We start from the raw sequence: 55,802 nt of genomic DNA, 5'->3' as shown, positions 1-55,802 counted from the left end.
ACGATCGGCACGGGCGGCGCCACGCCCGCATGCAGGAAGAGGTCGGAAATCTGCTCGCGGATGGGCGTGTGCGGCGCGCCCAGGATCCAGTCCAGTTCGACAAGTTTTTCCCAGTCGAGCTTGCCGCGCGCGAGCCGCGCCGCGAGCCGGCGGCTGGCGATGAGCCGCGGCTTTTGCTGATGCAGCACCTCGAAGCGCAACTGCGAGACGTCGACCGCCGAAGACGCGCGCCCGATCACGATATCGAGCGTATGGTCGCGCAGTTGCGGCAGGAGTGCGTCGCTCGTGCCTTCATGAATCGTCATGGTGACGCGTTGCGGCAGCCGCGACTGCGTGAGGCGAATGGCGGCGGCGAGCGTGCGCCCCGAGATGAACGGAATCACGCCCACGTGCACGCGCGTGGCGTGGCCGGCCACCACGGCTTCGATGTCGCGCGCGAGGTGGTCCAGGTCGTGCAGCATGGCCTGGGCACGTGCGAGCACCACATTGCCGAGCGCTGTAGGCGTCATGCCGCGCGGCGTGCGGTCGAAGAGCGGCGCGCCGAACATGCTCTCCATTTCAGCCAGCGCGTTGGTGACGGCGGGCTGGCTCGTCGCCATGTGTTCCGCCACGCGCGTGAGCGAGCCGTGCTGGCGGATCTGCAGGAGCAGGACCAGATGGCGCATTTTCAGGCGCGTATTCAACCGCCTCGTCACGTCGTCAATGCTGAAAGACACGATTCCCCAGGGTATTACCAAAAAATGATGGCCCCATACTAAATCAAAATGAGCAGGTTATGAGGTCTCTCTAGAATCGCCTCATTCGAACATGACCGCCGCGCCTTCCGTGCGTGCGGCACACCATCAGAGTGAGGAACATGAACAAGACCGATCGTCAGGCCGCCCTCGAATATCACGAATTCCCCACCCCGGGCAAGATTTCGGTGACGGCCAGCAAGCCGCTCGTCACCCAGCGCGACCTCGCGCTCGCCTATACGCCGGGTGTGGCCGTGGCCTGCGAGGAGATCGTCGACAATCCGCAGAACTCGTTCCGCTACACGGCGCGCGGCAATCTGGTGGGCGTGATCACGAACGGCACGGCCGTCCTCGGCCTCGGCAACATCGGCGCGCTGGCCTCGAAGCCGGTCATGGAAGGCAAGGCGGTGCTCTTCAAGAAGTTCGCCGGCATCGACGTGTTCGACATCGAAATCACCGAAAGCGATCCGGACAAGCTCGTGGACATCATCGCGAGCCTCGAAGCCACCTTCGGCGGCATCAATCTGGAAGACATCAAGGCCCCCGACTGCTTCACGGTCGAGCGCAAACTGCGCGAGCGCATGAAGATTCCGGTCTTCCACGACGATCAGCACGGCACCGCCATCACCGTTTCGGCCGCGTTCATGAACGGCCTGAAAGTGATCGGCAAGGACATTTCGAAGGTCAAGGTCGTGACATCGGGCGCGGGCGCGGCGGCGCTGGCCTGTCTGGATCTCATGGTGGATCTGGGCCTGCCGCTCAAGAACATCTGGGTGACCGACATCGACGGCGTGGTCTACCAGGGCCGCACGACGCTCATGGACCCGGACAAGGAACGCTTCGCGCAGGACACATCGGCGCGCTCGCTGTCCGACGTGATCGAAGGCGCGGACGTGTTCCTCGGCCTGTCGGCCGGCGGCGTGCTCAAGGCCGAAATGGTCAAGAAGATGGCGGACCAGCCGCTGATTCTCGCGCTTGCCAACCCCACGCCGGAAATCTTCCCCGAGGTCGCGCTCGAAGCGCGCCCGGACGCGGTGATCGCCACGGGCCGTTCGGACTTCCCGAACCAGGTCAACAACGTGCTGTGCTTCCCGTACATCTTCCGCGGCGCACTCGATGTCGGTGCAACGACCATCACGCGTAACATGGAAATCGCGGCGGTGCACGCGATCGCCAAGCTCGCGGAAGAAGAGCTGAACGATTCGGTGGCGGCCGCATACGGCGCCTATGACCTGCGCTTCGGCCCGAAGTACCTGATTCCGAAGCCGTTCGACTCGCGTCTGATCGTGCGTATCGCGCCGGCCGTTGCGAAGGCGGCGATGGAAGACGGCGTGGCCACGCGTCCGATCGACGACTTCGCCGCCTACACGAACGAGCTTCAGCAGTTCGTGTATCACTCGGGCGCGTTCATGAAGCCGATTTTCGCGGCCGCGAAGCAGTTCGTGCGTGATGGCGGCAAGTCGCGCATCGTGTTCGCCGAAGGCGAGGAGGAGCGCGTGCTGCGCGCGGTGCAGGTGATCGTCGACGAGAAGCTTGCGCGTCCGATCCTGATCGGCCGTCCGGAAGTGCTGCTCGCCCGCATCGAGAAGTTCGGCCTGCGGCTGAAGCTCGGCGAAGACGTGGAAGTCACGAACCCCGAGTACGACGAGCGCTTCCACCAGTACTGGACGACCTATTGGGAACTGCGTTGCCGCGACGGCATTTCGAAGGAGATGGCGCGCGTGGAAATGCGCCGCCGCCTCACGCTGATCGGCGCGATGATGGTGCGCCTGGGCGACGCGGACGGCATGGTGTGCGGCACGGTGGGCGCGTATCACGACCACCTGCGCTTCGTCGACGAGGTGATCGGCAAGCAGCGCAACGCGAATACGTACGCGGCGATGAACATCCTGCTGCTCGACAAGCGCACGGTCGCGATCGTCGACACGCACGTCAACGACAACCCGAACGCCGAGCAGATCGCCGAATTCACGCTGGCCGCGGCACGCCAGATGGAATGGCTGAACCTGCAACCGAAGGTCGCGCTGCTCTCGCGTTCGAACTTCGGCTCGGGCAGCTCGGCTTCGGGCACGAAGATGCGCGAAGTGCTCAAGCTGGTGACGGAAAAAAATCCCGACCTGGAAATCGACGGGGAAATGCACGGCGACTGCGCGCTGGACGAAGCCCTGCGCCTGCGCATCCTGCCGCATTCGAAGCTCAAGGGCGCGGCGAACCTGCTCGTGTGCCCGAACGTGGACTCGGGCAACATCGCCTACAACCTGCTCAAGACGGGTGCGGGCAGCAACGTGGCGGTCGGCCCGTTCCTGCTGGGCGTGAATGCGCCGGTGAACGTGCTGACGTCGAGCTCGACGGTGCGACGCATCATCAACATGGCCGCTTTGACCGTGTTGCAGGCGAACCGCGACTAAACGCAGGCACAGGACGCACACAGTGCGTCCCGATGAAAAACGCGCGATGGCTTCCAGCTGTCGCGCGTTTTTTTGCTTTGGCAGGTCAGGGCGCCGTTGCGGCGAGCTGTTCGTCGATCAGGCGGCAGGCCGCGCTGTAGCCGCCCATCAAGGCGTCGATATCGGAGTGGAAGGGCAGCCCGGCGGCGTTGTCGATTCTCAGGGGCGAGGGGACGGCGCGCTCGTCGATTGCCGCGATGCTCACCACCGCTGCATAGCGAGGCCGTTCGATTTCCAGGCGCTCGAGCGGGAGCGTGCCATTTGCTTCGACGCCAACGCGGATTGCGTAGCCGCGATATTCATAAGTGCGATTCATGACTGCATTGCCGTGCGGATTACAACCTGCAAGGGTACGGCGCGCGAGCTTAAGTCAACCTTAGGTAAGCACTGAATGAACTGGAAGAGACCTTTCTGCGCTGCGCATCAATCGAGGCAAGACGAAAGGCGCTGAAAGGCGTTGGTCGGTAAGGTGCATAAACAATTATCGTCCGACAATAAAAGCGTAATCGCAGGCGCCTCTCCTTAAGGTTCTCATCAGCCTGGAGCAGGCACGATCCCTTCATGCTGCCCAGCTTCGCGCGTTGCCATGCGCCTGACATTCGCGAGGCGTAGGGTATAACCAGCCAGACTCGATATCGTTGTCCGCGCAACTTTCTGGAGTGCAGCCCCATGAAGCCGCCGGCCGATCGCCTGCACGCCTACCTGTTCGTCGCTTCGCTTTCGGCGATCCTCATTCAGGTCGCCGTGTTCATTTCCATTCTTCTGCTGCACGTGCCGGAACGCGCCTTCGAATCGTCGCCGTTTCGCGTGGCCGTGGTCGCCGCAATCGGCGGCGTGCTGCTCGTCGTGCGCAGGCAGGCGCGGCGCGCCACGCGCGAGGCCGAGTCCCGCAACCGCAGTCAGGCGAAGCGGCGTGCCACGCGCGCGGCGTGCGCCTCGAAGCGCGCGGCACGCGCGCCGCTGCGGGCGCGCCATCTCCGCAATGCCATGACGGCGGCTGCGCCCCGCTCGAGCGCACGTTGAGTCGCGAGGCGCGCGCTCGCCTCAGCCGTCCACCGGCGGGGCGGGCATCTCCAGATTGAGCTGGTAAAACGCGGCGTCGAGCCAGCGTCCGAACTTGAATCCCGCTTCCTTGATCGTGCCCGAGTGCGTGAAGCCCAGCTTGACGTGCAGCGCGATGCTGCCGGCATTGGCGGCGTCGATGCAGCCGACGATCACGTGAATCTGTTCCTCACGGGCGCGGCGGATCAACTCGAGCAGCAGGCGTTCGCCGAGGCCGCGGCCGCGCTGGTCGCGGTGCACGTAGACGCTGTGCTCGACCGTGTACTTGTTGGCGGGAAACGCGCGAAACGTGCCCCAGCTCGCGAAGCCGAGCAGCGTGCCGGCCTCGTCTACGGCGCCCACCACCGGAAAACCGTTCGCGCGCTTGGTGCCGAACCACGTGACCATGGCCTCGGGCGGACGCGGCTTGTAGTCGTAGAGCGCGGTCGAATTGACGATCGCGTCGTTGAGGATCTCGAGAATCGCCGACGCGTGGTCCGTTTCGTTGCAATCGATGAAGCGCACGCCATCGCTGCGTGAGTTCGAATTCATGGGGAATCCTCTTTAAATGAAAAGGCTGGAAGATCGAGGCGAATGACGCGGGTTCAGAGTCCGCTCGCATCGCAAATCGCGACGACGTAACGCGCGGCCTGCGAACCGGGATTGCTGAAGATGAGCGGCTGATCGAGCCGCATGGCGAGGCAATCGCCTGCATGAAGCGCATGCCGTTCGGTGCCCAGTTCCACGTCGATCCGTCCTTCCATCACCCAGACCTGCTGGTGAATCACAGTCTCGCGGCTGCCCGTTTCGTAGGCTACGCGCGCGCCGGCCGGGAAATCCACTTCGACCAGCTGGATCGGCGAAGGCCAGTTGGGCGGCGACACGCTCCGGCGCGTATAGCCCGATTGCGGGTCGCGCCACTGTACCTGCTGCGCACGGCGTACCAGCGGCTCGGCGGGCGTGCTCTCGCCGCTGGCGCCGAACAGGCTCGCCATCGAGACCGACAGCCCCGCCGCGAGCTTTTCGAGCACTACGGCCGTGGGGCTGGCGGCGCCGCGCTCGATCATCGAGATCATCGAACGGCTCACGCCGCTGCGCGCGGCCAGCGCGTCGAGCGTGAGGCCGCGCGTGGCGCGCAGGTCGCGCACGCAGCGGGCAATGCGCTCGTTGATGCCGGCGTCGGTCGGGGTATCCATGGGGTTCGTTTCCAAGATGATGGAGTCATTATCCAGTAAATTGGAAATTGCGGTCAATAAAAAAGCGTGCGGCCCGGCATCAGGGCCACACGCTCGACGAGCGTTAAGCCTTTTCCGGCAGGAACCAGTTCATCACGAGCGCGCAAATGCCGCCCGTTGCGACGCCCGACTCCAGCACGTTCTTGAGCGCATGCGGGAGGCTGGTCAGAATCTCCGGCACCTGCGAGACGCCCAGGCCCAGTGCCAGCGACACGGCGATGATGAGCAGCGCGCGGCGGTCGAGGCGCGTGCCCGCGAGGATGTTGATGCCCGAAGCGGCCACCGCGCCGAACATCACCATGGCTGCGCCGCCCAGCACGGGTTCGGGTACGGCCTGCAGCAAGCCGGCCACGGGCGGGAAGAGGCCCAGCACGACGAGCATGCCCGCGATCCAGAGGCCAACGTGGCGGCTGGCAATGCCGGTGAGCTGGATGACGCCGTTGTTCTGCGCGAACACGGAGCTGGGAAACGTGTTGAAGAAGCCCGCGAGCAGCGAGTTGAAGCCGTTCACGAGTACGCCGCCCTTGATGCGCCGCATCCACACCGGGCCTTCCACCGGCTCCTTCGACACCTTGCTGGTGGCGGTGACGTCGCCGATCGCTTCGAGCGAGGTCACGAGGTAGATGATCAGCATCGGCACGAAGAGCGACCACGAGAAGCCCAGGCCGAAATGCAGCGGGGTCGGAATCTGGAACAGCGCGGCTTCGCGCGCGCCGGTGAAGTCGAGCCGACCCATTGCGCCCGCAACGATATAGCCGATGGCGAGTGCGATGACGAGCGCCGTGCTGCGCACCCAGACGACGGGCACGCGGTTGAGCACGATGATGGTGCCGAGCACGAGGCCCGAGAGCGTGAGGTTCTGGACGCTCGCGAAGTTGCCTTTGGCGATGGCGCCATAGCCGCCGCCCATGCTGATGAGGCCGACCTTGATGAGCGTGAGGCCGATCAGCAGCACGACGATGCCGGTGACGAGCGGGGTGATGAGCCGCTTGACGAAGGGCAGGATGCGCGACACGGCCATTTCGACGAACGAGCCCGCAATGACGACGCCGAAGATGGCGGCCATCACGGATTCGACGGGCGTGCCCTGCTTGACCATCAGGCTGCCGCCCGCGATGAGCGGTCCGACGAAGTTGAAGCTCGTGCCCTGCACGATGAGCAGGCCTGCGCCGAGCGGCCCGACGCGCTTGCATTGCAGGAACGTGGCGATGCCGGAGATCACCAGCGACATCGAGACGATCAGCGTGGTGTCGCGGCTGGAGACGCCCAGCGCCTGGCAGATCAGGAGCCCTGGCGTCACGATCGGCACGAGGATCGCGAGCAGATGCTGGAGCGCGGCCACGAAGGCGATGGTGGGCGCGGGGCGGTCGTTGGGGCCGTAGACGAGGTCGTGGGTGAGTTCGGTGTCGTTCGCTTCGCGGGCAGCGGCGGGCGAGGTCGATGGAGCGGAGTGCATCGGGCGCGGCGGGGGAATAGAGAAAGCGCAGCATTTTAACGGAAGCTTCGGGGCAACCCTGGGCGCGCCTGCTTCAGGGCGCGCCCGCGTCCCGCTACTTGCCGTTGCGCGCCCGCGCCTGCTCGGCGTGCGCCTTGTAGTCATAGGTCGGATAAAACTCCGTGTGGTAGCCGCCCCATGCGGTTTCCTCGATCGCGCGGTTCACCTCGCGCAGCCGGTCGGCGGGCACCCGCAGCGTCACGACCTGGCCGATCCCCATCATCACGTACCACGAGACCACTTCGATGCCGGGCGGCGGGAAGGCCTTGTAGAAGCCCTGTTCCGCGAGTTGCTGATTGATCTTCGGCAGCGGCTTCGACTCGTCGTGCTTCAGGAAGATCGTCAGGAGGAAGGTGCCGTCGCCGGCTGGCGTGGCGGAGGCGGCGGGCGCAGCCGGAGGCGTCGCGCCGGGGTTCGTTTGCGCGGCGGCGGGAAGCGGGTTCAGCAGCGGGGCCCACAGCGGGGCCAGCATGGCGGCCACGGCGGCGCCTGCTATCCATTTGCGTACGGCATGCATCGGCTTTCTCCTGATTCGGGTGGGCAAGCCCTTACAATAGGTCGGTCCTCACTTGCATGCCAAACGAGCCAATGACACGAGATCCTCGCCTCACCCTGAACGCGCGCCAGCAGGCAATGCTCGAATGGGTGCAACGCGACGGCTTCGTCACGGTCGACGATCTCGCCTCGCATTTCGACGTCACGCCGCAAACCATTCGCCGCGACGTGAACTGGCTCGCCGACATGAATCTGCTGCGCCGCTATCACGGCGGCGCGAGCCTGCCCACGAGTGCGGAGAACGTCTCGTACAGTGCACGGCAGCACATGTTCCACGAGGAGAAGCGCCGCATCGCGGCCCTGGCGGCCCAGCACATTCCCGATCAGGCCTCGCTCTTCATCAACCTCGGCACCACGACCGAGGAAGTCGCGCGCGCGCTCAATCATCATCAGGGACTGCGCGTCGTCACGAACAACCTCAACGTGGCGAGCGTGATGAGCGGCTACCCCGACTGCGAAGTGATGATCACGGGCGGCGTCGTGCGGCCCTGGGACAAAGGCATCGTCGGCGAGCACACCATCGACTTCATCCGCCAGTTCAAGGTGGATTACGCGATCATCGGCACCTCGGCCATCGAGACCGACGGCACGCTGCGCGACTTCGACACGCGCGAAGTCCGCGTGGCGCAGGCCATCATCGAGCATGCGCGCACGGTCTACCTCGTGGCCGACCATTCGAAGGTCGGCCGCCCGGCGCTCGTGCGCCAGGGGCACCTGAGCCAGATTCACGCGCTCTTCACCGACCAGCCGCTGCCCGAGGAAATGAACGAGGCGGTGCTCGCCGCGGGCACGCAGGTTCACGTCGCCGCATAAGCCGCGGGATTTTCGTACGCGCTTTTTCCGGGCGCGTCGTCTGTGCGTCTTCTCCATTTCCGATCTGCCATCCAACGCGCTTCGCGAGCGGGCGGGGTGCTGCCCATCGGGCGCGCAAGGCCCCGTTTTCATTCGCGCCCGACGAACGTTCGATAATGTCCGATGTATGTTCGTTTACGCACTGCTTTCGGTCAAAAGCCCGAAAATCGAACCTTTACTTTTTCGTTCATGTTCGATAAATTTCGAATTCGAACATTTCGAGGTTCGTTTTTCTTTCAGGGACACAGCAGGGTGACTCAACAGAACCGGTACGATCTGCTCGTCGTGGGCGGCGGGATCAACGGCGCGGGCATCGCGCGCGACGCGGCCGGCCGCGGGTTGTCGGTGCTCCTTTGCGAGCAGGACGATCTCGCCTCGCATACCTCGTCGTGCAGCACCAAGCTGATTCACGGTGGGCTGCGCTATCTCGAGTACAGGGAATTCGGGCTCGTGCGCAAGGCGCTGCAGGAGCGCGAAACGCTGCTGCGCGCGGCGCCCCACATCATGTGGCCGCTGCGTTTCGTCATGCCGCACATGCCGAATCTGCGTCCCGCCTGGCTCATTCGCATGGGCCTGTTTCTCTACGACCATCTTGCGAAGCGGGAATTGCTGCCGGGCTCGCGCGGCATCGACATGCGCCGCCATGCGGCGGGTGAGCCGCTCATCGACTCGATCCAGCGCGGCTTCGTGTATTCGGACGGCTGGGTCGACGACGCGCGCCTCGTCGTGCTCAACGCGCTCGACGCGCAGGAGCGCGGCGCGCAAATCCTCACGCGCACGAAGCTCGTATCCGCCGTGCGCACGAACGCCACGAACGGCGCGCAAAGCGAATGGCAGGCGCTCCTGCGCCGCCCGGACGGCAGCACCTTCGACGTGCGCGCTCGCGCCATCGCCAACGCGGCCGGGCCGTGGGTGGGCGAGGTGCTCCACGGTGCGCTCGGGCGCGGCGCGCAGCACAGCGTGCGGCTCGTGAAGGGCAGTCATATCGTCACGAAGCGCCTGTTCGAGCACGACCACGCGTACATCTTCCAGAACCCGGACAAGCGCATCATCTTCGCGATTCCGTACGAGCACGACTTCACGCTCATCGGCACGACCGACGTGGAGTATCACCACGACCCCGCGAAGGTCTCGATCGACGGCGACGAAACGCGCTACCTGTGCGAGTCGATCAACCGTTATTTCAAGCGCAAGATCTCGCCGACCGACGTGCGATGGACCTACTCGGGCGTGCGTCCGCTGCTCGAGGAAGAGGGCGCGGAGAATGCGTCCGCCGTCACGCGCGACTACAAGCTCGAACTCGACGAAACCGCCGGCGCGCCGCTGCTTTCGGTGTTCGGCGGCAAGATCACGACCTTCCGCAAGCTCGCGGAAGAGGCATCGGACATGCTGTGCCGCGTGCTCGGCCACGCCGCGCCTTCGTGGACGGCCGGCGCGCCGCTGCCCGGCGGCGATATCGCGAACGCGCGTTTCGAGCCCTTTGCGCAGGACTTCGCGAGACGCCATGCGTGGCTGCCTGCACCGCTTGCGCGCCGCTACGCACGCGCATACGGCACGCGCGCCGAGCGGCTGCTCGACAACGCGCAATCGCTCGCGGGCCTCGGCTGCGAAGTCGCGCCGGGCATCTTCGAGGCCGAATTGCGCTACCTGCGCAACGCCGAATGGGCCACGCGCGCGGAAGACGTGTTGTGGCGCCGCTCGAAGCTGGGCCTGCATGTCGCGCCGGGCACGCTCAACGGCGTGGCCGCCGCAATCGATCACTGGTTTGCCGCAACAAGCGCGACGGCGACCGCGCAGCACTGAAGTTCGCCGGCATCACGCAAGGTAGGTCACGTACCCCCCACGCGCCGTCCCCGCGGTGCGTCATCACAACTAGTACAGACGGAGATGAGAGACATGCAGGAACAGTACATTCTTGCGCTCGACCAGGGCACCACGAGTTCGCGCGCCATGCTTTTCGACCGCCAGGGCAACATCGTTTCGGTTGCCCAGAAAGAGTTCGAACAGATTTATCCGCAGCCGGGCTGGGTCGAGCACGATCCGCAGGAAATCTGGTCGACCCAGGCGGGCGTCGCCGCCGAGGCCGTGACGCGCGCCGGCATGAACGGCACCAACATCGCCGCGATCGGCATTACGAACCAGCGCGAGACGACGATCGTCTGGGATCGGGAGACGGGCCATCCCGTCTATAACGCCATCGTTTGGCAGGACCGCCGCACGGCCGACTTCTGCGACTCGCTCAAGGCGCGCGGCCTCGAAGAGAAAGTGCGCGCGAAAACGGGTCTGCCGATCGATTCGTACTTCTCGGCAACCAAGATTCGCTGGATTCTCGACAACGTGCCCGGCGCACGCGAAAAAGCGCGTCAAGGCAAGCTCGCGTTCGGCACCGTGGACAGCTGGCTCGTGTGGAACTTCACGAAGCACGAACTGCACGTGACCGACGTGACGAATGCGTCGCGCACCATGCTCTTCAATATTCACACGCGCCAATGGGACGACGAGTTGCTCGACGCGCTCGAAATTCCACGCAGCATGCTGCCCGAAGTCCGTTCGTCATCCGAAGTATATGGTCCGACCAAGACCACGGTGTTCGCCTCGAAGATTCCGCTGGCCGGCATCGCGGGCGACCAGCAGGCCGCGATGTTCGGCCAGATGTGCACGAGCACGGGCATGGTGAAGAACACCTACGGCACGGGCTGCTTCCTGATGATGAACACGGGCACGAAGCCCATCGAGTCGAAGAACAACCTCGTTACGACGATCGCGTGGCAGATCGGCGACGAAGTCAACTATGCGCTCGAAGGCAGCATCTTCATCGCGGGCGCGGTGGTGCAGTGGCTGCGCGACGGTATGGGCATCATCAAGAGCGCGTCGGAAATCGAAGCGCTCGCCGCAAGCGTCCCGCATACGGACGGCGTGTACCTCGTGCCGGCGTTCGCGGGCCTCGGCGCACCGCACTGGAACGCGCACGCACGCGGCACGCTGTTCGGCGTGACGCGCGGCACGACCTCGGCGCATCTCGCGCGCGCGGCGCTCGATTCGATCGCGTACCAGTCGCTCGACGTGCTGGCGGCCATGGAAGCGGATTCGGGCATCAGCGTGGGCGAGCTGCGCGTGGACGGCGGCGCGAGCGCGAACAACCTGCTCATGCAGTTCCAGGCGGATCTGCTCGGCGTGGATGCGGTGCGCCCGAAGATCACCGAAACCACGGCGCTCGGCGCGGCCTACCTTGCAGGCCTCGCAACCGGCTACTGGCAGAACGTGGGCGAACTGCAGAGCCAGTGGAAGCTCGACCGCCGTTTCGCGCCGTCGATGCAGGGCGCGCAGGTCGACGCCTGTCGCGCAGGCTGGCAGCGTGCGGTGCGCGCGGCCAAGGCCTGGGCGGACGACTCGCACTGAGCCGCGAGTCAGCTTTAGAACATACAAGCATAACTAATTAACATAACCCGCAGCGGGATCGCATGCGCTTCGTGCGCATGCACCGCGCGGGCAGAGAGAGACTACGACAATCATGTCACCCTATATTGCGGAATTCATCGGCACGGCCATTCTCGTGCTGCTCGGTAACGGCGCCGTTGCGAACGTGCTGCTGGCAAAAACGAAGGGCAAGGGCGCCGACCTCATCGTCATCGTGATGGGCTGGGCCATGGCCGTGTTCGTGGCGGTCTACGTGACTGCCTCGTTCAGCGGCGCGCACCTCAACCCGATCGTCACGATCAGCCTGGCGCTCGCGGGCAAGTTCGCGTGGTCGAAGGTCGGCGGTTATATCGCGGCGCAGATGCTCGGCGGCATGGCGGGCGCGCTGCTCGTATGGCTTGCCTATCGACAGCACTTCGCGAACGAAGCCGATCCGGATATCAAGCTCGCGGTGTTCTGCACGGCGCCCGCTATTCGCAGCAAGCGGCACAACGTGTTGACGGAAGCGATCTGCACCTTCGTGCTGATCCTGGGCGTGCTTTATCTGGCCTCGCCGCAGGTGGGACTCGGCGCGCTCGACGCGCTGCCCGTGGGCCTGCTCGTGCTCGGCATCGGCATTTCGCTCGGCGGCCCGACCGGCTACGCGATGAGCCCGGCGCGCGATCTCTCGCCGCGCATCATGCACGCGCTGCTGCCGATTCCGGGCAAGCGCGACAGCGACTGGCGCTATGCGTGGATTCCGGTGTTCGGGCCGCTTGCCGGCGGTGCCGCGGCGGCCGGTCTCTATCACTACCTGCACGCGATGCACTGACCATGCTGTGACTCATGCCGCGCCTGCGAGCCAGGCGCGTTGCAGTGCACAAAGCCCGCGTACGCCACGGCGTTCGCGGGCTTTTGTTCTTCTGCGTACCCACGACACATAACGCGACAACGGGCGCGATCCGCTTTCGCTATCGCCTCATGCGGCTTTCGGATTGTTCGGCTATCGCGGCACCCCTATATTGGCTGTCAACGATCCATTCCAATATCAGGAGACGCCGCATGAAGCTGGTCCGCTGGGGCAGTAAGGGGGCTGAAAAGCCGGGTGTGATCGATAACGAGGGGCGCGTGCGCGATCTCTCCGGCGTCACGCCCGACGTGGCCGGTAACGGCCTCGGCGCGGCCGCGCTGCGCCAGCTCGCCGGACACGATCTCGCCGCCTTGCCGCTCGTTCCCGCCGACACCCGCCTGGGTCCGTGCGTGGGCAGCGTCGGCAAGATTGTCTGCGTGGGCCTCAATTATTCCGATCACGCCGCCGAATCCAATATGCCCGTCCCCACAGAGCCCGTGCTCTTCCTCAAGGCAACGAGTTCGATCACCGGTCCCAACGACGACGTGCTGATTCCCCCGGACGCGAAGAAGGTCGACTGGGAAGTCGAGCTGGGTGTGGTGATCGGCGAAGCAGCGCGCAATGTGCCGCGCGAGCGCGCGCTCGATTATGTGGCCGGTTATTGCGTGGTCAACGATGTTTCCGAGCGCGCATGGCAGATCGAGCGCGGCGGCCAGTGGGACAAGGGCAAGGGCTACGACACCTTCGCGCCGCTCGGCCCCTGGCTCGTCACGCGCGACGAGATCGCCGACCCGCAGGCGCTCGACATGTGGCTCGAAGTCGACGGCAAGCGTTACCAGAACGGCAACACGCGCACGATGATCTTCGACGTGGCCACGCTCGTTTCCTATATCAGCCAGTTCATGAGCCTGCAGCCCGGCGACGTGATCTCGACCGGCACGCCGCCTGGCGTCGGCATGGGGCAGAAGCCGGAACCCATCTATTTGCGCGCGGGACAGACCATGCGGCTGGGCGTGAGCGGCCTGGGCGAACAACAGCAACGCCTCGTGGCGGAACAAGGAGAGCAGGCGCAATGAATCAACTGGATCTGAACAATCGCGTGATGGTCGTGACGGGCGGCGCGCGCGGTCTGGGTTATGCCGTGGCGCAGCGGGCATTGCGTTCGGGCGCGTCGGTCGCGCTCTGGGACATCGACGCGGAACGGCTCGAACGCGCGCGCGCCGAGTTGTCGGAGCTGGGCAAGGTTTCGGTGGTGACGGTCGAACTGACCGACGAAGCCTCGGTCGAGGCAGCCGCACAGCAAACCGTGAAAACGCACGGCGCGATTCACGCGCTCGTGAACAGCGCAGGCATCACGGGGGGCAATGGTCTCACGTGGGAACTACCCGTCGACGTGTGGCGCCGCGTGATCGAAGTGAACCTGATCGGCAGCTACCTGACCTGCCGCGCCGTGGTGCCGCGCATGATCGAGCAGGGCTATGGACGCATCGTCAATATCGCCTCCGTGGCCGGCAAGGAAGGCAATCCGAATGCTTCGCACTACAGCGCATCGAAGGCCGGGCTCATCGGACTGACCAAGTCGCTCGGCAAGGAGCTGGCCACGAAGGGCGTGCTCGTCAATGCCGTGACGCCGGCGGCGGCCAAGACCGAGATTTTCGATTCGATGTCGCAGCAGCATATCGACTACATGCTCGCGAAGATCCCGATGAACCGCTTCCTCATGCCGGACGAAGCGGCTTCGATGATCGTCTGGCTGACGACGGAAGACTGCGCGTTCAGTACCGGCTCGGTATTCGATCTTTCGGGCGGGCGCGCGACATACTGAGGCGGGAAGCAGGACCCGCGCGCACCGGCCGGACAACGCGCGGGATCACGATAACGGCGCGGTGGTAACAGAAGAGCGCCGACAGGAGACATCGATGTCGATCGAGGCACCTACCTTGGCACCTACGCTGGCGGAAGCCGCGGGCCGCAAGGCCATGCGCCGCCTTTTGCCCTTCCTGCTCTTGATGTACGTGCTTGCGTTTCTCGACCGCGCGAACATCGGCTTCGCGCAAAAGGCGCTGTTGCACGATACGGGTCTTTCGGACGCGGCATTCGCTTTCGGCGCGGGCGTGTTCTTCGTCGGCTACGCACTCTTCGAAGTGCCGAGCAATCTCGCGCTGCACCGTGTGGGCGCGCGGATCTGGATGTGCCGCATCATGGTCACGTGGGGCATGATTTCCGCGGCGATGGCGTGGGTGCAGGCGCCGACTTCGTTCTATGTGCTGCGATTCCTGCTGGGCGTGGCCGAAGCGGGTTTCTTCCCCGGCATCATCTATTACCTCACGCAGTGGTTTCCGCAGTCCTCGCGGGCGCGCGCCATCGGCGTGTTTTATTTCGGCGCGCCGCTGGCCTTCATCTTCGGCGGCCCGTTGTCAGGACTCCTGCTCGAGATGCACGGCACCTTCGGGCTCGCAGGCTGGAAGTGGCTCTTTCTCGTGGAAGGCGGGCTGGCCTCGGCCGTTGGCGTGTGGGCCTTCTGGTATCTCGTCGACAAGCCCGGGGACGCGCGCTGGCTCTCCCCCGACGAGCGCCGCGCGCTCACGAGCGCGATCCAGCTCGACGCGCGCGAAGCCGCCGCGCACGGCCCGCGCGATGCGCTCGCCGCGCTGTTCGACCGCCGCGTGCTCGCCTATGCCGGCATCTATGCGCTGATCCAGATGAGCGTGTACGGCGTGATCTTTTTTCTGCCGCAACAGGTGGCCTCGCTCGTGGGCGCCTCCGTGGGCCTCGAGGTAGGCCTGCTCGCGGCCGTGCCCTGGCTGTGCGCCGTGGCGCTCACGTGGATCGTGCCGCGCCGCGCGGACCGCCTCGGAGGGCATCGCGCTTGGGCCGCGCGCCTGCTCGTGATGTCGGGCGTCGGCATCGCCGTCTCGGGCCTGGCGGCAGGCCTTGGCGGCACCGCGGGCGCGATCGTCGCGATGCTCGGCCTGTGCTGCGCGGCGAGCGGCTTCATCGCGGCGCAGCCGCTCTTCTGGACCTTCCCGGCGCGCGATCTCGCGGGCGCGGCCTCTGCCAGCGGCATCGCGCTCATCAATTCGCTCGGCGGCCTGGGCGGCTTCATCGCGCCGATGCTGCGCGCCGCCGCCGACCGAAACTTTGCTTCCCACGCGGCGGGCCTCGAACTGCTCGGGCTTGCAAGCATTGCCGCCGCGCTGCTCATTCTTGTCGTCGCGCCGCGCGCCGTTGCGCCGGCGGCTCGCTCATTCGAGCCGCCCGTGCGGCGCGCGCGCTAATCCTCTACCCAGGAGCTACGTAACATGGCCATGCCAACCATCAAACACGTGCGAGCCTTCACCGTGCGCGGCGGCGGTGCCGATTATCACGATCAACCCGACGGCCACTGGATCGACGACCATATTTCCACGCCGATGGCGCGCTATCCCGAGTATCGTCAGAGCCGCCGCTCGTTCGGCATCGACGTGCTCGGCACGCTCGTCGTGGAAGTCGAGGCGAGCGACGGCACCGTGGGTTTCGCCGTGACCACGGGCGGCGAGATCGGCGCATTCATCGTCGAGAAGCATCTCGCGCGCTTTCTCGAAGGGCAGCGCGTGACCGACATCGAGAAGATGTGGGACCAGATGTACTACGCCACGCTCTACTACGGCCGCAAGGGTGTCGTGCTCAACACCATCTCGGGCGTCGATCTCGCGCTATGGGACCTACTCGGGCAGATCCGCAAGGAACCCGTGTATCAACTGCTCGGCGGCCCCGTGCGCGACGAGCTGATGTTCTATGCCACCGGCGCGCGACCCGATCTCGCGAAGGAAATGGGCTTTATCGGCGGCAAGCTGCCGCTGCTGCATGGTCCGGCCGAAGGTGAGGAGGGCCTCAGAAAGAATCTCGAACTGCTTGCCACGATGCGCGAGCGCGTGGGCGACGACTTCTGGCTCATGTACGACTGCTGGATGAGCCTCGACGTGCGCTATGCCACGCGCCTTGCCCAGGCCGCGAAAGAGTATGACCTCAAGTGGATCGAGGAATGCCTGCCGCCCGACGACTACTGGGGCTATGCCGAACTGCGCCGCAATGTGCCGCGCGGCATGATGGTTTCCACCGGCGAGCACGAGGCCACGCGCTGGGGCTTTCGCATGCTGCTGGAAATGGGCTGCTGCGATCTGATCCAGCCCGACGTGAACTGGTGCGGCGGCATGACCGAACTCATCAAGATCTCGGCGCTCGCCGACGCCCACAACGTGCTGGTGGTGCCGCACGGCTCCTCGGTGTACAGCTACCACTTCGTCGTGACGCGCCATAACTCGCCGTTCGCGGAATTCCTCATGATGGCGCCGAAGGCCGACAAGGTGGTGCCGATGTTCACGCCGCTGCTGCTCGACGAACCGGTGCCGGTGAAAGGACGGCTCAAGGTGCCGGACGAACCGGGCTTCGGCGTGCGGCTCAATCCGGACTGCAAACTTTCGCGGCCATACACGCACTGAGCGCGCCGAACGCGCACCAGGCGAGGCGCATCACAAGCTACGAGGAGAAACACGTGCTGCTCAAGGACAAGGTGGTGATCGTCACCGGCGGTTCGCGCGGCATCGGCCGCGCCATTGCGATTGCGAGCGCCCGCGAGGGTGCCGATGTCGCGATCAACTACTGGGGCGACAACGACGCCTCGTACGGCCGCCGCTCGGCGATCGACGAGGTGCTGGGCGAGATCGAGCGGCTAGGACGTCGCGCGATCGCGCTGGAAGGCAACGTGGCCGCGCCGCAGACGGGCGTGGATCTCGTGCGCCAGACGGTGGAGCGCTTCGGCAAGGTCGATGTGCTCGCCAGCAATGCGGGCATCTGCCCGTTCCACTCGTTTCTCGACATGCCGCCCGCCGTGCTCGAACGCACGATCGGCGTGAATCTGAACGGCGCGTTCTACGTGACCCAGGCCGTTGCGCGGCAAATGAAGGAGCAGGGCACGGGCGGCGCGATCGTGGCGACGAGTTCGATCAGCGCGCTGGTGGGTGGCGGCATGCAGACGCACTACACGCCCACCAAGGCCGGCGTGCATTCGCTGATGCAGTCGTGCGCGATCGCGCTTGGACCCTATGGCATCCGCTGCAATTCGGTGATGCCGGGCACCATCGCCACCGACCTGAACGCCGAAGACCTGAGCGACGAAGGCAAGCGTGCGTACTTCGAAAAGCGCATTCCGCTCGGGCGGCTGGGCGCGCCCGAGGACGTGGCCGAATGCGTGGTGTTTCTCGCCTCGGACCGCGCGCGCTATGTGACGGGCGCCGCGCTGCTCGTGGACGGCGGGCTATTCGTGAATCTGCAGTGAGCCCTGGGCCCACACGTATCAATGAGGAGCGAGCACGACCGCGTGCGAACCATCGTGAGCGATATCGTCCATCTTGAAGGGCTGCGAAAAGCGCCGCAGCAAGCCGACGAAATGCTCGGCGGGCTCGGCGAGCGGCTCGTTCTTGCGCGTGAGCACGCCGTAGCCCGGCAGGCTCTTGCCGATTTCGAGTGGCAGCACGACGAGCAGCTTGCCGCGCACATGGTCGCGCACGACCGGCTCGGGCAACATGGCCACGGCGTCGAAACTTTCGAGCAGTTGCAGCGTGGCGAAGATCGAGGCCGACTCGGTGAGATTGGCGGGCGTGCCGAGACCGGCGCGCGCGAGTTCGCCTTCGAACAATTCACGCGCGGGACTCGTGATGGGCTGCGCAACCCACGGCCAGTCCATCAGTTCCGCGAGCGTGACCTGTTCGCGCCGCGCAAGCGGATGGCGCGCGCGCACCACGAGCACGAGCGTTTCCCGCGCGATCGGTTCGAAGCTGAAATCGTTGTGCTGCAGCGGCGTGGTGAGGCGCCCGAGCGCGAGATCGACTTCGCGGCGATGCAGCAGCTGCACGACCTGGTCGCTCGTTTCGCCGAGGATGCGCACGTGCAGCAGCGGCCGTTCGGTCTTGAGCGTGGCGACGGCTTGCGCGAGCAGGTCGGGCGCGGCGCCCATGATCGCGCCCACGGTGAGCTGGCCGTGCCCGCCGCGGCGCTTCACGTCGAGGTCTTCGGCAAAGCGCGTGAGTTCGGCAAGCGCGCGGCGCGCGTAGGCGAGCGTGACGACGCCGAGCGCGGTGGGCTGCATGCCGCGCGCGTTGCGCTCGAAGAGCCGGAAGCCGAACGCTTCCTCGATGTCGCTCAGCATGCGGCTCGCGCTGGGCTGCGCCACGTTGATGGCATCGGCGGCCTGATGAACATTGCGCGCGTCGTCGAGCGCGACGAGCAGGGCAAGGTGCTTGAATCTGAGCCGGTTGACGAGTGCGACGACGGAAGTGTGATGGTTCATGGAGCGATCCGGTTTGTGCATCGCCCGATCCCAACATCGGATTGGTTGGCTATCGATGCGGGAATTATAGTCGGATCACAACGCAGCTAACCACGTAAAAACGCGTGCAACCGCGCACCGCGAAGCCAGGGCAAACACCGAGTCGACGCGTGCCCCTGCTTCGCATGAGCGGTACAAGCGCACGACGTATCAAGGCTGGACGGAGACACGATCATGGAGACAATTGCGTTTCGCATGCAGCTCGATCCCGGCAAGCGGGACGAATACGAGCGGCGTCACCGCGAAATCTGGCCCGAACTGGCGAGCGCGCTGCGCGATGCGGGCGTAAAAAATTACCGCATCTTTCTCGACGAAGCGACGCACCATCTCTTTGCCGTGCTCGAGCGCCGCGACGATCACACCATGGACGCGCTGCCCGAGCTGCCCGTCATGCGCAAATGGTGGGATTACATGGCCGACATCATGCAGACGGATGCCAACAACGTGCCGCTGCAACAGCCGCTCGTGCAGGTCTTTCATTTGCCTTGAGCACACGCGAGGAACATGCCATGCAGGTCGTCGATCCGCACGTCCACTTCTGGAACCTCGATACGCATCATTACCCGTGGCTCGCGAATCCGGGCACGTCGTTCGTCTGTGATGCGCGCGAACTCAAGCACAACTATCTGCCCGCCGACCTGTTGCGCGAGGCCGGCGACATCGACGTGCTCAAGGTCGTGCATGTCGAAGCGAATCACGATCCGGACGATCCGGTGGAAGAAACGCGCTGGCTGGAAGGGCTCGCGGATATTGCCAAGAATGCGGGGGAGCCGCGTGCGTTGCCCGACGCGATCGTCGCGGCCTGCGATCTCAGTTCGCCCAATGCGCCCGCGGTGCTCGAGGCGCACGCGGCGTTTGCGCGTACGCGCGGCATTCGCCAGATTCTCAACGTTCACGAGAACCAGCTCTACGACTACGTGGGGCGGCATTACATGCGCGAGGCGGCGTGGCGCGAGAACTTCGCGCTGCTGGAGAAGCACGGTCTGTCGTTCGACCTGCAGCTATATCCCTCGCAGATGGAGGAGGCCGCCGCGCTCGCGCGTGCGCATCCCGGCATTCAGCTCGTGATCAACCACGCGGGCATGTTCGTCGACCGCAGCAGCGTGGCGGGCTACCGCGCGTGGCGCGACGGCCTGCGCCTGCTTGCGGCATGCCCGAACGTGGCCGTGAAGATCAGCGGACTGGCGATGTTCGACCATGCATGGAGCGTCGAAAGCCTGCGGCCTTATGTACTGGAAACGATCGACGCGTTCGGCGCGGATCGCGCGATGTTCGCCTCGAACTTTCCGGTCGACCGCCTGTTCGGCGGCTATTCGAAGCTTTGGCATGCGTATGCGTCGATCGTGAGCGGCGCCAGCGAGAGCGAACATACGGCGCTGTTTCGCGGCAACGCGGAACGTATCTACCGTATTTGAGTGTGCGCGCAACGACATGGAGACAGGCGTGGAAGCAGAAGCAAAAAGCAGGTCCGGCGACACTCCGCGGCTCGAACTGCGTAACGCGAGCAAGTCGTTCGGGCGCGTGCGCGCGCTCATCGACGGCAGCCTGAGCCTCATGCCCGGCGAGGTGCACGCGCTGCTCGGCGAAAACGGCGCGGGCAAGTCGACGCTCGTGAAGATCCTCGCGGGCGTGTATCAGCCCGATGGCGGCGCAATGCGCATCGACGGTGTGGAGCGCGCGTTCGCGACGCCCGCTCAGGCGCGCGACGCCGGTATCGCGGTAATTTATCAGGAACCCACACTGTTCTTTGATCTGTCGATCGCGGAGAACATCTACATGGGGCGTCAGCCCGTGGATCGCGTGGGCCGCATCGACTACGAAACGATGCATCGCGAGGTCGCGGCGCTGCTCCAGTCGCTCGGCGTCGAATTGAAGCCCGAACGGCTCGTGCGCGGACTTTCGATCGCGGACCAGCAGGTGATCGAAATTGCGAAGGCGCTTTCGCTCAACGCGAACGTACTCATCATGGACGAGCCCACGGCGGCGCTCTCGCTGCCCGAGGTCGAGCGGCTCTTTACGATCGCGCGCACGCTGCGCGACCGTGGCGTGGCGATTCTTTTCATCACGCACCGGCTCGAAGAAGTCTTCGCGCTCACGCAGCACGTGACCATCATGCGCGACGGCGCCAAGGTGTTCGACGCGCCCACGGCCACGCTCAAGACCCAGGACATCGTCGCGAAGATGGTGGGACGCGATCTTGCGACGTTCTACCCGAAGGCGGACGTGCAACCGGGCGAAGTGATGCTGCGCGTGCGCGGCCTCACGCGCCGCGGCGTCTTCAAGGACATTTCGTTCGACGTGCGCGCGGGCGAGATCGTCGCGCTCGCGGGGCTCGTGGGCGCGGGGCGCAGCGAAGTGGCGCGCGCGATATTCGGCATCGATCCGACCGACGCGGGGCAGGTGCAGATCGCGGGCAAGCCGCTGGCCTCCGGCATGCCCGCTGCCGCCGTGAAGGCCGGCCTCGCGCTCGTGCCCGAGGACCGGCGTCAGCAAGGTCTCGCGCTCGAACTGAGCATTGCGCGCAACGCCTCGCTCACGGTGCTCGGGCGGCTCGTGCGCTTCGGCCTCATCTCCACGGGGCGCGAAGTGGAGCTGGCCGGGCAATGGGGCAAGCGTCTGCGTCTGAAGGCGAGCGATCTGAACGCGCCGGTGGGCACGCTCTCCGGCGGCAACCAGCAGAAGGTGGTGCTCGGCAAGTGGCTCGCCACCGGGCCGAAGGTGCTCATCATCGACGAACCGACGCGCGGCATCGACGTGGGTGCGAAGGCCGAAGTCTACGGCGCGCTCGCGGAACTCGTGAAAGAGGGCATGGCCATGCTGATGATTTCTAGCGAACTGCCCGAGGTGATCGGCATGGCCGACCGCGTGCTCGTCATGCACGAAGGCCGCATCACCGCCGATATCGCACGTGCCGATGCCAACGAAGAGCGCATCATGAGCGCCGCGCTCGGCGAAACCAACATTCATCTGGGGCACGCCGCATGATGCGCCATTCCACTTCTCCTCATCCCCTGCACGGCGGCGAGCCGCGCCCGCAGCGGCGCAACGCGGGTGCATTGGCCGAAGCGCTGGCGCGCAGCCGCGAGACCACGCTGTTCGTGGTGCTGCTGCTGATCGTGGGCGGTACGGCGCTCGCCCGGCCGCAATTCCTCAACCTGCAGAACCTGCGCGACGTGCTACTCAACGTCTCCATCGTGAGCTTGCTCACGGCGGGCATGACGATCGTGATCCTGATGCGCCATATCGATCTCTCGATCGGCTCGACGGTCGGCATCAGCGCCTATGGCGTGGGCAGTCTCTACGTCGCGTTCCCGCACATGCCCGTGCTCGTGGCGCTGGTCGCGGGGCTCGCCATCGGACTCGTGGCCGGCTCGATCAACGCGCTGCTCGTGGCCGTGGGGCGCGTGCCGTCGCTCGTCGCGACGCTCTCCACGCTCTACATCTTCCGCGGCGCCGATTACGCGTGGGTGCATGGCGGCCAGATCAACGCCACGAGCCTGCCCGACGCGTATTCGCGGCTCGCCACGGGCTCGGTGCTCGGCGTTCCGGTGTTGGCGCTCATCGCGATCGTGCTGCTTGCTGCGCTCTCCGTGTATCTGAAGCAGTTCCGGCCGGGCCGCGAATACTACGCGATCGGCTCGAACCCGGAAGCGGCGCGCCTTGCCGGTATCAACGTTGAGCGCCGCGTCGCGACGGGCTTCTTGATCAGCGGCGCGATAGCGGGCCTGGCCGGCGCGCTGTGGCTCGCCCGCTTCGGCACCGTGGACGCGAGCACCGCCAAGGGCATAGAGCTGCAGGTGGTGGCGGCCGCCGTGGTCGGCAGCGTGGCGATCACGGGCGGCGTGGGCACGATACTCGGCGCGACGCTCGGCGCGCTCGTGCTGGGCGTGATCAGCATCGCGCTCGTGGTGCTGCACGTCTCGCCGTTCTGGGAGCAGGCGATCCAGGGCGCGCTGATCGTGGCCGCCATCGCCGCCGATACGCTGCTCGCCCGCTCAGTGGCAAAACGCATGATGAGGAAACGCGACCATGGCTAAGAACGCCCCGAAACCCGACGCCGCGCTGCTCACGCGCAAGCCCGGCTTGCCGCTCAGCTGGGAAGCGCTGCTCGTCGTCATTCTCATTGCATCGCTGGTGGTGGGGCGCGTGCTCTCGCCCGTGTTCCTCACGGGGGCGAACATCAGCAACGTGCTCGCGGACCTCACCGAAGTCGCGCTCATGGCCTTGCCGATGACGCTCATCATCGTCGCCGCCGAAATCGATCTTTCGGTGGCCTCGGTGCTCGGCGCCTCGAGCGCCTTGCTCGGCGTGCTCTGGCACATGGGCTTGCCGATGCCGGTCGCCATGGCGCTCGTGCTCGTGGCAGGCGGCCTCGCGGGCCTCTTCAACGGGCTCGTGATCGTGAAGCTCAATCTGCCTTCGCTCGCGGTGACGATCGGCACGCTCGCGCTGTTTCGCGGGCTGGCCTACGTGTTGCTCGGCGATCAGGCGATTGCCGACTTCCCGCCGGGTTATACGCTCTTTGGCATGAGCAACCTCGGCAGCACGTTTATCCCGTTGCCGTTCCTGATCGTCGCGACGTGCGCGATCGTGTTCACGATATGGCTGCAGGCCACGGCGTTCGGCCGCAGCCTCTTCGCGATCGGTGCGAACACCACGGCCGCGTCGTTCTCGGGCATCGACGTGCCGAAGATCAAGCTGCGCCTCTTCGTGCTGTCGGGCGTGATGAGCGCGCTCGCGGGCATCGTCTATACGCTGCGGTTCACGAGCGCACGCGGCGACAACGGCGAGGGCTTCGAGCTTTCGGTGATCGCGGCGGTGCTGTTCGGCGGCGTGAGTATTTTTGGCGGGCGCGGGTCGATGTACGGCGTGCTGCTCTCGCTGCTGATCGTAGGTGTACTGAAGAACGCGCTTACGCTCGTCGATGTGTCGAGCGAAACGCTCACGATCGTGACCGGGGCGCTGCTGCTGGCTTCGGTGCTGATCCCGAATCTCGCTGCGCGCTGGCGCACGATGCGTGACCGGCGCGCACTGGCGCGGGCGGCATGAACGAGGTGTGAAGAAGGGCAAGGAAGTCAAGAGGCAGTCAATCAGCCGGACGCGTCCGGTACCCATCGAGGAGACGATTCATGAGAAAGCCAGTACGTCACGTGTGCACGGCCCTGCTGTGCGCGATGCTAGTGGGAGGCGGTGTCGCGGCGCATGCGGCCGGCATCAAGGAAGGGCTGAAGATCGCGTTCGTGCCCAAGCAGATCAACAACCCCTACGAGGTGATCGCCGATAACGGCGGTCTGGACGCGATCAAGGAGTTCAAGGGCGAAGGCAAGGCAGTGGGTCCTTCGGACGCGGGCGCGTCCTCGCAGGTCTCGTACATCAATACGCTGACCACGCAGCATCAGGACGCGATCGTTATCGCGGCCAACGATGCGAATGCGCTCGTGCCGTATTTGAAGCGCGCGATGGATCAAGGCATCAAGGTCGTGACTTTCGACTCGGACACGGCGCCCGAAGGGCGGCAGATCTTCGTGAACCAGGCGAACGCGGAGAGCATTGGCCGCGGCCAGATCCAGCTCGTTTCGAAGCTGATGGGCGGCGAAGGCGAGTTCGCGATTCTCTCGGCCACGCCTAACGCGACGAACCAGAATACCTGGATCAAGTGGATGCAGGAAGAGCTGAAGAAGCCCGAGTATTCGAAGATGAAGCTCGTGAAGATCGCCTACGGCAACGACGACGACCAGAAGTCCTTCGTCGAGACGCAAGGCTTGCTGCAGGCGTATCCGAACCTGAAGGCGATCGTTGCGCCCACCTCGGTCGGCATCGCCGCGGCGGCGCGCTATATCTCTTCGTCGCCGAGCAAGGGCAAGGTGGTGGTGACGGGCCTCGGCACGCCTAACCAGATGCGTGCGTTCGTGAAGAACGGCACCGTGAAGGCGTTCCAGCTTTGGGATCCGGGTGCACTCGGCTACCTCGCCGCGTATGCGGCCGCCAATCTTGCTTCGGGCACCATCACGGGCAAGGAAGGCGAGTCGTTTGAAGCAGGCAAGCTCGGCAAGCGCACCATCGGCAAGAGCGGTGAAGTGATTCTCGGGCCGCCCACGACGTTCGATGCTTCGAATATCGATAACTTCAACTTCTGATTCACGTTGCTGGTTTGATTGACGTGGAGTGCTAAACGACCCGGTTTGCCGGGTCGTTTTCCCGGGTCGTTTGCTATTGGCCGTTCGAATCGGGCTTCGGGCTCACGCGCGGGGGCAGGGGCTGAGGCTCGGCCGCCATCCCCTCCACCGGATACAGATTGAGAAATGACCTCGCCTCGTCCATCGAACGGCTCGCCAGCCAGCTCTCATACTCGGAAGGCGGCACGATCACTACGGATCGTTTCTCGTCCCCGGGCTTGTGAAAACGCTTCATGAGCGGATGATCGCTCGCATTGACGGTGAGCATCGTGAACGAGTACGCCTTGCCGGCCTCGCCTTCGTCCCACTCGCGCCATAAGCCGGCAATGGCGAATGGCGCGCCGTCGGCGAGACCAATGCGCCAGCGCACCGCCTTGCCGGTTTCGTAGCTCGGCTCGAAAAACGCCTCGCATGGAATCAGGCACAGCTGTAGCTTCTTCCATGCGCCGCTGAAGCTGCGCCTCTCGCCCACCGATTCGGCGCGCGCGTTCATCGTGTCGAACACCTTCACGCCGGGCGCAATCTGTTTGCGCGGCACCATGCCGAACGTCGCGAGCAGGGCTTCGCGCGCATCGGGAGTCCCGGGCAGATCGTCCGTCGGGCTCGCCCGGCGGATGACCGGCGCGGCATAGTCCTTGAAGATCTCGTCGCGCCACGGGTCGTCGGGCGGCAGGACGCCGTAGTGCCTGAAGAGGTAGTCACGGCGTGCGGCGGCGTAGTTCGTGCACATGGTCGTCTCCGTCCCTTCCTTCAGAATCATTCTGACATGTGATAGGCTGTATGAATATACAGTATTTTGGGGCGGAAAATGGGACGGGATCATCGTCACTTCCCTCCGCTCACGGCGGCGGAACTGGCTGAAATCTACGACCGGAATCCCTTGCCCGTCGTATTGCGGTTGCTATGGGAAATCCATCGGTTGCGCTCCACCATCAGCCGGGCGAACCAGATCCGGCTCACGATCGGCACGCGCGTTGGCAAGGCGAATACGCCTGCGGGCATGTGGGAGCGTTTCGAGCAGGAACTCGACGCGGAGCCGTGTTTGACCGATCCGCTCACGGCGCGTCAAAAGGGTTTGCTGCATGAGGGCGAGCCCGAAGGGCGGCTGCGGCGCAGGCGGCGCAACGGCGATTGATCGTTGGCCTGCGCAGCCGGCTTGGTGAGATAGAGGGTGCGCTCGAAAATGCGGCGTGCGGGGTTGTGTCTCCCATCATGTGGGTTCCCGCAAGGTCGCCAACCATTCGTATGGCACGCTGAAATTTGGCTGTAAGTGGTCCTTGTTAGAGTCTACGAAAGCAGTTGTCTTTCGTGGCAGTCAACACAAGAGCGACTTCTCATGGCTATTGTCCGCACGTGCTGGTTCGTTCTGGCGCTGCTTCTCAGTGCTCCCGTCTGGGCCTACCAGACGCGTGTCGTTTCGATCCCTAGCGCCGCGATGCAGCGCTCGTTCGACGCGACCGTCGTCTTGCCCGACGACTACGCGCGTGGCAACCACGCCTCGCGCTTTCCGGTGATCTACGTGCTGCACGGTTCGGGCGGCAGTTATGCCGACTGGACCTCGAACACCCGCATCGGCAAGCTCGCCGACCGCTATCACGTCGTGCTCGTGATGCCGGACGGCGGTCACGAGAGCTGGTATATCGACAGCCCGTTCGATCGGAGCAGTCGTTACGAAACGTATGTGGGCAGCGAGGTCGTGTCGTATATCGACACGCATTTCCGCACGATCGCGATGCGCGAGGCGCGGGCGATCACGGGTTTGAGCATGGGCGGATTCGGCGCGCTGCGTATTGCGCTGGACCGGCAGGAGACGTTCGGTGCGGCCGGCAGCATTAGCGGCGCTGTCGATCCGCGCAACTGCGAAGACGAGCCCGGCATCGATCACGTATTCGGCGACCCCGCGCGACACGCGTCGTTCTGGAACAACAATGCGATCGTGGATAGCGCGCAGGACTTCGCACACGCCCATATCGCGCTCACGATCGACTGCGGCGTGAGCGACTTTTTCGTACAGTCGAACCGCACGCTGCATGAAAAGCTCGTCGAACTAGGCGTGCCTCACGATTACGCGGAACGTCCAGGCGGCCACACGTGGTCCTATTGGTCGAACTCGATCCGCTACCAGGTGCTCTTCTTCGCCACGGCGTTCCAGCGCGCCGGCTGGCATCCGCAAGTGGCGTAACGCATCACGAAGCGCGCGCTTGTCCGGTGCGCGCCTGTTTGCCAGCACCCTTCCGAGGCGATTCCGTCACATCATTCCCCTCGGACACCTGCCCGATGCCGGGCACCGCGCTTGCTCCAGTGGATTCTGCAGGGGCGGGCGCGTCGATCCGTCCTGCTCAACCAGATGCCGGGCATCAGGCGACCGCACGCGGCGCCGGGGCGCGGCGACCACCCTTGAGCCGGGTTGCACCGGATGCAGGAGGACGTCATGCTTCAATACGCTGTCATTTTCTTCATCATTGCGATCATCGCGGCCGTGTTCGGTTTTGGCGGCATTGCGGCGGGTGCGGCATCGATCGCCAAGATCCTGTTCTTCATCTTCCTCGTGATTTTCCTCGTCACGTTGGTGCTTGGCGTCGTAAGAAGGGGCTAATAGCGAGCCACGCTAGTGGCAGTCGAATCGCAGCCCGCGCACGCGGGCTGCATTTTTGTATTCGACGGATGCCTTCGTGTCATTCGTATTGCGAATTAAACAGCCAGGCTTGCAGCCGGAGGCATCACGCGATCGTATCCACCACGCCGCCATCCACACGCAAGGCCGCGCCCGTGGTCGCGGAAGCCTCCTTCGAGCATGCGTAGACGATCATGTTCGCCACTTCCTCCACGCTCGCCGCGCGCCGGATGATGGAAGAGGCGCGATGCGTCTGCACGAACTGCGCGGCGACTTCCTCGACGGTCTTGCCCGAAGCGGCCACTTCGTCCTTGAGCATGTGCGTCACGCCATCGGAAAGGGTGGGGCCCGGCAGCACCGAATTGACCGTGACGCCCGTGCCCGCAAGGCGCTTGGCGAGGCCGCGTGCGAGTGAGAGTTGCGCGGTTTTCGTCATGCCATAGTGGATCATGTCGGCGGGAATGTTCAATCCCGATTCCGACGAGATGAACACGATGCGCCCCCAGCCGCGCTTGACCATTGCATTCGCATAGGCGCGCGAGAGCCGTACGCCCGACATCACGTTCGTTTCGAAGAAGCGCAGCCACTCGGCATCGGGAATCTCGAAGAAGTCCTGCTGCTGAAACACGCCGAGATTGTTCACGAGGATGTCCACCTGCGGATGCGCCTTCACGAGCGCGTCGCATCCCTGGGCACTGGAAAGATCGCCGACGAAGCCCTGCACCCGCGCGCCGGGCGCAGCGGTACGCAGCGCCGCCTCGGCTTCGCGCACGTTTTCGGTGTGACGGCTGCTGACGATCACGTCGGCGCCCGCGAGCGCGAGGCCCTTGGCCGCGGCAAGGCCGATGCCCGCAGCCGAGCCGGTGACGAGCGCGAGTTTTCCAGTCAGATCGATTTTCATGCGGGCTCCTTGAGTGGGAAGGCTGGCCACGCTTTCCAACGCGCGTTGAATGCGTGTCGAACGTCCTGGACGCAACGTCGCGCGCGGCCATCGTGAAGGGAACGGGCAGTGTACTGCGTGGGCGCTTCGGATGCGTTCTCAGGCGCCTCACGCACCCATCGCCGGATCGCTCACGCTGTCCCTGCCGGTTTCTGCCCGGCCCGCGAAGCGCCTTAGCACGCCGTTCTCCGCGGTCAGCGTGAAGTCGTACCAGCCGCCCGAATCCGCGAGCGCCCAGTTCGACTGCACCTGTTCGCCGGCGCGCAACGCGTAAGTCCAGGGCCCGTCGCTGCGGTAGGCATTGGCCGCCACGCTCACGTTCGAAGCTGCGCTCGCGCGATTCGCGATGCTCAGCTCGAGTGCATTGCTCGCGGCGTCGTAGCGCACGCGCACTTCGGGATTGGGGCCATGCGCGGCCGCGCGCACATTACCCTCGAAGGCGCGATGGAAACCGTTCGGGCCAAGCACCCACAGGTGGTAGGCGCCGTCGTCGGCGGCGCTGGGCGTCCACGTGTCGCGCAGTGTCTTGCCGGCTTCGACGGTGTAGCGGCGGGGCGACCTGTCGAGATGAAGCGTGTCGTACACGTGGAAGACGGCGCCGGCGTTGCCTTCGTTGCCGAACGCCAGTTGAACCTTGTGATGACGCCCGTCGACGCTCGCATCCACGTTGAGGCGGTACGGCAGCGCGCGCGAGGGCCGCGCGCGGCGCGCCTGCTGCGGCATGGCTTGCGTGCCAGGCTGCGGCACCGGCACGGGCTTGAGCGCGTTCTGCTGCTTGTTGAGCGCATCGGCGTCGGCCTTCGTGGGTGCCGAAAACGCCTGCACGGGCTTTTCATTCGGCGTGCTGAAGTTGAACGCCGAGGTGAAATCGCCGAATACCGCGCGCCGCCACGGGCTGATATTCGGTTCGCGCACGCCGAAGCGCGTTTCGATGAAGCGCAGCACCGACGTGTGATCGAAGACTTCGGAGTTCACATAGCCGCCCGTGCTCCACGGCGAAACGACGATCATCGGCACGCGCGGCCCCGGCCCGAACGGCAAGCCGTCTGGCTTGACCGGCTTGCCGTCGCCGGGAGGGTTCGGCATGGTGAAGTATTCGTGGCGCGTAGTGGCCGTGGATTTGCCTGCGTACTCGCCGTCCTTGATGGGCGAGGGTGGGCAAGGCGGCGGCATGTGATCGAAGAAGCAATCGTTCTCGTCGAAGTTCACGAAGAGCACGGTCTTGCTCCAGATGTCCGGGTTGCGCGTCAGCGCTTCGAGCAGCCGTTGAAGATAGTACGCGCCCTGGCCCGGCGTCGAAACGGCGGGGTGTTCGGAATAGGCTTGCGGCGCGATGATCCAGCTCACCTGAGGCAGCTGGTTTGTCGCAATGTCGTCATTGAGCGCCTGCAGGAAGCCGCCGTCGGGCATGGTATTGCCTACCCCTTTATAGAGCGGCTCGCGTGCGTCGAGCGCCTGGGTCCACGGCACGTTGGGCGAGCCATCGATCGCCTCGAGCACCTTGCGATAGTTCGCGAACCCCACAAGCGGATTGTCGGTGTAGTTATCGGGCTGGTTTTCATACACTTTCCACGTCACGCCTGCGGCCTGCAGGCGTTCCGGATAGGTGGTCCATTTCAGGCCCGTGGACGGCGCGCCGATGTTGTCCCAACCATTGTTGTCGACCACGGCATAAGGCGAGGCCGTAGGGCCGTTGGTGCCGGTGAACAGAAAGAGCCGGTTCGCATTGGTGCCGCCATGCAGCGAGCAGTAGTAGGCATCGCAGATCGTGAAGGCGTTGGCGAGCGCGAAATGAAACGGCAGGTCGGAGGCCTGGAAATAGCCCATCGAGGCGTCGCCCTTGAACTTGGGCCAATGCGTCATGCGGCCGTGGTCCCAGGCCTCGTGGGCGTCGGCCCAATTGTGCGCGCCGCCCGCGAGCAACGCGTTGCCCTTGCGGCTGTCCAGGTAGAACGGCATCAGCGTGCGTGTGCCGTCGCTCTGTTGCCATACATTGGCGCCGTCGGGCAGGGGAATCGTGATGCGGTCCGAGAAGCCGCGCACGCCGGGCAGCGTGCCGAAGTAGTGGTCGAACGCGCGGTTTTCCTGCATGAAGACGACGATATGCTGCACGTCTTCAATCGTTCCGGTTGCGTTGTTGGCAGGAATGGCCAGCGCCCGCTGAATGGCGGGCGAAGCCAGGCTCAGCGTCGCGCCCGCGGCGGCGGCGCGAAGGAAATCACGGCGGTCCATCGAAGTCATGGTGTGTTCGCGTTGTTGTCGTTGTGCTCGCGACCATCAGCATGACACGTTGGCGCCGCCGCGGGCGCCCGATGAACGGTTACGGGTGCGCGTGCGCGCCCGTTAGAGCTTTACGCCTCCGGCCTCCGGCGGCTCGCGACCCGGCTCGTCCAGCGGCAGGCTCGCGGCGTCGTCGCTCCAGTACGGCTCGCGGCCGAAGTACTGGTGCACGGAGCTGGCCCAGGTGCGATCGGCCATCGAGGGCCACTGGCCCTTGTCGAAGCCCGGTGCGTTCTTCACGCGCTCGGAATTGAGCGCGATGACGAAACATTTGCGTGCCGCGTCGAGCGTGAGGGCATTCCACGGCACCGCGAGCAGCTTGTCGCCAATGCCCAGGAAACCGCCGCTCGACATCACCATGTAGGCAATGCGGCCGCTTTCCACGTCGAGCATGATTTCCTTGACCTTGCCGACTTCGTCGCCGTCCGAACTCATCACGCGGTCGCCGTCCAGCGTACTGGCCGCCATCACTTCGGGGCCGGGGCCACGCGTGTCCGACTGGTCGCGGCCGACGATACGAGCACCGTCGCCGCTGCGCGGCGCCGAACCGATTGGGGTTTGCGAGTAGGTCATGACGTTCTCCTTTCGGTTATCCAGAAGACTGCGGAAGTTGATGGCGCAACCATGCGCCATGGCGATCGTGGTGGCTTGAAGGAAGATTCACTTGCTCTTGCCGCCGCCGTCCAGGCCCGCGCCTTTGCGCCACACTTCCTTGCCTTGCTCGGAGAGCTCGCCGCTGCTGTGGGTGGCGTCGGGCTCGGTGCCGTGCACGGCCATTTCGCCGCCCGGCGGCTCTGTGGCGCCCTTCTTCTCGCGCTTGCGCTGCGCCACGCGCTCGTCGTGCGAGCGGCCTGCGTATTCACTCATTTCGACCTCCCTTGAATATGCGCATCGCATCTCGGCGCAATGCGGCTAGGGTTCGATCCCATGCCGGCCCGAAATGGACCGGCCACGCCGATTAAGAGCATGGGTCATGCCGTGACGTGCAGGGCGCGGCTATCGATCGAGAACCGGTCAGGAGGCCGAATGAAGGAAGCGACCGTGAGTGGTCGCGTTGCGCGCCCCGAGCGTCAGTCGCTACAACGACGATGTAAATCGTTCATGCGGTGGACGAGGCTGGAGCGCGTCACGGTGTGGCGACCCGGTGGAGGATGTCGAGCAGTTGCGAAACCGCGAAGGGCTTGCGCAGGAAGCCCACGACGTCGGCGTCGGGGGGCAGGGTGACGAGCGCCGAGACGAGCACGAGCGGCACGCCCGCCAGCTTGCTGCTGCGCCTCATTTCGCGCATGAGGGAGAGACCGTCCATGCGCGGCATCATGCAGTCGGAGATCACGACATCGGGAGGGTCGGCGAGTGCGCTTTGCAGGGCATCCGAACCGTCTGCGGCAGTTCTGACGCGATAACCTTCCTGCCCGACCAGTTCTTTGAGCGCATCGAGCGCGTTTGTGTCGTCGTCGACTAGTAATACGGTAGCCATACGTCTCTTGCGTGAGCGGCCCGGCCGATCATGGCGGCTGGGCCTTTGTTCTTCGCGATCGCGTCGCCGCGGGCCGAGGGTATCCGGCGGCCGTCCCGCAGCGCGCAATTTCTGTTCCTGCGGCGTGCAGGAACGATCCTCGCCCGGCATCGTTGCCGCTTCGGTCGTCATCTTCGCGTCGCCGCGCCCCGTTGGGCGGTCGAGCCGCGCGCGCCCAGTTGCGCCGCGACGATGAGTGCCGAGACTTCGGGAAAGCTGCCGAACGCCTCGTCCGGCAAGCGGCGCAAAGCGTCGATCACGTCGCGCGGCGCGCCGCTGCGCTCGGCGTTTTCGATCAGCGTGGCGGGGTGCGCGGGCCAGGTGACGCGTTCGAGAGCGTGCAGCACACGATCGCTCAGCGCCTCTGCATTCGAACGCGCCTCGTCTGGGGTGTCAGCTCGTGTGGCCTCGCAAGCGGAAGCAGGCTTCATCGGCTCCTCCTTCGAAGATCTTGACGGCTCGCGCAGTTGCCGTTCCCGGCGCCTTGACCGGTGCGCGCCCCATTTACAGGCAGGGAAAGGACGTGACCGCGCGCACGTCCTGTCGGGCAATCTGGCTGCCGTTCAGGCGGGAAGCTTGTCGGCGAGCACGTCGGCGCGGCGGATCTGCGGCGGCGCGGCCAGCAGTTCGCCCGCGCGCGCCATCAATGCCGCGGCCACCTGGCCGTTCAGATGCGCGTTGCGGCCGGCTTCGTCGTCGAATGCATCGAAGATCGCAAACGTCGTGGCGTCGAAGCGCACGCCGAACCAGGCTGGCGTGCCGGGCTCCGCATCGACCAGCGGTTTCGCGCTCGCGAGAAATGCCGCGAGGTCCTCTTCCTTGCCGGGCTGCGCGTGCAGCTCGACGTACAACGCATGCTGGGTCATGACATGGCTCCTGTTACGTCGTGGCGACTCAGGCATGGTCGCGGTCCTGCGGGGCGTTCGTCAAGCGCCGGGAGGGCGCGGCGGGCTTTTCCCGCCTGCCGTACGAAGATTACGATTCGTAGTCCAAATAGAGTCCCGTGGCTTCGCGGTTTTGTCTGACCACGCCGGGTCACCGCCGCGCGACGGCTGACCAGCCATGCGGTCTTGAATCTCCACGTTTCATGCGGCCATCTACGCGTCGCTCGGCTGGCGCTCACTGCGTTGCCCCCCGCCCGAGCGCCCCGTGTACAGCTCTACCGGTTCGTGACCCTGTCGGCCTGGCTGGGCGCGTTCGCTCACGCGCCGCGCCTTTCTCGCCCGGCGAACGCATCGCTCGATGAATTGCGCGTGTTGACGCTCTCCGTTCGCCGCAGCGCCGACGCTCACGCCCGCGACTCCGGCGAAGAGCCCCACGGCGGACTGACGGTCAGCGCCGGCGTCGATGAACTGCAAGCGCAAGACTCGCTCGCCGCCTTGATGGCGCGCGCCGACGTCGCGCTCTATGTCGCCAGGTCACGCGGGCGCGACCGCGTCGTGGCCATCTGACGATTCCGTCGGTCCCCTTCGCGCGATCTATGCGTGATGAATCAACGCTCGCGCCCTTTCGCGGCGCGACGGGCAATCCTTGTCGAAACTCCATGCGCTACGCATAGTTGCGCACTGCGAAGGCTTAACAGCGCTGTTTTTAAACGATAATTATCAATGGCGCGACCGACGTTGCGTGCAGCGTGAAGGCGCTTTCGCTGCATGACGTATAGGGTCCAGGTGGCCTGCGTGGCGCGCCTCAAAAATTTTCGGGCGGGCGTTTCTTCCCTTGTAACCAGTGGCGATCACGCGAAGCGGGATTCGTGCGGATATGAAGGCGCCTGCTCCCGGCGCCCCGCGCCCGCATTGGTTTTCTCTCAAGCGCGCTCTGGCGCCGCCGGCCGTGACCACTCCCCGCCGCGCGCCGCGACTCACGCGCTCGCCAGTCATTGCATCACCCACATTCATAAGTCCGCTGCCGGAATGCGCACGTCAGGCCTCATCGCGCGTGTCGTTTCGTTGCGGACACATTACGGGCCTGCCTTTCGGAATCCTTCCTGACCAGACAAGTCGCCTCCGGGGCCGGCCTTTAACCACAAGGAGCCTGAGATGAAAGTTGGCAGCAACTGGCGTAACGCACATAACAACGACGCGGCATTGCCCGCATTCCTCGCAGCACGTGTCGATCGCTACTACACCGAGCGCGTGCAGGAAAGCTGGGCCGGGGGCCACATTATGAAGGGCCGTGTTGCCGATGCTGATGCCTTGCACCTCTCGAGTAATGATTACCTTTCGATTGCGCGCCACCCAGAGATTCTTGATGCAATGTGCATGAGCATCCGCAAGGAGGGCAACGGGCTTCTGATGTCGGGTGTCTTCCTCCACGGCGACGACTGCCCGCAACTCGCGCTCGAAGACCGCTTCGCGTCATACATGGGGGCTGAAGCGAGCGTGCTGTGCCAGTCGGGTTTTGCCGCGAATACGGGGCTGATCCAGTCGATCGCCAATGCGCAGACGCCGGTGTACGTCGACATGATGGCGCATATGTCGCTGTGGGAAGGCATCCGCAGCGCCGGCGCGCGCGCGATCAGTTTCTTCCACAACGATGTCGATCACCTCGAGCAGCGCATCCAGCGCTACGGGGCCGGGATCGTGATCGTCGATTCGGTGTACAGCACGAACGGCAGCGTGGCGCCGCTCACGGCGATCGCCGAAGTGTGCGCCGAGCACGACTGCGTGCTGGTCGTCGACGAGTCGCATTCGCTCGGCACGCACGGCCCGCACGGTGCGGGCATGGTGGCCGAACTCGGGCTGATCGACCGCGTGCATTTCCGTACCGCGAGTCTTGCGAAGGCGTTTGCCGGCCGTGCGGGCATCATCAGCTGTTCGCGGCGCTTCCAGGAGTATTTCAAGTGCGAGGCGCTGCCCGCCATTTTCAGCTCGACGCTGCTGCCGCATGAAACGGCGGGTCTCGCTGCGACGCTCGACGTGATCGAGCGCGAAGACTGGCGGCGCACGCGCGTCGCGGCCAACGCGCGTTACGTGCGCTCACGGCTTGCCGATCTCGGCTACAACCTGAACGGCAGCGAAACGCAGATCATCGCGCTGGAAGCCGGGCCTGAGCCGCAGACGATCATCCTGCGCGACGCGCTCGAAGCACGCGGCATTTTTGGTTCGGTGTTCTGTGCACCTGCCACAGCGCAGAACCGCTCGCTCGTGCGGCTCTCGCTCAATGCGGCGCTGTGCGAGGAGGAACTGGAGCGGCTCGTCGAAGTGTGCGCGGAAATTCGCGACGAGGTGCAGATCTGGAACTGGCCGTCCACGCGCCGCAACGAACGCAATGCGGGTCGTGCGCGCGTGCGTCTGCCGCAGGCTGTGGTGAACATGCCGATGGTGGCTGTGGCGGCCTGAGCCGTGCGCGATTGAGGCAGCGTGGAGCGAGACAGCGGTAGCGTGGGGTGCGCCCGATTATCAGGGCGAGTCCCACGCCGCCTGGATCTCGCGGTCCAACTGGTCGAGATGCCGGTCGTAGGGCAGCACGTTGTCGAGCGCGAGCCCCGCCGGCTTCTTCACCAGGGCGTAGAGATAGCGGCGGTCGCCGTGAAACTCCGATGCGGGGTGCATATACGGCTGCCATTCGATGCACTGCGACGGGTAATAGCCTTCCGTGCGCCAGAAATACGGCAGGCTGCGACGGCTGTCGAGCTCCGCGAGAAAGCTGATGGGCGCACCTTGTTCGACGGCGATTTCGCGCACGCCGCGCAGCGATTCGTCGGTGTGAATGACGAGCAGGTATGCGGTGCCGACACCGTCGAACATCAGGAGTCCGTGCGGTTGATACGAGAGATAGTGCTCGACGATGCCCAGTGAATCGGCAATGCCCTTCACGTGCGCGGCGAGCGCATGATCCTTGAGGAATGCATATTCGGATACGGCGAGCGCGTCGAGCACCGTGCTGCAGCAGCGGTCGAAATACGCGCGCTGCATATCGTCGATCGCCTGGTTCAGCGTTTCCACCGCGTCGACTTCATGCTTGCGGATGAAGCGGTCGATCAGCCCTTCGTTGAAGCTCTTTACGGCCACGTGCTCGTCGGCTTTGCCGGTCAGCACGATTTTCCTGATCGACGGGTCGGTAATGCGCCGGCAAAACTCCATGCCGTTGAGTTCTGGCATGTCGTAATCGACCACCACGACCGAAACCGACTCGAAGCGCGAGGCGTTATGTACGAGACTACGTATCGCATCGACGCGCATGGCGATGACCTGGTGCGCATCGTTTTCTTCAGTACGGTCCAGATAGGGGCTGAAGATAGGCTCCGCCGCGCGGTCATGCGGCGTACGGCCATTGAGGAATTTCAGCGCCTCAGAGGGCGAACTGAACAGGCGGAAGGCCAGGTCGGGGTCGAGTTGCAGGCTCAGGTTCGAAAGGAACGCGGCGCTGTCGTCGACGAAGGCGACGGTGGTCGGATAGGAGAACGGCTGAATGGCTTTCGTCATGGCGCAGGGAATGTCAAAACGAACTCGGTGTATTCGCCTTTTACGGAAGAGCAGGTGATCGCTCCACCCATCGCTTGCATGACATCGCGGCAGAATGCCAGCCCGATTCCTGCTCCGAGCGTCACGTCATCGGTGGCGGTTGTCGAAGTATAAAAGCGCGTGAAGATGTGCGGCAATACCTCAGGGGAAATACCGGTGCCCGTATCGCTGAAAATTAAACGATTGGCCCTTTGCCCTGATTCAAGACGAATCGAAATCTGCGCGCCTTCGATGCTGCCCATATGCCTGAAGGCATTTTTGAGCAGATTGAAGAGCACGTGAACGGTAAGCATCTCAGATCCGTGGAATTCGAAATCGGGGCGCAGATTGCAGATTACCCGACGCCGGTCGCCTTCGCGAAACGGAAAACGCGCGAGTGCGGTTTCGACGCAATGTACGATCGAACACATCGTTGCGTTTTGCATGTTGCCGCCCGTGAAGCGCGCCGTGGCGAGCAGCATGTCGATGATCGCGTTCGAATGCAGTGCTTCCTGTTCGATGCGGCCTGCCACGCCTTGCAGGGAATGCAGATGCGCCACGCGTATTTTTGGCACGGGCAAGCGGCTGCGCTGGGCGAGTTGATAGGTGTCGAGCAGCGCGGGCAAATAGCGCATGAGGCCAGCGGCGCCCACGCGTATCGCCACGAGCGGCGTGCGCAGTTCGTGCGCCACGCTGCCCGCCGTGGCCAGCATGGCGCGCTCCTGTTCGATCTGAATGCGGTCCTGATCGTAATTGGCCACCGCACCGATTGCCACCGCGAACGAAAAGATCGCCAGATGGGTGAAATAGTTCGGCCCGAGCACGATGGGATAGGTGGTGAGGCAGTAGGCCACCACCGCGAGGCTGATGCCCACGAGGAACTGCAGCACGAGCATGAGCCAGTCGAGCAGCAGCACCATCACGAACGCCGCGATCAGCGCGCTTTCCACCCACACTTCGTTGCCGTTGTTCTTGAGCAGCATGAACGTGAAGAAGAACGGCAGTGCGTAGAGCGTGCAGAAGTACCAGTACCACGGCAGCAGCTTTTTCAGCGCGGCGGGCCAGCGCTCGAACGCCAGGATCGGTATGAACAGAAACGAGCCGATCAGGCGCAGCGTGAGATTTTCATACGGCTGAGGAAAGAGGTCTTTCCAGACGTAGTAGTAAAGCGGGAAGCCCACGCTCGCCACCACGGCGAGCGGGCGCATGCGGCGCTTCACGTATTGCAGGTTGCGCAGCGCGGGCGCGAATGCGCGCACGAAGCGCGGACGCATCGACGCCCAGGCTCGCCTCAGTCGCACCGAGGTTCTTGAAACGTTCATCAGAATGGAATCGCTCATCGTTCTGGCCGGCGCGCATGTCCCGCCGGTCTTCTTGCGTCTCGCTTTTTTTGGTGCCCCGTTTTGCCATGGGGTTCGCGTGGTCGGACCCCGTCTCCACAGCGCAAAGAAAGACAATATCACCAAAGGATTGCAGCGATGAGGCGGGTTTGGCCCTTAGTTTGGCCTTCGATGGGCTGAGATACCGCGTTGGCGGGGGAGAGTTATGCGCGGTGCATCGATTTGACCCTGCCTGGAGGCATTCGGCGCGCGCTGGAGGGTGTTGCGGGGACGCTGAGTTGTTTTCAGGCCGCGGGCTTGCGCTGTGCCCAAATGAATGGCTCGATGACGTCGTTCAGCGGCTGCGGCGCATCGCGATGGGGAGAATGGCCGCCCTGCGCGAGCGCGTGGACGCGCGCGTGGGGCACGGCCGCGCCAATCGCTTCGACTTGCGCCATGGTGCCGTAGTGGTCGTCGAGCGCCTGCACGGCGAGCAGCGGCGCGCGAATCGACGCCAGTTCGCCGGCGATGTTCCAGGAACGGAAGGCGGGATCGAGCCAGATATCGTTCCAGCCGTAGAACGCGGAATCGACGTCGTCGTGATAGCGCGCGAGCTTTTCGCGCAGGCGGGTCGTTTCGTACGCAACCTTCGCCTCGCCGATGCTGTCGACCGAAATGTCTTCGACGAACACGTGCGGCGCAATCGCCACTGCACCCGCGAGTGCTTCGGGGAAAGCGGCGGCGTAGAGCAGGGCGATGGAGGCGCCGTCGCTATGACCGATCAGCCACATGCGTTTGCGTTCGCCAGCGCTTACGCCGAGTGCGTCGAGCACCGCAGGTAGAACATCGCGCGCCTGCGCCGACATGAAATCGACCGGCCATTTGACGCCTTGCGCGCGCGGTGTGGAACGGCCGTAACCCGGACGCGAATAAACGAGCCCGCGCATGCCGAGGCGTTCGCAAAGCGCGGTGGGCCAGTCTTTCCACATTGCGATCGAGCCGAGACCCTCGTGCAGGAACACGGCGAGCGGCACATCGCTGGCGGCCGTGCCGATCCAGCGATATTCGATGCGCAGTGCATCGCGCGTGGACGTGGCGGGCAGATCGGCGAATTCGCTTTCGTTCATGGCGTTTGTCACTGTCACGACTGAAACTGCTGACGCAACCGGAAACGCTGGATCTTACCGGTGGCCGTCTTGGGCAGATCGTCGACGAACAGGATGTCGCGCGGATACTTGTGCGGCGCGAGCCGTGTTTTCACGAACGCCTTCAACTGCTCGGCCAACGCGTCGTGCGAAGTTTCCACTGCCGTTTGCTTGAGGACGACGAACGCGCAGGTTTTCACGAGGCCGCCCTGATCGACGCCGATCACGGCCGCTTCGAGCACGGCGTCGTGCTGCATGAGCACCATCTCCACTTCGATGGGCGAGACATACTGGCCGCTCACCTTGAGCATGTCGTCGCTGCGGCCCGCATAGACATAGGCGCCGCCCGGCAGGCGCCGGTACTTGTCGCCGCTCCTCACCCAGTCGCCGAGGAAGGTCGCGCGCGACTTCTCGCGATTGCACCAGTACATCACGGCCGCGCTCGGCCCGCGGATGAAGAGGTCGCCGATCTCGCCGTCGGGCACGAGCGCGCCGCTCTCGTCGCGCAGTTCGATCTCGTAGCCGGGCACGGGGCGCCCCGTGGTGCCGTATTCGACCGCGCCTGGCCGGTTCGAGAGGAAGATGTGCAGCATTTCCGTGGAGCCGAGGCCGTCGAGAATGTCGCTGCCGAAATGTTCCCTGAAGCGCTCGCCCAGTTCGCGCGGCAGCGCTTCGCCTGCGGACGTGCACACGCGCAGCGCGACGTCGGCGCGCGCCGGGAGGTTCGGCGCGGCCATCATGCTCGCGTAAAGCGTGGGCACGCCGTAGAACACCGTGGGCCGATGCTGCACGAGGCGTGCGAATACGGCGTTGGCAGTGGGGCGTTCGGCCATCAGGATCGTGGTCGCGCCTACCGAGAGCGGAAACGAAAGGCCGTTGCCGAGGCCATAGGCGAAGAACAGTTTGGCCGCCGAAAACACGATGTCGTTTTCGCGTATGCCGAGAATGGGCTTCGCGTAAGTCTCGACGGTCCAGTAGAGATTGGCGTGCGTATGCACCGTGCCTTTGGGCTTGCCTGTCGATCCCGACGAGTAGAGCCAGAAGGCGATGTCGTCACAACCCGTTTGCGCGGCGCGCGCGGCGGGCTCGGCGCGTGCGATCAAATCGGCGAGAACATGTTCGGGTTCATGCGGAAGCGACTGTGAAGCGCGCGGGGAAGCGGGCTGCGAAACGATTAACTTGCAGTCCTCACATTGTGCCTCGGCCAACGCGGCGCTCACGGCGGGCAGCACCGCGCCGGAGGCGATCACCACCCGCGCACGGCTGTGCGTGAGCATATACACATAGTCGGCCGGCGTGAGCAGCGTGTTGACGACTACCGGCACGATACCCGCATAGAGCGCGCCGAGAAACGCAGTGGGCAACTCGACGGTATCGAGCATCACGAGCAGAACGCGCTCTTCCGCGTGGACGCCCAGCGCGCGCATGGCGGCCGCAAAGCGGCGGGCCTGCATTTCGAGTTCGCCGTAGCTCAGCGTGAGCGTGTCGTCGATATAAGCGGTCTTCGCGGCGCGCGCGGCGTTGAGCGCGAACAGATGCGTGGCGAAATTGAATTGCGCGGGCGGCGGCACGGCCGTGGCGTGTTCCTGCGATGCTGCTGGGATTGGCACGGTGTTGTCTCCGCTCAGTCTGATTCGATCGGATTTGTCGTCGATCAACCTTTTCGCGGAAAATTAGCCGTTAGCAAAATGCATGTCAAGCACTATAGTACATAAAAACGGATTCAGGGATTCCCTAAGATGAAGCAAACTTACATTGCGGAGCTGCCAGCCGAAGCTGCCGACGACGCCTCGCGCGGCGAGCGCACCGAACGCGATCCGTTCCTGACCGCCATGGGCGAGCGCGTACGCATGCTGCGCGCGCGGCGCGGCATGACGCGCAAGACGCTGGCGGCGGAAACCGGGCTTTCGGAGCGGCATCTGGCGAATCTGGAGTCCGGGGTAGGGAATGCCTCCGTACTGGTGTTGCGGCAGATCGCGACCACGCTGAACTGCCCGCTCGCCGAGGTGATCGGCGACGTCACGACTTCCTCTGCGGAATGGCTCCTGATCCGCGAGTTGCTGCAGGGGCGCGATCCGGCCGCCTTGCAGCGCGCGCGTGTGGCGCTCGCGGAGATGTTCTCGCACACGAGCGCCGACCCGCACCGCAACGAGCGCATCGCGCTCATCGGGCTGCGCGGCGCGGGCAAGTCTACGCTGGGGCGCATGCTCGCGCAGGAGCTGAAGGTGCCGTTCGTCGAGCTGACGCGGGTGATCGAGCAGCTGGCGGGCTGTCCGCCTTCGGAAATCCATTCACTCTATGGCGCGAGCGCTTATCGTCGCTACGAGCACCGGGCGCTGGAGGCCGTGATCGCGGAACACCCACGCGCCGTGATCGCCTCGCCGGGCGGCCTCGTTTCCGAGCCCGCCACGTTCAACGTGCTGCTCGCGCATTGCTTCACGGTCTGGCTGCAGGCCGCGCCCGAAGAGCACATGCGCCGCGTCGTGGCGCAGGGCGACCTGCGGCCCATGTCGGGCAACTCGGGCAACAGCGAGGCGATGGACGACCTCAAGCGCATCCTGGCTGGCCGCAGCGAACTGTATGGCCGCGCCGACATGACCTTCGACACTAGCGAAAAGACGCTCGCCGACGCTTACCTGCAACTGCGTGACCGGCTCGCCGCCCGGCTGGCCGCGGAGGCGCCCCGCATCGAATGAGTGGCGGGCGCGGACCGCGGCATCGCGGGTTTACCCCGTGCATGCACTAAAATGCACTAATGTGCTTTACATGAGCATTCCATTGCACTATCGTTCATTGAAACGATGTGTAGACAGGAGACGCTCATGGCCGCAGCCGAAACCGCCGTCGCCCCGCAGCGGGTCGATTACCGCACCGATCCCTCGCAGTACCGGCACTGGAAGCTCACGTTCAATGGCGCGGTGGCGACGCTCGGAATCGACATCGCCGAAGACGGCGGCATTCGCGACGGCTACAAGCTGAAGCTGAACTCGTACGACCTCGGCGTGGATATCGAACTGCACGATGCACTCCAGCGCATTCGCTTCGAGCATCCGGAAGTGCGCACGGTCGTGCTGACCAGCCTGAAGGACCGCGTGTTCTGCTCGGGCGCCAACATCTTCATGCTCGGCCTCTCCACTCACGCCTGGAAGGTCAACTTCTGCAAGTTCACCAACGAAACGCGCAACGGCATGGAAGATTCGTCGCGCCATTCGGGCCTGAAGTTCATCGCGGCGGTGAACGGCGCGTGTGCCGGCGGCGGCTACGAACTCGCGCTCGCCTGCGACGAGATCATGCTCGTGGACGACCGCTCGTCGTCGGTGGCGCTGCCGGAAGTGCCGCTGCTCGGCGTGCTGCCTGGCACGGGCGGCCTCACGCGCCTCACCGACAAGCGCCGCGTGCGCCATGATCGCGCCGACATCTTCTGCACTGTGGTGGAAGGCATACGCGGCGAGCGCGCGAAGGCCTGGCGCCTCGTGGACGACGTCGTGAAGCCGAACCAGTTCGGTCAGGCCGTGCAGGCGCGCGCGCTCGAGCTGGCCGCCGCGAGCGATCGTCCTGCAGGCGCGCAGGGCATTGCGCTCCCGCGCATCGAACGCGTGCAGCACGACGGCGGTCTGAGCTATGCCACTGTCGATGTCACGATCGACCGCGCGAAGCGCACCGCGACGTTCACGGCGAAAGCGCCCGCCGCGTCACCTGTTTCGGATATCGAATCAATCGTCGCCGCTGGTGCATCGTGGTGGCCGCTGCAGTTCGCGCGCGAGCTGGACGACGCGATTCTCTCCATGCGCACCAACGAACTCGACATCGGCACGTGGATTCTCAAGACCGCAGGCGACGCGCGCACCGTGCTTGCCGCCGACGCCGCGCTGCTCGCTCACCGCGACCACTGGTTCGTGCGCGAGACCATCGGCACGCTGCGCCGCACGCTCGCACGCATCGATGTCTCTTCGCGTTCGCTGTTCGCGCTGATCGAGCCGGGCTCGTGCTTCGCCGGCACCTTCGCCGAATTCGCGTTCGCCGCGGACCGCACGTACATGGCCGCGCTGCCCGCGAACGAAGACGAAGCACCGGCCATCACGCTCTCGGAAGCGAATTTCGGCCTCTACCCGATGGTCACGCATCAGTCGCGCCTTGCGCGGCGCTTCTATGAGGAAACCGAACCACTCGACGCCGTGCGCGCGAAGATCGGTGAAGCGGTCAAGCCTGTCGAGGCGGAGCGCCTTGGCCTCGTGACGGCTTCGCCCGACGACATCGACTGGCCCGACGAAATCCGCCTCGCGCTGGAAGAGCGCGCGGTCATGTCGCCCGACGCGCTCACGGGCCTGGAGGCGAATCTGCGCTTCAACGGGCCGGAGACCATGGAAACGCGCATCTTCGGCCGGCTCTCCGCGTGGCAGAACTGGATCTTCAACCGGCCCAACGCCGTGGGCGAGAAAGGCGCGCTCAAGGTGTACGGCAAGGGCAGCAAGGCGCAGTTCGACGTTGCCCGCGTTTGATAGCCGTCTCCGCCAAGGCGTTTGCCACAAGGAACTGCAATGTCCACGATCAATTACAGCGAAAAGATCCCGAACAACGTCAATCTCGCCGACGACCGCGCGCTGCAGCGCGCGCTCGAGCAGTGGCAGCCGAACTTCCTCTCGTGGTGGGGCGACATGGGGCCAGACGGCTCGCACGGCTACGACGTGTATCTGCGCACGGCGGTGAGCGTCGACGCGGGCGGCTGGGCGCACTTCGATCACGTGAAGATGCCTGACTATCGCTGGGGCATCTTCCTCACGCCGGGCGATGCGGACCGCAAGATCCATTTCGGCGCACACAAGGGCGAGGCCGCGTGGCAGGACGTGCCGGGCGAACACCGCGCGAACCTGCGCCGCATCATCGTCACGCAGGGCGACACGGAGCCCGCCTCGGTCGAGCAGCAGCGCCATCTCGGCCTCACTGCGCCCTCCATGTACGACCTGCGCAACCTGTTCCAGGTGAACGTGGAGGAAGGCCGGCACCTGTGGGCGATGGTGTATCTGCTGCATCGCTACTTCGGCCGCGATGGCCGTGAGGAAGCCGAAGCATTACTGGAGCGCCGCTCGGGAGACGACGACAACCCGCGCATTCTCGGCGCATTCAACGAGAAAACGCCCGACTGGCTAGCGTTTTTCATGTTCACGTACTTCACCGACCGCGACGGCAAGTTCCAGCTTTCGGCGCTGTCCGAATCCGGCTTCGATCCGCTCGCGCGTACGACGAAATTCATGCTGACCGAAGAGGCGCATCACATGTTCGTCGGCGAATCGGGCATCTCGCGCGTCGTGCAACGCACCGCGCAGGTCATGAACGAACTGAAGACCGACGACGTGAACCGCTTGCGCGCCGCGGGCGTGATCGACCTCGAAACGATCCAGCGTTACCTGAACTTCCACTACTCGGTGACGATCGACCTGTTCGGCGCCGATCACTCGTCGAATGCCGCGACCTTCTATAGCTCGGGCCTGAAGGGTCGCTACGAAGAGACCAAACGCGACGACGACCATCAGCTCGAAGGCCAGCAATACCGTTTGCTCGACGTGCAGGACGGCAAGCTCGTGGAGCGCGAGGTGCCGATGCTCAACGCCATGAACGAAGTGCTGCGCGACGACTACATCAAGGACTCGATTGCAGGCGTGAACCGCTGGAACAAGGTGCTGGAAAAAGCTGGCATCGATGCTCGTCTCACCGTGCCGCACAAGGCCTTCAACCGCCAGATCGGCACGTTCGCGGGCGTGCGCGTGTCGCCGGACGGCCGCGTGATCGGCGAGACCGAATGGGCCGCGAACGAAGCGAAATGGCTGCCCACGGCGGAAGACCGCGCCTATGTGGCCTCGCTCATGGGCCGCGTGATCGAGCCGGGCAAGTTCGCCAACTGGATCGCGCCGCCGGCCATGGGCATCAACCGGCAGCCCGTCGATTTCGAATACGTGCGCTTTAACTGAGGGGAGCGGCGGCGCGCAGCCACGCGTTCGCGCGCCGCGGTGGGAGACAATCATGAACGGTCCGCTACCCGTGGAAATTATCAGGCAACACCTGATCGATCCTGAAATCTGCATACGCTGCAATACGTGCGAGGAAACGTGCCCTGTTGACGCGATCACGCACGACGGCACCAACTATGTGGTGAAGGCCGATGTCTGCAACGCCTGCATGGCGTGCGTGCCGCCGTGCCCGACCGGCGCGATCGACAACTGGCGCAACGTGCTCAAGACCGAGACGTACACCATCGACGAGCAGTACACGTGGGACGAACTGCCCGCGCACAATGCATCGGTGGGCGCGCCGGTCGAAACGCAGGAATCGAGCGGTGTGGCCGGCGAGGCGCAAGCGGCGCCGAATGCCGCCGATGCGCCCGTGGGCGGCTCCGACATGCTGCGTGGCTCGACCGTGCCGCCGTGGTCGGCGGCGCGCCCCTATGTCCAGCTCTACACGCACAAGGCGCCGACCACGGCGACCGTGGTCGGCAACTATCGCCTCACCGACGACGCCACTGAAAGCGATATCCATCACATCGTGCTCGACTTCGGCGCCATGCCGTTCCCGGTGCTGGAAGGCCAGTCCATCGGCATTCTGCCGCCGGGCGCGACCCTGGAAGGCCGAGCCCATCACGCGCGCCAGTACTCGATTGCGAGCCCACGCGACGGCGAGCGCCCTGGCTACAACAACGTTTCGCTCACGGTGAAGCGTGTGACGCGCGATCACAGCGGCAACGCAACTGATGGCGTGTGCTCGAACTATCTCTGCGATCTGAAGAAGGGCGACGTGGTGACCGTGATCGGGCCGTTCGGCAATACCTTCCTGATGCCGAACCATCCGAACTCGCATCTGCTGATGATCTGCACGGGCACCGGCTCCGCGCCCATGCGCGCGATGACCGAATATCGCCGCCGCCGCAGGCTCAAGGGCGCGACCGGCAAGCTCATGCTTTTTTTCGGCGCACGCACGCAGCAGGAATTGCCTTACTTCGGACCGCTGATGAACCTGCCGAAGGATTTCATCGACACGAACCTCGCCTTCTCTCGTACGCCGGGCCAGCCGCGGCGCTATGTGCAGGACGTCATGCGCGAGCGCGCCGTGGACGTCGCGCAACTGCTCAAGGACGGCAACACACACGTCTATGTTTGCGGATTGAAGGGCATGGAAGATGGCGTGCTGCAGGCGCTCCAGGAAATCGCCGAAAAACACGGCATGGGCTGGGAGGCATTGTGGGATCGTCTCAAGCGGGAAGGGCGGCTGCATCTCGAGACGTATTGAAACGTCCGCTGCAATGAAGCGAGGCCTGATTCGAAACACATGAGAGGCCCCCGATAGTTTAAGCACGATCGTGCGAAAAGCGTTACGATGGCGCATCGCTCAGGCGTGGACAGTTGCGAACCGACGCGCGCCGCAGATGGAGACTGCCTCGATGAACCTCGTTGCCGAAATGCCCGCCGGCCTGACCGGCGTCGAACAATTGCAGCACTTGCTGCACGGGAGCCGTGGCCCGGCCATCGGCGAAACGCTCGGCTTCAGGCTGGTCGAAGTCGAGGAGGGCCGCGTCGTGTTCGAGGGCACGCCCGGGCTGCACGTGTACAACCCCATCGGCACGGTGCACGGCGGTTATGCGGCCACGCTGCTCGATTCCGCGTGCGGGTGCGCGGCGCATTCGCGGCTCAACGCGAGTCAGGGCTACACCACGCTAGAGCTAAAGGTCGCGTACCACCGCCCCATGACTGCCGACACCGGCACCGTGCGCGCGGAAGGGCGCGTGCTCAGCATCGGCCGCCGCGCGGCCTTCACGGAGGCCAGCATCACGGATGCACAGGGCAAGCTTTACGCGTCCGCCACCTCCACCTTGCTCGTGTTCGACCGCTGACTCAACGAGACCGGAGCGAACTAGATCGCCGCGCGCGCCTTGTCTTCGATGAGCCGCACGAGCGTTTGCAGCATCCGGTTCGCAGGCGTGGGCACGCCCAGCGCCGTGCCGCGCTGCACGACATAGCCGTTGAGGTGATCGATCTCGCTGAGCTTGCCGCGCGCGAGATCCTGCGCCGTGGACGAGTATTGGCCCGGCATGGTCTGCGCGATGCGCGTCACGGCGCTGTCCATGTCCGGCGGCAGCGTCACGCCGTCTGCCTGCGCGACGGCCATGCATTCACCGACGATGTCGCGCATCGTCTCGCTCACGCCCGCACCCTTCACGAGACGTCCATAAGGCAATTGCGTGATCGCCGAAAGCGCGTTGTACGCGCAGTTCACGATCAGCTTCGCCCAGAGCGCACCGCGTACATTAGGTGAGATTTCCGTGGGCACGCCCGCGTCGATGAGCGTGCGCGCAACGGCGTCGCTCGAGCGCGAAGGCTCGATCACCAGCTCGCCGCGGCCGTGATGGCGTACGTGGCCGGGCCCCGCCATCTCCGTGGCGACATAGACCACGGCGGCCGCCACGTCCTGCGGGATCACCGTGCGCAGACGCTCTGCGTTATCCGCGCCGTTCTGCAGCGTGAGCACGAGCGTGCCGGCGCCAAGATGCGGTTTGATCGCGGCGCCCGCGCTTTCGGTATCGGTCGACTTCACGCAGAACAGCACGAGGTCCGCGCCCGCCACGGCGGCGGCTTCAGTGCTGGCGGTGAGATGCGGCGCGCCGATGCGCTCGTCGAACTGCTGCGCTTCGAGGCGCAGTCCGTCGCGCGTAATGGCCTCGACATGCTGGGGCCGGCCAATCAAGACCACATCGTGTCCCGCGCGAGCGAGCATGCCGCCGTAAAAGCAGCCTACTGCGCCTGCTCCCATGACGGCGACTTTCATTTGCGTATCTCCTGTGTGGCGTGCGTGCTTCGTTGCCTGAAATGTTCCGCGGCGTGCCGGTGCGTTCAGCGCAGCTCGAAGCCGAGCGCGTTGAGCGCGTCACGCAAGCGGTCGCGGCCGTGCAGCGATTCGCGGCTGCGCCAGCGCGCGAGCGAGCGCAAGGTCCAGCCCGCCGCGCTCAATCCCTGGGCGGTCTGGAAGCCGCCCATGACTTCGTCGTAGCGGGCAATCGCGGCCGCTTGCGACGGCGCGTCGTATTGCTCGCGATGGAGCACGACCTCCTGCGGCAAGCGCGGCTTCACATCCGCAGGGCGCGTTTCGTCGGGATAGCCCACGCACATGCCGAATACGGGGAGCACGCGCGGCGGCAGACCCAGTTCCGCGGCAACCTGCTCAGGCTGATTGCGGATGCCGCCGATATATACGGCGCTCATGCCGAGCGATTCGAGCGCGACCACGGCGTTTTGCGCGGCGAGCGCCGCGTCGATCATGCCGACGACCAGCGTCTCCATGTAGTGCAGACCTTCGACGCTCGCCCCGCTGCGCGCGCCGGCCGCTTCGAGACGCGAGAGGTCCGCGAGCCACACGAGAAAGAGCGGTGCTGCGCGAACGTGCGACTGGCCGCCCGCCAACTCGGCGAGGCGCGCACGGCGTTCGGGGTTTTCGATGGCAACCACGCTCCACGTTTGCAGGTTCGACGAGGTCGATGCCGATTGCGCCGCGGCGATCAGCGTTTCGAGCGTGCCGTCGGGCAACGGGCGGTCCGCGTAGTTGCGCACCGAGCGGTGCGCGAGCAGCGTGTCGAGCGTATCGTTCCAGGCCGGCAGCGGCGCGGACCACGGCGTGCCATAGCGCGCTTCGAGGGCGCGTACAGCATCGGCGAAATCGGCAGCGGGTCGTGCGGGCGTGGTGACGGTGGACATCGGGTTTCTTCTCCGGCAAATGACAGTGGATTCGTGGCGCTGAAATTCGGGGCACCAGGCGCCGTATGGTACATGGCCCGCGCGATCCGCGCAGGCGTTCACCGGCGCGGGCCCACGGACCCACGGGTGCGCCAGCAGAGTTCGTGCGTGACCGGTATCATCAGAGGCTGCGCATGCGTTCGAAAGCGACCTGCTTCGTGCGGCGGCGCCATCTTCCGCTTCCCCCTGTCTTCGGCAGCCCTGTCTGCCCCTTCTTCCGAGGCCTTCCCATGTCCGTTGATTCCCCGAATGCGTCGCCGGTCTGGTTCGTGACCGGCTGTTCGACCGGCTTTGGCCGCGAACTCGCCCGCGCCGTGCTCGCGCGCGGCTGGCGGTGCGTGGCGACCGCGCGCAACAAGGCGTCGCTCGACGATCTCGCGCCCGAGGCCGGCGATCGCCTGCTGCCCGTCTCGCTCGATGTGACCGACGCCGCGCAAATCGACGCCGCCGTCGCGGCCGCGCAAAAGCAGTTCGGCGCGATCGACGTGCTCGTCAACAACGCGGGCTACGGCTATCAGAGTTCGATCGAGGAGGGCGAGGAACGCGAGATCCGCGCACAGTTCGATGCCAACGCATTCGGCCTGTTCGCGCTCACGCGCGCGGCGCTGCCTGGCATGCGTGCGCGCCGCAAGGGCCACGTCATCAACATTACGTCGGTGGCGGGGCTCGCGGGCTTTCCGGGTTCTGGCTACTATGCTGCCTCGAAACACGCCGTGGAGGGATTCTCCGATTCGCTGCTGTCCGAAGTTGCCCCGCTCGGCATCAAGGTGACCTGCGTGGAGCCGGGGCCGTTTCGCACGGACTGGGAAGGCCGCTCGCTCGTGCAAACGGCGAGCCGTATCGACGACTACGCCGAAACGGCGGGCGCGCGTATGCAGCGCACGGCGCAAGGCAGCGGGCATCAGCCGGGCGATCCGGTGCGCGCGGCGCAGGCGATGATCCGCATCACGGAAACCGAAAAGCCGCCGCGGCATCTCGTGCTGGGCGCATTCGGCGTGGATGCGGTAGCGAACCGCTTGCGCGCGGCGCTGGCCGATATCGAGGCATGGCGCGAGGTGAGCCTCCGCACGGACTATCCGGCGGGGAGTTGAGCCGGCGGCTCACGCCGTTGCGATCAGCAATGTGCCCGTTGCCACGAGCGCGCCGCGCCAGAGCCAGTCGAAGTTGATCCAGCCTCGCCGCAGCACGCCGAGACCGAGATACTCGTAGGCGAGCAGCGCGATGACGGCCGTGGTGGCGAGCGTCGTGGCGGTATGCAGCGCGGTGAACGCGAACGACAGCGCAAGCGGGTTCGCAAGGCCCGCTGCGCCGGCCGCTCCACCGCACAGCGGCAGCATGGCGGGCATCAGCATGAGCCCCGCGCCGTGCAACGTGGCCATCAACGCAGACCACGCCGCGAGCCCGGCAAAGCCCACGGTCATCCCCACGCGCACGCGGTGCCGATGCCCGTACGCGTACTGCCACGCGGCCCACGCGATCAGCAGCGCGCCCAGGCACGCGTGCAGCGCCGCGCCGGGCAGATGCGCGCCGAGCGCCGCGGTGGAACTCGTGAACAGCAGAATGGACGCGGCGTGACCGAGCGCGATGGGCGGCAAGGCGAGCAGCAGCGCTGTGCGGCTCCCGCGCTGCAGCCCGAGCGCGGTCGCGAAGAGCCAGCCCATCGCCGGATTCACGCCGTGAAAGACGCCGCTGCCCACCACGGCCGCCCAGGCGCCCCAGTGCGCGCCGAAGACCTCCTCCATATCGTGCTCCGCGCTTATGGGTAGCAGTACGAATCGGATGAGCAGTCGCCGCCTTCGAGCCGGATCTGGTGCGGCCGGTGCGACTTCGGCCATTCGACGAAGAAGCGCTCGTCGAATTCGAGGCCGCCTTCGGGCGCGGCGTCCAGCTTCACCATCCAGCCGTCGATGCCTTCGGGATAGAACTGCGCGTCGATCGCGCCATAAAGCGAGTTGCTGAAATAGACGCGCCGGCCGTCGCGGCTCACTTCGACCATTTGCGGGCCGCCGTTCAGCGCGCGCTCGGGCGCGAACGGATGCGCCGCGCGCGCGGCGATGCCGCCGATACGCACGCAACCCGTCAGGCGCGCGTTCTCAGGGTCCGACACATCGTATTGGCGCAAATCGCCCGTTCCCCAGCACGCCGCGTAGAGGAAGCGGTCGTCGAGCGAGAGCGCGATATCGGTGACGAGCGGCGGCACTGCTGCAAATCCCTTGAGCAAGGGCGGCAGATGCTCGGGATCGGCCGGCTCGGCCGGAATTTCGATGATCTTGCGTGCGGCCCACTGGTCGCCGTCGAGATACCACTGCCAGATCGAGGCCGAGAGGTCCTTCAGGCTGATCACGGAGTTCACGAAACCGTAGGGGCGCGTGGGATTGTGCGCGGGGCGCAGCTCGAACACGAGCTGGTTTTCCGCGCCGAAGTCGAGCACCTGCTTGTGCTGGCGCGTATGCAGATCCCAGAAGTGCAGGCGATGGCCATACTGGCCGCCGAGCAGGACCTCGGGCACGAGGCCGTTTTCGAAAGTCGCGGGCAGTCCCCACTCGCTCGTCACGAGCGTGTCGTAGCCGAGGTGCCACCAGCCGTCGTAGGCGAGCTGTTGCGGGCCGCGGTCGATCTCCCACTGGCCGAGAATATCGAAGCTCTCGTGGTCCATCAGGAAGACGCCGCCGGGCGCCTCGCCTTGCGCGTTCGCAAGCGACGTCACATAAATGCCATCCGGCCCGCAATGCACGGTGTGCGGGCGCGTGTAGCCCGCGCGCTGCGCGACGCTCTCGGGCTCGTGCACGCGCGCGATATGCGGGCGGCGCGCGTCAGGCTTGGTGTCGACAATATGAATGCGCGACGAGCGCAGACCGGGCACGATGAGATAGCGGCGCTCGGTATGCGCGTGGGGGGCGTTGGGGCACAGGCACGAACTGCAGGCGTTCCAGCCGAAATGGTGGAGCTCGTCGCCGACGTTGGGCATTGCCAGCCGATGCACGATGCGCCCGAATTCCGGCGAGCGGGGGTCCAGATCGACCACGTCGAGCGAATCGGGCACGCTGCGCGTGGGGTCGAAGCTGGCGACGTATGCCAGTGTCTCCGCTGGGGCTTCGCCTGCCATGCGCGCAGACGGGTAGAAGGTCGGGTCCGGTTGCCACGTCGCCATTGCTGCCCCCTCATCGAAGATTCGGAAGAGCCCCTATCATGCATCAGAGTGGCACAGTGCGTTGCATACGTGTTCCATATTCCATTCGGATAGAAGCTTATGCATTGGAGCAGTGAAAACCGATTAGGTGCGCTGCGGGAATAGTAAATTCGCTTTTGCAGCATTTATTCGCGAGGTCAACGTTCCTAGACTTGTACTCAACGGATGCAGACAAGCCGCTGCGCCGATTTCAAGTTACTGGAGGTTAGTCATGAGAACGCTCATCAAGGCCGTTGCGATCGCTGCGGTGCTTGCAGTGCCGGCCATTTCATTTGCACAGTCGCAAGGCACCAATGGTCCTGTGACGCGTGCCGAGGTGCGTAGTGAGCTGAAGCAGCTCGAAGCCGCGGGTTATCGTCCCTCGGTGAACGACCTGTATTACCCCGCGGATCTGCAACAAGCCCAGGCGCGAGTGAATGCACAAAACGGTGGGGCCGTTGCGCAGGCAACCGGCTATGGCCCGGCCACCAGCGGCTCTTCGGAAAGCGGTGCACGTACCGACGGCGCGGTTAGCAGCTATTCGCCGCCGGTATATAACGCGCACTGAGTTTTACGGCGGCAGGAAGCCGATTCATACCGCGTGAAGATAATCAGCCCGCGACGGCACGAAAGCGCCGTCGCGGGCTGATTCATTTGCTGCTTGCTTACACGGCGCACATATCGGCCGCTTTTCGTTTTAGTCGCGCGGCGCCCCACGCTCGCCAATCCACTTGCGTGTGGACTCGAGGATCTCATTCGATAGCACGGGATCGTCGCACAGCCGCGCAAGCACGACCGCGCCCACCATCGCGGCCCAGCCGCCGATCGCCGCCTGGCGCGCCGCTGCGCCGCTGGCGCCGTTCATGCCCCTGCTCAGGCGCTCGATTTGACGCTCCAGACCGGCCGCCATGACGGCGCGCGCTTCCGGCGTTTGCCGCGCGGTCTCGGCTGCGAGCGCCGCGGTCGGGCAGCCGTCCGCCACGTTGTCGCGATGTTCGGCACTGAGGTAGCGCGCCGCATAGCGCACCAGATCGGAATCGCCGCCTTCGCCCTGGGCAAAGACGTGGGCGAGCGTTTGCGCGATCAACTCGTCCTTCGATTTGAAATAGCCATAGAAGCCGCCGTGCGTCAGACCGGCGGCGCTCATCACGTCCGCGACGGTGACCGCATCGTAGCCGTGCTCGCGAAAAAGGCGGCCGGCGGCTTGCAGGATCTGCTGGCGATTCATTTCTACCTGTTCGCGACTGACCCTCATTGTTCTCTCCGCTCTCCATCATTCGACGCTTGACATTATATATGATGGTCATCATGATTCTGTTTACATGATGCTCATCATGAAAACAGAATTCCCAAGGAGAAGTTTCGATGTCTGCTAAACCTGCTGTCTTGATCACTGGCGCGTCCACGGGTATCGGCGCCGTCTACGCCGACCGTTTCGCAAAGCGCGGTCATGACCTCGTGCTGGTGGCGCGCGATCGCGCCCGCATGGAAGACCTCGCTGCGCGCCTGCGCGAGCGCGATGGTGTGAACGTGGATGTCGTTCGCGCCGATCTGGCCTCGCACGCGGATCTTGCGCTGTTAGAGGCGCGGCTTGCCGATGACGCACGCATCGGTGTGCTCATCAATAACGCGGGTGCGAGCCTGCCGGGCACGTTCGTCGAGCAGGGCCCGGACGCCGTGGCCGGCCTCATTGGTCTGAACGTCACGGCGGTTGCGCGCCTCGCCGCGGCAGTCGCGCCGCGTTTCGCGCGCGAAGGCAAGGGGGCGATCGTGAATGTCGGCTCCGTCATTGGCCTCGCACCCGAGTTTCGCTCGAGCGTGTACGGCGCGACGAAGGCGTTCGTGCTGTATTTCTCGCAGTCGTTGAATCTGGAACTCGGCGGCAAGGGCGTGTACGTGCAAGCCGTCGTGCCGGGCGCCACGCGCACCGAAATCTGGGAGCGCTCCGGCAAGGACGTGAATGCGCTGCCGGCCGTGATGGAAGTGGACGACCTCGTCGACGCGGCGCTCGTGGGCTTCGACCGGCGCGAGACGGTGACGATCCCGCCTCTGCCCGACGCGCAGCAGTGGGATGACTACGAAGCGGCGCGATCCGCAATGTTCGCGAACTTCGGGCAGTCGCAGCCGGCGGCGCGGTATCGCGAAGCCATGTAGTCCGATGTATTGCGGGCGGCCAGCGGCCGCCCGCGTTGCATGGCGAGCCGCGAGGCGCGGCCGCCGTCACGGCGCACCTTCGCTCCCACTCTCACCGGCTCGCGTCCGCAAGCCCGGCCAGCCTCTTCCCAGCAGTCCTCGCTTCGCCTTAACCCGTTCGCAAAATCAGCGGTTTCCGATATCGCGAGTGCCCGATTCGCGCAATGCTGCGCGCGAGGCTCCCGCGTGAGCGCGTGGCCGGCCATTCCCGGCGCGCGGGCGCGCGGCGCCCTGTACCATTCACCGCACGCCGCCCGGCAATGGCCACGCGGCGCGCGCGCAAACGAGGACCGGTCGATGCAACGAATAACACGAACAACTGGCGGGTGGTGGACGTTGGCGCTTGCCCTGGTGCTGGGCTTATGCATGGCGTGGGCGTGGCGCGCCTACGCCGCGCGCGCGGTGAGCGTATCGCCGCAGGGCACCGTGGCGCAGGTGCGCCAGGTGGTGGTGAAGTTCGATGAGGCCATGGTGGCGTTCGGCGCGCCCGATGCAAAGGACCCCGCGCGCCTGCAATGCAGCAATGCGGCGGCCAGCGCGGGCCAGGGTCGGTGGATCGACGGGAAAACGTGGGCTTATGATTTCGCGGCCGATCTGCCGCCCGACGTGCAATGCAGCGTCACGCTTGTCGACGCGCTCAAATCGCAGGCGGGCAACGTCGTGACGGGCGTGCGCCGCTTCACGTTCTCCACGGGCGGCCCCTTCCCGCTGAGCGTGCGTCCCTATGGCGGCGAAATAGAGGAAAACCAGGCATTCGTGCTGAAGCTCAATGGCCCCGCCACGCCGGCTTCCGTGCGCGAACACGTGTGGTGCGAGTCGGGCGGACTCGGCAACCGCATTCCGGTGCAGCCTGTCGATGCGTCCACGCGCGCGGCGCTGCTCAAGCATTTCCGGCTCGAAAAGGACAGCGCGAGCGTGCTCACGCTCACGTGCCAGCAAACGCTGCCCTCCAGCGCGAAGATGCAGCTCGTGTACGGCAAGGGCGTGCTCGGACCGAACGGCACGCCCAACGACGTCGAGCGCCGCTTCGATTTCACGGTGCGCGAGCCGTTCACCGCGAGCATGAGTTGCGAGCGCGAGAATGCGAAGGCGCCATGCACGCCGCTGCGGCCTCTGCGCATCGACCTGAGCGCGCCGATTGCGCGCGCCGACGCGCAGAAGTTCCGTCTGCAAGGCCCGAAGGGGGAAGTCGCGCCGGCTTTCCGCCCCGATGACAAGAACAACGAGGTCGGCTCGATCTCGTTCTCCGCGCCTTTGCCC

The 55,802-nt window shown here is 65.1% G+C and carries 55 protein-coding genes (2 of these 55 cut by a window edge); 31 read left to right on the top strand and 24 right to left on the bottom strand.

Annotated features, from left to right (window positions below; genetic code table 11):
* Nucleotides 1–716, bottom strand: partial view of a LysR family transcriptional regulator gene (locus BFD71_RS20440; protein ID WP_069266119.1) — the 5' portion only. It extends 250 nt beyond the left edge of the window; only the first 716 of its 966 coding nucleotides appear in the window; it begins with the start codon at nt 714–716; the stop codon falls past the left edge of the window.
* A gap of 140 nt (nt 717–856) precedes the next feature.
* Here BFD71_RS20440 and BFD71_RS20435 point away from each other — a divergent pair, with 140 nt between their 5' ends.
* On the top strand, nt 857–3,142 hold the full coding sequence (locus BFD71_RS20435; protein WP_069266118.1) for an NADP-dependent malic enzyme: 2,286 nt from the start codon (nt 857–859) through the stop codon (nt 3,140–3,142).
* 85 nt (nt 3,143–3,227) lie between these two features.
* On the opposite strand, the gene BFD71_RS20430 is transcribed toward BFD71_RS20435, so the two are convergent.
* Nucleotides 3,228–3,497, bottom strand: coding sequence for a hypothetical protein (locus tag BFD71_RS20430; protein WP_069266117.1), 270 nt, complete (start codon nt 3,495–3,497; stop codon nt 3,228–3,230).
* A 353-nt stretch (nt 3,498–3,850) separates the two neighbouring features.
* On the opposite strand from BFD71_RS20430, the gene BFD71_RS20425 reads away from it, so the two are divergent.
* Nucleotides 3,851–4,204 (top strand): hypothetical protein, encoded by a 354-nt coding sequence (locus tag BFD71_RS20425; protein ID WP_069266116.1) that lies wholly within the window; start codon nt 3,851–3,853, stop codon nt 4,202–4,204.
* Between the two features lie 21 nt (nt 4,205–4,225).
* Here the strand turns inward: BFD71_RS20425 and BFD71_RS20420 are convergent, their stop codons facing one another.
* The 4 genes from BFD71_RS20420 to BFD71_RS20405 all read right to left on the bottom strand — a co-directional run bounded on the left by BFD71_RS20420 (nt 4,226) and on the right by BFD71_RS20405 (nt 7,469).
* The gene (locus tag BFD71_RS20420; protein ID WP_069266115.1) at nt 4,226–4,774 is read right to left on the bottom strand and encodes a GNAT family N-acetyltransferase; all 549 of its coding nucleotides are present in this window, start codon (nt 4,772–4,774) and stop codon (nt 4,226–4,228) included.
* Between the two features lie 53 nt (nt 4,775–4,827).
* Entirely contained in the window at nt 4,828–5,418 is a 591-nt protein-coding gene (locus BFD71_RS20415; protein ID WP_069266114.1) for a helix-turn-helix domain-containing protein, read from the bottom strand.
* A 103-nt stretch (nt 5,419–5,521) separates the two neighbouring features.
* Nucleotides 5,522–6,913 carry a uracil-xanthine permease family protein gene (locus BFD71_RS20410; protein ID WP_069266113.1) on the bottom strand — a complete coding sequence of 464 codons (1,392 nt, stop codon included), beginning with the start codon at nt 6,911–6,913 and terminating at the stop codon, nt 5,522–5,524.
* 94 nt (nt 6,914–7,007) lie between these two features.
* The gene (locus BFD71_RS20405) at nt 7,008–7,469 is read right to left on the bottom strand and encodes a hypothetical protein (RefSeq protein ID WP_069266112.1); all 462 of its coding nucleotides are present in this window, start codon (nt 7,467–7,469) and stop codon (nt 7,008–7,010) included.
* 71 nt (nt 7,470–7,540) lie between these two features.
* Between BFD71_RS20405 and BFD71_RS20400 the strand changes: the two genes are divergently transcribed.
* The 9 genes from BFD71_RS20400 to BFD71_RS20360 all read left to right on the top strand — a co-directional run bounded on the left by BFD71_RS20400 (nt 7,541) and on the right by BFD71_RS20360 (nt 17,922).
* On the top strand, nt 7,541–8,320 hold the full coding sequence (locus BFD71_RS20400; RefSeq protein WP_069266111.1) for a DeoR/GlpR family DNA-binding transcription regulator: 780 nt from the start codon (nt 7,541–7,543) through the stop codon (nt 8,318–8,320).
* A gap of 291 nt (nt 8,321–8,611) precedes the next feature.
* The gene (glpD, locus tag BFD71_RS20395; RefSeq protein ID WP_069266110.1) at nt 8,612–10,162 is read left to right on the top strand and encodes a glycerol-3-phosphate dehydrogenase; all 1,551 of its coding nucleotides are present in this window, start codon (nt 8,612–8,614) and stop codon (nt 10,160–10,162) included.
* Between the two features lie 93 nt (nt 10,163–10,255).
* A complete protein-coding gene (gene glpK / locus BFD71_RS20390) occupies nt 10,256–11,758 on the top strand; it encodes a glycerol kinase GlpK (protein ID WP_069266109.1) in 1,503 nt (500 codons plus the stop codon).
* A 112-nt stretch (nt 11,759–11,870) separates the two neighbouring features.
* Nucleotides 11,871–12,587, top strand: coding sequence for an MIP/aquaporin family protein (locus BFD71_RS20385; protein ID WP_028203061.1), 717 nt, complete (start codon nt 11,871–11,873; stop codon nt 12,585–12,587).
* A 230-nt stretch (nt 12,588–12,817) separates the two neighbouring features.
* Nucleotides 12,818–13,681, top strand: coding sequence for a fumarylacetoacetate hydrolase family protein (locus tag BFD71_RS20380; protein ID WP_069266108.1), 864 nt, complete (start codon nt 12,818–12,820; stop codon nt 13,679–13,681).
* The gene (locus BFD71_RS20375) at nt 13,678–14,430 is read left to right on the top strand and encodes an SDR family NAD(P)-dependent oxidoreductase (protein WP_069266107.1); all 753 of its coding nucleotides are present in this window, start codon (nt 13,678–13,680) and stop codon (nt 14,428–14,430) included. Before BFD71_RS20380 ends, BFD71_RS20375 begins: the two co-directional genes overlap by 4 nt.
* A gap of 94 nt (nt 14,431–14,524) precedes the next feature.
* The gene (locus BFD71_RS20370) at nt 14,525–15,883 is read left to right on the top strand and encodes an MFS transporter (protein WP_069266106.1); all 1,359 of its coding nucleotides are present in this window, start codon (nt 14,525–14,527) and stop codon (nt 15,881–15,883) included.
* 24 nt (nt 15,884–15,907) lie between these two features.
* Complete coding sequence (rhmD, locus tag BFD71_RS20365) at nt 15,908–17,086, top strand: L-rhamnonate dehydratase (protein ID WP_069266105.1); 1,179 nt, start codon at nt 15,908–15,910, stop codon at nt 17,084–17,086.
* Nucleotides 17,087–17,139: 53 nt separating this feature from the next.
* Nucleotides 17,140–17,922, top strand: a complete 783-nt coding sequence (locus tag BFD71_RS20360) for an SDR family NAD(P)-dependent oxidoreductase (RefSeq protein WP_069266104.1) — start codon at nt 17,140–17,142, stop codon at nt 17,920–17,922.
* An 18-nt stretch (nt 17,923–17,940) separates the two neighbouring features.
* Here the strand turns inward: BFD71_RS20360 and BFD71_RS20355 are convergent, their stop codons facing one another.
* The gene (locus tag BFD71_RS20355; protein WP_069266186.1) at nt 17,941–18,933 is read right to left on the bottom strand and encodes a LysR family transcriptional regulator; all 993 of its coding nucleotides are present in this window, start codon (nt 18,931–18,933) and stop codon (nt 17,941–17,943) included.
* A 213-nt stretch (nt 18,934–19,146) separates the two neighbouring features.
* Here BFD71_RS20355 and rhaM point away from each other — a divergent pair, with 213 nt between their 5' ends.
* The 6 genes from rhaM to rhaS all read left to right on the top strand — a co-directional run bounded on the left by rhaM (nt 19,147) and on the right by rhaS (nt 25,109).
* Nucleotides 19,147–19,461 (top strand): L-rhamnose mutarotase, encoded by a 315-nt coding sequence (gene rhaM / locus BFD71_RS20350; RefSeq protein WP_069266103.1) that lies wholly within the window; start codon nt 19,147–19,149, stop codon nt 19,459–19,461.
* A gap of 20 nt (nt 19,462–19,481) precedes the next feature.
* Complete coding sequence (locus BFD71_RS20345; RefSeq protein WP_069266102.1) at nt 19,482–20,387, top strand: amidohydrolase family protein; 906 nt, start codon at nt 19,482–19,484, stop codon at nt 20,385–20,387.
* Nucleotides 20,388–20,415: 28 nt separating this feature from the next.
* On the top strand, nt 20,416–21,957 hold the full coding sequence (locus BFD71_RS20340) for a sugar ABC transporter ATP-binding protein (RefSeq protein WP_256094821.1): 1,542 nt from the start codon (nt 20,416–20,418) through the stop codon (nt 21,955–21,957).
* Nucleotides 21,954–23,009 (top strand): ABC transporter permease, encoded by a 1,056-nt coding sequence (locus tag BFD71_RS20335; RefSeq protein WP_069266100.1) that lies wholly within the window; start codon nt 21,954–21,956, stop codon nt 23,007–23,009. Before BFD71_RS20340 ends, BFD71_RS20335 begins: the two co-directional genes overlap by 4 nt.
* Nucleotides 23,002–24,021: an ABC transporter permease gene (locus BFD71_RS20330; protein ID WP_069266099.1), complete on the top strand. Its 1,020-nt coding sequence runs from the start codon at nt 23,002–23,004 to the stop codon at nt 24,019–24,021. The genes BFD71_RS20335 and BFD71_RS20330 overlap by 8 nt, the downstream gene beginning before the upstream one ends.
* Nucleotides 24,022–24,101: 80 nt before the next feature.
* Entirely contained in the window at nt 24,102–25,109 is a 1,008-nt protein-coding gene (gene rhaS / locus BFD71_RS20325; RefSeq protein WP_069266098.1) for a rhamnose ABC transporter substrate-binding protein, read from the top strand.
* Between the two features lie 73 nt (nt 25,110–25,182).
* Here the strand turns inward: rhaS and BFD71_RS20320 are convergent, their stop codons facing one another.
* Nucleotides 25,183–25,878, bottom strand: a complete 696-nt coding sequence (locus BFD71_RS20320) for an SOS response-associated peptidase (RefSeq protein ID WP_069266097.1) — start codon at nt 25,876–25,878, stop codon at nt 25,183–25,185.
* Between the two features lie 78 nt (nt 25,879–25,956).
* On the opposite strand from BFD71_RS20320, the gene BFD71_RS20315 reads away from it, so the two are divergent.
* The 3 genes from BFD71_RS20315 (at nt 25,957) to BFD71_RS20305 (ending at nt 27,744) form a co-directional block, all read left to right on the top strand.
* Nucleotides 25,957–26,283: a hypothetical protein gene (locus BFD71_RS20315; protein ID WP_141710740.1), complete on the top strand. Its 327-nt coding sequence runs from the start codon at nt 25,957–25,959 to the stop codon at nt 26,281–26,283.
* Nucleotides 26,284–26,484: 201 nt separating this feature from the next.
* Nucleotides 26,485–27,330: an alpha/beta hydrolase gene (locus tag BFD71_RS20310; protein WP_069266095.1), complete on the top strand. Its 846-nt coding sequence runs from the start codon at nt 26,485–26,487 to the stop codon at nt 27,328–27,330.
* A 249-nt stretch (nt 27,331–27,579) separates the two neighbouring features.
* Nucleotides 27,580–27,744: a DUF1328 family protein gene (locus BFD71_RS20305; protein WP_028210724.1), complete on the top strand. Its 165-nt coding sequence runs from the start codon at nt 27,580–27,582 to the stop codon at nt 27,742–27,744.
* Nucleotides 27,745–27,868: 124 nt separating this feature from the next.
* Here the strand turns inward: BFD71_RS20305 and BFD71_RS20300 are convergent, their stop codons facing one another.
* The 7 genes from BFD71_RS20300 to BFD71_RS20270 form a co-directional block, all read right to left on the bottom strand.
* The gene (locus BFD71_RS20300; RefSeq protein ID WP_069266094.1) at nt 27,869–28,663 is read right to left on the bottom strand and encodes an SDR family NAD(P)-dependent oxidoreductase; all 795 of its coding nucleotides are present in this window, start codon (nt 28,661–28,663) and stop codon (nt 27,869–27,871) included.
* 147 nt (nt 28,664–28,810) lie between these two features.
* Nucleotides 28,811–30,943: a phosphocholine-specific phospholipase C gene (locus BFD71_RS20295; protein WP_069266093.1), complete on the bottom strand. Its 2,133-nt coding sequence runs from the start codon at nt 30,941–30,943 to the stop codon at nt 28,811–28,813.
* Between the two features lie 102 nt (nt 30,944–31,045).
* Nucleotides 31,046–31,555 carry a PRC-barrel domain-containing protein gene (locus BFD71_RS20290; protein ID WP_069266092.1) on the bottom strand — a complete coding sequence of 170 codons (510 nt, stop codon included), beginning with the start codon at nt 31,553–31,555 and terminating at the stop codon, nt 31,046–31,048.
* Between the two features lie 87 nt (nt 31,556–31,642).
* Nucleotides 31,643–31,849, bottom strand: coding sequence for a hypothetical protein (locus BFD71_RS20285; RefSeq protein ID WP_069266091.1), 207 nt, complete (start codon nt 31,847–31,849; stop codon nt 31,643–31,645).
* Between the two features lie 259 nt (nt 31,850–32,108).
* The gene (locus BFD71_RS20280) at nt 32,109–32,459 is read right to left on the bottom strand and encodes a response regulator (RefSeq protein ID WP_069266090.1); all 351 of its coding nucleotides are present in this window, start codon (nt 32,457–32,459) and stop codon (nt 32,109–32,111) included.
* A 167-nt stretch (nt 32,460–32,626) separates the two neighbouring features.
* Entirely contained in the window at nt 32,627–32,929 is a 303-nt protein-coding gene (locus BFD71_RS20275; protein WP_069266089.1) for a DUF2795 domain-containing protein, read from the bottom strand.
* Nucleotides 32,930–33,061: 132 nt separating this feature from the next.
* Nucleotides 33,062–33,364 carry a putative quinol monooxygenase gene (locus tag BFD71_RS20270; protein WP_069266088.1) on the bottom strand — a complete coding sequence of 101 codons (303 nt, stop codon included), beginning with the start codon at nt 33,362–33,364 and terminating at the stop codon, nt 33,062–33,064.
* A 261-nt stretch (nt 33,365–33,625) separates the two neighbouring features.
* Here BFD71_RS20270 and BFD71_RS20265 point away from each other — a divergent pair, with 261 nt between their 5' ends.
* Both BFD71_RS20265 and cqsA read left to right on the top strand, forming a co-directional pair.
* Complete coding sequence (locus BFD71_RS20265; protein WP_141710739.1) at nt 33,626–33,949, top strand: hypothetical protein; 324 nt, start codon at nt 33,626–33,628, stop codon at nt 33,947–33,949.
* 588 nt (nt 33,950–34,537) lie between these two features.
* Entirely contained in the window at nt 34,538–35,839 is a 1,302-nt protein-coding gene (gene cqsA / locus BFD71_RS20260) for an alpha-hydroxyketone-type quorum-sensing autoinducer synthase (protein ID WP_069266086.1), read from the top strand.
* A 60-nt stretch (nt 35,840–35,899) separates the two neighbouring features.
* Here cqsA and BFD71_RS20255 read toward each other — a convergent pair whose 3' ends face one another.
* From BFD71_RS20255 to BFD71_RS20240, 4 genes are all read right to left on the bottom strand, one after another.
* Nucleotides 35,900–36,925 (bottom strand): response regulator, encoded by a 1,026-nt coding sequence (locus tag BFD71_RS20255; protein WP_069266085.1) that lies wholly within the window; start codon nt 36,923–36,925, stop codon nt 35,900–35,902.
* Nucleotides 36,922–38,283, bottom strand: a complete 1,362-nt coding sequence (locus tag BFD71_RS20250) for a sensor histidine kinase (protein ID WP_256094820.1) — start codon at nt 38,281–38,283, stop codon at nt 36,922–36,924. The genes BFD71_RS20255 and BFD71_RS20250 overlap by 4 nt, the downstream gene beginning before the upstream one ends.
* 284 nt (nt 38,284–38,567) lie before the next feature.
* Complete coding sequence (locus BFD71_RS20245; RefSeq protein ID WP_069266084.1) at nt 38,568–39,389, bottom strand: alpha/beta fold hydrolase; 822 nt, start codon at nt 39,387–39,389, stop codon at nt 38,568–38,570.
* Between the two features lie 14 nt (nt 39,390–39,403).
* The gene (locus BFD71_RS20240) at nt 39,404–41,017 is read right to left on the bottom strand and encodes a benzoate-CoA ligase family protein (RefSeq protein WP_069266184.1); all 1,614 of its coding nucleotides are present in this window, start codon (nt 41,015–41,017) and stop codon (nt 39,404–39,406) included.
* 129 nt (nt 41,018–41,146) lie between these two features.
* On the opposite strand from BFD71_RS20240, the gene BFD71_RS20235 reads away from it, so the two are divergent.
* From BFD71_RS20235 to BFD71_RS20215, 5 genes are all read left to right on the top strand, one after another.
* On the top strand, nt 41,147–42,103 hold the full coding sequence (locus BFD71_RS20235; RefSeq protein ID WP_069266083.1) for a helix-turn-helix transcriptional regulator: 957 nt from the start codon (nt 41,147–41,149) through the stop codon (nt 42,101–42,103).
* A 126-nt stretch (nt 42,104–42,229) separates the two neighbouring features.
* On the top strand, nt 42,230–43,906 hold the full coding sequence (boxC, locus tag BFD71_RS20230; protein ID WP_069266082.1) for a 2,3-epoxybenzoyl-CoA dihydrolase: 1,677 nt from the start codon (nt 42,230–42,232) through the stop codon (nt 43,904–43,906).
* Nucleotides 43,907–43,945: 39 nt separating this feature from the next.
* On the top strand, nt 43,946–45,373 hold the full coding sequence (gene boxB / locus BFD71_RS20225; protein WP_069266081.1) for a benzoyl-CoA 2,3-epoxidase subunit BoxB: 1,428 nt from the start codon (nt 43,946–43,948) through the stop codon (nt 45,371–45,373).
* Between the two features lie 52 nt (nt 45,374–45,425).
* A complete protein-coding gene (gene boxA, locus BFD71_RS20220) occupies nt 45,426–46,685 on the top strand; it encodes a benzoyl-CoA 2,3-epoxidase subunit BoxA (RefSeq protein WP_069266080.1) in 1,260 nt (419 codons plus the stop codon).
* Nucleotides 46,686–46,836: 151 nt separating this feature from the next.
* Nucleotides 46,837–47,286, top strand: coding sequence for a PaaI family thioesterase (locus BFD71_RS20215; RefSeq protein WP_069266079.1), 450 nt, complete (start codon nt 46,837–46,839; stop codon nt 47,284–47,286).
* Between the two features lie 20 nt (nt 47,287–47,306).
* Here BFD71_RS20215 and BFD71_RS20210 read toward each other — a convergent pair whose 3' ends face one another.
* Nucleotides 47,307–48,218 (bottom strand): ketopantoate reductase family protein, encoded by a 912-nt coding sequence (locus BFD71_RS20210; protein WP_069266078.1) that lies wholly within the window; start codon nt 48,216–48,218, stop codon nt 47,307–47,309.
* A 65-nt stretch (nt 48,219–48,283) separates the two neighbouring features.
* The gene (locus BFD71_RS20205; RefSeq protein WP_069266077.1) at nt 48,284–49,141 is read right to left on the bottom strand and encodes an NADPH-dependent oxidoreductase; all 858 of its coding nucleotides are present in this window, start codon (nt 49,139–49,141) and stop codon (nt 48,284–48,286) included.
* Between the two features lie 269 nt (nt 49,142–49,410).
* Here BFD71_RS20205 and BFD71_RS20200 point away from each other — a divergent pair, with 269 nt between their 5' ends.
* Nucleotides 49,411–50,271: an oxidoreductase gene (locus tag BFD71_RS20200; RefSeq protein WP_069266076.1), complete on the top strand. Its 861-nt coding sequence runs from the start codon at nt 49,411–49,413 to the stop codon at nt 50,269–50,271.
* A 9-nt stretch (nt 50,272–50,280) separates the two neighbouring features.
* Here the strand turns inward: BFD71_RS20200 and BFD71_RS20195 are convergent, their stop codons facing one another.
* The gene (locus tag BFD71_RS20195) at nt 50,281–50,922 is read right to left on the bottom strand and encodes a hypothetical protein (RefSeq protein ID WP_069266075.1); all 642 of its coding nucleotides are present in this window, start codon (nt 50,920–50,922) and stop codon (nt 50,281–50,283) included.
* A gap of 14 nt (nt 50,923–50,936) precedes the next feature.
* Entirely contained in the window at nt 50,937–52,331 is a 1,395-nt protein-coding gene (locus BFD71_RS20190; protein ID WP_069266074.1) for a selenium-binding family protein, read from the bottom strand.
* Nucleotides 52,332–52,581: 250 nt separating this feature from the next.
* On the opposite strand from BFD71_RS20190, the gene BFD71_RS20185 reads away from it, so the two are divergent.
* Complete coding sequence (locus BFD71_RS20185; RefSeq protein WP_069266073.1) at nt 52,582–52,917, top strand: DUF4148 domain-containing protein; 336 nt, start codon at nt 52,582–52,584, stop codon at nt 52,915–52,917.
* A gap of 129 nt (nt 52,918–53,046) precedes the next feature.
* Here BFD71_RS20185 and BFD71_RS20180 read toward each other — a convergent pair whose 3' ends face one another.
* A complete protein-coding gene (locus BFD71_RS20180; RefSeq protein WP_069266072.1) occupies nt 53,047–53,604 on the bottom strand; it encodes a TetR/AcrR family transcriptional regulator in 558 nt (185 codons plus the stop codon).
* 110 nt (nt 53,605–53,714) lie between these two features.
* Between BFD71_RS20180 and BFD71_RS20175 the strand changes: the two genes are divergently transcribed.
* Together BFD71_RS20175 and BFD71_RS20170 are read left to right on the top strand one after the other, a co-directional pair.
* Nucleotides 53,715–54,503, top strand: coding sequence for an SDR family NAD(P)-dependent oxidoreductase (locus BFD71_RS20175; protein ID WP_069266071.1), 789 nt, complete (start codon nt 53,715–53,717; stop codon nt 54,501–54,503).
* Nucleotides 54,504–54,839: 336 nt separating this feature from the next.
* Nucleotides 54,840–55,802, top strand: partial view of an alpha-2-macroglobulin family protein gene (locus BFD71_RS20170; protein ID WP_069266070.1) — the start only. The gene runs 5,088 nt beyond the window's last position; only the first 963 of its 6,051 coding nucleotides appear in the window; it begins with the start codon at nt 54,840–54,842; its stop codon lies beyond the right edge, outside the window.

This window comes from Paraburkholderia nodosa, from assembly GCF_001718195.1.
GTDB lineage: Bacteria > Pseudomonadota > Gammaproteobacteria > Burkholderiales > Burkholderiaceae > Paraburkholderia > Paraburkholderia nodosa_A.
The sequence above is the reverse complement of the archived record's forward strand: the minus strand, read 5'-3'. Positions and strand labels throughout refer to the sequence as shown.

Bases quoted from the DNA above. Each gene is read 5' to 3' on its own strand.
- BFD71_RS20435 (WP_069266118.1), top strand. From the start codon at position 857: ATGAACAAGACCGATCGTCAGGCCGCCCTCGAATATCACGAATTCCCC.
- BFD71_RS20430 (WP_069266117.1), bottom strand. From the start codon at position 3,497: ATGAATCGCACTTATGAATATCGCGGCTACGCAATCCGCGTTGGCGTC.
- BFD71_RS20425 (WP_069266116.1), top strand. From the start codon at position 3,851: ATGAAGCCGCCGGCCGATCGCCTGCACGCCTACCTGTTCGTCGCTTCG.
- BFD71_RS20420 (WP_069266115.1), bottom strand. From the start codon at position 4,774: ATGAATTCGAACTCACGCAGCGATGGCGTGCGCTTCATCGATTGCAAC.
- BFD71_RS20415 (WP_069266114.1), bottom strand. From the start codon at position 5,418: ATGGATACCCCGACCGACGCCGGCATCAACGAGCGCATTGCCCGCTGC.
- BFD71_RS20410 (WP_069266113.1), bottom strand. From the start codon at position 6,913: ATGCACTCCGCTCCATCGACCTCGCCCGCCGCTGCCCGCGAAGCGAAC.
- BFD71_RS20405 (WP_069266112.1), bottom strand. From the start codon at position 7,469: ATGCATGCCGTACGCAAATGGATAGCAGGCGCCGCCGTGGCCGCCATG.
- BFD71_RS20400 (WP_069266111.1), top strand. From the start codon at position 7,541: ATGACACGAGATCCTCGCCTCACCCTGAACGCGCGCCAGCAGGCAATG.
- glpK (WP_069266109.1), top strand. From the start codon at position 10,256: ATGCAGGAACAGTACATTCTTGCGCTCGACCAGGGCACCACGAGTTCG.
- BFD71_RS20385 (WP_028203061.1), top strand. From the start codon at position 11,871: ATGTCACCCTATATTGCGGAATTCATCGGCACGGCCATTCTCGTGCTG.
- BFD71_RS20380 (WP_069266108.1), top strand. From the start codon at position 12,818: ATGAAGCTGGTCCGCTGGGGCAGTAAGGGGGCTGAAAAGCCGGGTGTG.
- BFD71_RS20375 (WP_069266107.1), top strand. From the start codon at position 13,678: ATGAATCAACTGGATCTGAACAATCGCGTGATGGTCGTGACGGGCGGC.
- BFD71_RS20370 (WP_069266106.1), top strand. From the start codon at position 14,525: ATGTCGATCGAGGCACCTACCTTGGCACCTACGCTGGCGGAAGCCGCG.
- rhmD (WP_069266105.1), top strand. From the start codon at position 15,908: ATGGCCATGCCAACCATCAAACACGTGCGAGCCTTCACCGTGCGCGGC.
- BFD71_RS20355 (WP_069266186.1), bottom strand. From the start codon at position 18,933: ATGAACCATCACACTTCCGTCGTCGCACTCGTCAACCGGCTCAGATTC.
- rhaM (WP_069266103.1), top strand. From the start codon at position 19,147: ATGGAGACAATTGCGTTTCGCATGCAGCTCGATCCCGGCAAGCGGGAC.
- BFD71_RS20345 (WP_069266102.1), top strand. From the start codon at position 19,482: ATGCAGGTCGTCGATCCGCACGTCCACTTCTGGAACCTCGATACGCAT.
- BFD71_RS20335 (WP_069266100.1), top strand. From the start codon at position 21,954: ATGATGCGCCATTCCACTTCTCCTCATCCCCTGCACGGCGGCGAGCCG.
- BFD71_RS20330 (WP_069266099.1), top strand. From the start codon at position 23,002: ATGGCTAAGAACGCCCCGAAACCCGACGCCGCGCTGCTCACGCGCAAG.
- rhaS (WP_069266098.1), top strand. From the start codon at position 24,102: ATGAGAAAGCCAGTACGTCACGTGTGCACGGCCCTGCTGTGCGCGATG.
- BFD71_RS20320 (WP_069266097.1), bottom strand. From the start codon at position 25,878: ATGTGCACGAACTACGCCGCCGCACGCCGTGACTACCTCTTCAGGCAC.
- BFD71_RS20315 (WP_141710740.1), top strand. From the start codon at position 25,957: ATGGGACGGGATCATCGTCACTTCCCTCCGCTCACGGCGGCGGAACTG.
- BFD71_RS20310 (WP_069266095.1), top strand. From the start codon at position 26,485: ATGGCTATTGTCCGCACGTGCTGGTTCGTTCTGGCGCTGCTTCTCAGT.
- BFD71_RS20305 (WP_028210724.1), top strand. From the start codon at position 27,580: ATGCTTCAATACGCTGTCATTTTCTTCATCATTGCGATCATCGCGGCC.
- BFD71_RS20300 (WP_069266094.1), bottom strand. From the start codon at position 28,663: ATGAAAATCGATCTGACTGGAAAACTCGCGCTCGTCACCGGCTCGGCT.
- BFD71_RS20295 (WP_069266093.1), bottom strand. From the start codon at position 30,943: ATGACTTCGATGGACCGCCGTGATTTCCTTCGCGCCGCCGCCGCGGGC.
- BFD71_RS20290 (WP_069266092.1), bottom strand. From the start codon at position 31,555: ATGACCTACTCGCAAACCCCAATCGGTTCGGCGCCGCGCAGCGGCGAC.
- BFD71_RS20285 (WP_069266091.1), bottom strand. From the start codon at position 31,849: ATGAGTGAATACGCAGGCCGCTCGCACGACGAGCGCGTGGCGCAGCGC.
- BFD71_RS20280 (WP_069266090.1), bottom strand. From the start codon at position 32,459: ATGGCTACCGTATTACTAGTCGACGACGACACAAACGCGCTCGATGCG.
- BFD71_RS20275 (WP_069266089.1), bottom strand. From the start codon at position 32,929: ATGAAGCCTGCTTCCGCTTGCGAGGCCACACGAGCTGACACCCCAGAC.
- BFD71_RS20270 (WP_069266088.1), bottom strand. From the start codon at position 33,364: ATGACCCAGCATGCGTTGTACGTCGAGCTGCACGCGCAGCCCGGCAAG.
- cqsA (WP_069266086.1), top strand. From the start codon at position 34,538: ATGAAAGTTGGCAGCAACTGGCGTAACGCACATAACAACGACGCGGCA.
- BFD71_RS20255 (WP_069266085.1), bottom strand. From the start codon at position 36,925: ATGACGAAAGCCATTCAGCCGTTCTCCTATCCGACCACCGTCGCCTTC.
- BFD71_RS20250 (WP_256094820.1), bottom strand. From the start codon at position 38,283: ATGAGCGATTCCATTCTGATGAACGTTTCAAGAACCTCGGTGCGACTG.
- BFD71_RS20245 (WP_069266084.1), bottom strand. From the start codon at position 39,389: ATGAACGAAAGCGAATTCGCCGATCTGCCCGCCACGTCCACGCGCGAT.
- BFD71_RS20235 (WP_069266083.1), top strand. From the start codon at position 41,147: ATGAAGCAAACTTACATTGCGGAGCTGCCAGCCGAAGCTGCCGACGAC.
- boxC (WP_069266082.1), top strand. From the start codon at position 42,230: ATGGCCGCAGCCGAAACCGCCGTCGCCCCGCAGCGGGTCGATTACCGC.
- boxB (WP_069266081.1), top strand. From the start codon at position 43,946: ATGTCCACGATCAATTACAGCGAAAAGATCCCGAACAACGTCAATCTC.
- boxA (WP_069266080.1), top strand. From the start codon at position 45,426: ATGAACGGTCCGCTACCCGTGGAAATTATCAGGCAACACCTGATCGAT.
- BFD71_RS20215 (WP_069266079.1), top strand. From the start codon at position 46,837: ATGAACCTCGTTGCCGAAATGCCCGCCGGCCTGACCGGCGTCGAACAA.
- BFD71_RS20210 (WP_069266078.1), bottom strand. From the start codon at position 48,218: ATGAAAGTCGCCGTCATGGGAGCAGGCGCAGTAGGCTGCTTTTACGGC.
- BFD71_RS20205 (WP_069266077.1), bottom strand. From the start codon at position 49,141: ATGTCCACCGTCACCACGCCCGCACGACCCGCTGCCGATTTCGCCGAT.
- BFD71_RS20200 (WP_069266076.1), top strand. From the start codon at position 49,411: ATGTCCGTTGATTCCCCGAATGCGTCGCCGGTCTGGTTCGTGACCGGC.
- BFD71_RS20195 (WP_069266075.1), bottom strand. From the start codon at position 50,922: ATGGAGGAGGTCTTCGGCGCGCACTGGGGCGCCTGGGCGGCCGTGGTG.
- BFD71_RS20190 (WP_069266074.1), bottom strand. From the start codon at position 52,331: ATGGCGACGTGGCAACCGGACCCGACCTTCTACCCGTCTGCGCGCATG.
- BFD71_RS20185 (WP_069266073.1), top strand. From the start codon at position 52,582: ATGAGAACGCTCATCAAGGCCGTTGCGATCGCTGCGGTGCTTGCAGTG.
- BFD71_RS20180 (WP_069266072.1), bottom strand. From the start codon at position 53,604: ATGAGGGTCAGTCGCGAACAGGTAGAAATGAATCGCCAGCAGATCCTG.
- BFD71_RS20175 (WP_069266071.1), top strand. From the start codon at position 53,715: ATGTCTGCTAAACCTGCTGTCTTGATCACTGGCGCGTCCACGGGTATC.